Genomic DNA, 56,910 nt, shown 5'->3' with positions numbered 1-56,910 from the left:
GACGACGCCCTGGGCGCCCAACTCCTTGAAGCGCTGGATGAACGGCTCGTACGAGGAGCGGCCGGCGCCCGCGCTGCTGCGGGCGATGATGAAGTTCACGCCGGTGTCCCGGGCGAACGGCAGGTTGTCCACCAGCTGGGCCAGCGGGTTGCCGGAGGACGTGGCGACCAGGTCGTAGTCGTCCACGACGATGAACGCCCGGGGCCCGCGCCACCAGCTGCGGGTGCGCAGCTGCTGCGGGGTCACGTCCGGCCCGGGGATGCGGCTGGTGATCAGGGTGTTCATGTCGCCCAGGTACGACTCGAAGGTGCTCTGTGCCGTCGCGTAGCCGACGAGGTACGGCTCCGGCACGCACTCCAGCAGGCTGCGCCGGTAGTCCCCGACGCAGATCAGCGCCTCCTGCGGGGTGTAGCGGGCGGTGATCTGCTTGATCAGCAGCCGTAGCAGGGCCGTCTTCCCGGACTCCGACTCGCCGAACACCGCGAACAGCGGGTCGGTGTCGAAGTCGACGTACACCGGTGCGAGGTTCATCTCGTCGATGCCGATCGCGACACCGCGCCGGGCGGAGTCGGCGGGCCCGGACGGCAGGTCCCGGGCGGCCAGCGTCCGGGGCAGCATCCGGACCGCCGGGGCGTGCGGTCCCGGCCAGCCGTCGGTGACCTCGCGGACGAACGCGGCGGTCGCCTCGGACAGGTCGTCGCCGCCCCCGCCCGCCGAGTCGTCGGTGCGCGGCAGGGCGCCCATGAAGTGCAGTTTCTCCGCCGTGAGGCCGCGGCCCGGGGTGCCGACCGGGACGTTCTTGGCGACCTTGCGGTCCAGTTCGGAGTCGGTCGGGTCGCCGAGGCGCAGCTCCAGGCGGCTGAGCAGCTGGTCCCTGAGCGCGGCGCGCATCTCCATGTAGCGGGAGACGGTGACGACCAGATGGATGCCGAGGCCGAGGCCCCGGGCGCCGATGTCGGCGACGACGGGCTCCAGGAACTCGTAGTCCGTCTTGAAGGACTGCCAGCCGTCGATGACCAGGAAGACGTCGCCCCACGCCTCGTCCGGCAGCCGTCCGGCCGCGCGCAGCCGGCGGTACGTGGTGATCGAGTCGATGTTGTTGTCCCGGAAGAACGCCTCGCGCCGGCTGAGGATGCCGGCGACCTCGGCGACCGTACGGCGGACCTTCTCCGGGTCGAGCCGGGAGGCGACCCCGCCGACGTGCGGCAGGTCCCCGATGGCGGACATGCCACCGCCGCCGAAGTCCAGTCCGTAGAACTGCACTTCATACGGGGTGTGGGTGAGGGCGAAGGCGCCGATGAGGGACCGCAGGAGCGTCGATTTCCCGGAGCGGGGACCGCCCACGACCAGCATGTGTCCCGCGGCGCCGGAGAAGTCGCGGACCAGGGTGTCGCGGCGCTGCTCGAACGGCTTGTCCACCAGGCCGAACGGGACGACCAGGGCGCCGTTCCGCGCGTATGCGGGGGAGTGCAGCCCGCGTTCGGGCGTGACCGCGCGCGGAGGCAGCAGCCGGTCGAGCGAGGGTGCCTCGGTGAGCGGCGGCAGCCACACCTGGTGGGCCTGGGGCCCCTGCCCCTCCAGGCGGCCGGCGATGACGTCGAGGACGGTGTCCGCCAGCGCGTCGGGCGTCGCCCGGCCGGGGGCGAGGGAGACGTCCGGCTCGGGCTCCGGGTAGTGGACCGCGACCGGGGCGGCGGTGAAGAGGGCCGGGCGGCGGTCCATGGCGGGCCCGTCTCCGGTGACCGGCGCGGACCCGGGCCGGTAGGCCCCCGACACGTACGCCGCCTTGAAGCGGGTCATCCCCTCCGTGCCGAACTTCAGGAACCCGGAACCGGGCACCGACGGCAGGTGGTAGGCGTCGGGCACCCCCAGGGCGGTGCGGGACTCGGCGGCGGAGAACGTCCGCAGACCGATCCGGTACGAGAGGTAGGTGTCCAGTCCGCGCAGCCGCCCCTCCTCCAGACGCTGCGAGGCCAGCAGCAGATGCACGCCCAACGACCGGCCGATGCGGCCGATCTGGATGAACATGTCGATGAAGTCGGGCTTGGCGGACAGCAGTTCACTGAACTCGTCGATCACCAGGACCAGTGAGGCCAGCGGTTCGAGGGCGGCCCCGGCGGCGCGCGCCTTCTCGTAATCGGTGAGGTTCGCGTAGTTGCCCGCCGCCCGCAGAAGCTCCTGGCGCCGCTGGAGTTCACCCGTGATGGAGTCCCGCATGCGGTCGACCAGGGTGAGGTCGTCCGCCAGGTTGGTGATGACCGCGGCGACGTGCGGGAGGTCCGCCATCCCGGAGAAGGTGGCGCCGCCCTTGAAGTCCGCCAGGACGAAGTTCAGGGTCTCCGACGAGTGGGTGACCGCGAGGCCCAGCACCAGGGTGCGCAGCAGTTCGGACTTGCCGGAGCCGGTCGCGCCCACGCACAGCCCGTGCGGCCCCATGCCCTCCTGCGCGGCCTCCTTGAGGTCGAGCATGACCGGGGAGCCGTCCTCGCCGACCCCGATCGGGACCCGCAGCCGGTCGGCCGCCGAGCGGGGCCGCCACACCGTGGCGGTGTCGACCGCGGCGGGGTCGCCGATGGACAGCAGGTCCGTGAAGTCCAGGTTGGCCAGAAGCGGTTCGTCGTCGTCCGCGCCGCTGCCCATCCGGAACGGGGCCAGCCGGCGGCCCAGCGCCTCCGCGACCTCCACCGGCAGCTGGTCGGGCGTGCCGTGGTAGGTGGCGCCGGCCGATTCCAGCCGCAGCCTGCCCGGCCGCACCGCGATGTGCAGCCCGCCGCGCGGTTCCTCCAGCTCCTCCGGGACGATCTCCAGGACGGTGACCCCCTGGAGCCCTTCCGCCGAGGCGAACAGTGAGTCCTGCGGGACGACGCCGCCGTCCAGGACGAGGACGACATGGGGCTGGTCCAGGAGCGGTGTGGCCTCGCGGTTGAAGCGCGAGCGGCCGTCCAGGGCGGGGCGGAGCAGCTCCTCGACCTCGGCCAGGTCGTCGCTGAACATCCGCTTGGTGCCGGCCCCGTCGTACGCGCCGGCGACCTGGGTGTGCGGCAGCCACTTCGTCCAGTCCCACTGGTCCGTGACGTCCGGGGCGGCGACGACCGCGACCACCAGGTCGTCCGGGGAGTGCAGCGCGGCCAGTCCGGCGACCATCGCGCGGGCCGAGCCGCGTACCGACGCCGGGTCGCCGGAGGCCACCACGTGGTAGAAGGCGCGCAGGGACACCGCCATGGGCAGCCGTTCCAGCGAACCGTGCGTGGCCAGGAACCGGTGCATGGCGCCGGCCGACAGCGGCTCCAGCTCCTCCACCGGTGCCGTGGTGGGCGCGACGAGCGGGGTCCACAGCTGCTGCGGGCCCAGGCCGACGCGGACCTGCCCGAAGTCGTCGTCGGCGATCCGGCGTTCCCAGAGCCGTTCCCCGTCCACCAGCGACCACAACTGGTCGGGGTCCGGGTGCAGATAGAACTGCGCCTCGCGCTGGGCGCGCGCGGTGCGGCGCACCTTGCGCCGGGTCTGAGCGAGGTACTTCAGGTAGTCGCGGCGCCCCTCGGCGGACTGGCCCTGGGTGCCCTTGCGATGGCGCACCACCTGGGCGATGGCCATGGCCGCGGTGGACAGCAGCATCATGACGCCCATGATCTTCATGAACGGGTGCGAGCCCGGCATGAAGAAGAACACCACCGACGAGCCCATGCCGAGCATCGGCAGGAGCTGCATCGCCATGCCCTCCTGCTGCCCGCGCGGCAGCTCCGGAGGAGGCTCGACCCGCAGTTCTTCGGCCGAAGTCGTGGGTGGCATCGTGCGGGGCGGGCGTTTGACGACGATCTGGGACACCGGCGAATCAGCCCCTCAGTGCGGCTCGGAGCCCTGTGGGCCGGCACCCCCGTGGCAGCGGCCTACCTCCGCGCGCCGATCATCCTAATGTAGGCATGGAGGGACCTCGATAGGGTGACGTCCCGTGGGCGTACGGCAGTGCTCCGCGGACCCGGTCCGGGAGCGCCGATCAGCGAACGAGGGGACCACGCGGGTGAGTTCGACCCTGACAAGCACCGGCTTCTGCCGTATCACGGTCGTGGCGCCGGACAGCCGTATCGACGTGGCGCTGCCGGACGACGTCACGGTCGCCGACCTGCTGCCGGAGATCCTGCGGCTGACCGGCCAGGAGACGCCCCCGGGCGCCCCGCCCGGCTACCACCTGACCCGCCGTGACAACACCGTGCTCGACGCCTCGCACACCCTGGGCGCCCAGCGGGTGCTGGACGGGGACGTGCTGCGGCTGCGGCCCTTCACCGAATCGCTCCCGCCCGCCGTCTTCGACGACGTCGCCGACGCGGTCGCCTCCGCCGTCCGCAAGGACCGCGCGCTGTGGGGCGACGAACTCCTGGGCGCGGCGGGCCTCTTCGGCGGCGCGCTGCTGCTCGTCCTGATGGGCTTCCTGCTCTGGTCCGCCGATCCGGTCCGGCACGACATGCACGGGCTCCCGGGCGTCGTCTCCGCCGCCGTCGGCCTGCTGCTCGCCGTGCTCGCCGGGGTTCGTGCCCGGCGTTACGCCGACCGGGCCTCCGCGGTCGCGCTCGGCCTCGCGGCCCTGCCGCACGTCATGATCGCCGGGTCCGGGCTCCTCGCCCTCGACCCGGGCACCGGGACCGGGCGCCTCCAGTTCATGCTGGGCTGCGCCGCGGTGCTCGTGGTCTCCGCCGGGCTCGTCGTCGCGACGCCCGCGGGCGACGCCCCGTTCGTGGCGTTCGTCCTCGCCTCGGCCGTCGGGACCCTCGCCACGTACCTGTCGATCGTCACGGAGGCCCGGCCCCGCGACACGGCCGCCGTCTGCGCGGTCGTCGCGATCGGCGCCCTCGCCTTCCTGCCCGGTCTCTCCGCCCGGGTCGCCCAGCTGCCCATCGGCTACGCGGCCCCGCACCCCACGACGGACGCCGACCTCGACCGGGACCCCGGCCTCGGGGACGCCGAACCCGTCGACGCCGAACGCATCGCCGCTCAGGCCCGGCGCGGCCACGAACTGCTGCTCGGCCTCGTCGGCGGATGCAGCGTGGTCGTGGTCGCCTCGGCCGCCGTCCTCGGCTTCTCCTCCGACGCCTGGGGGCAGGCCCTCGCACTGACCGCCGGTCTCGCGATGCTGCTCCGCGCCCGGCTCTTCCGCTACACCGCCCAGGTCGCCGCCGTGCTCGGCGCGGGCATCGCCGCGCTCGGCCTGCTGGTGCTCGGGCTGTCCCTCAACCCTCCGGCCGGCGCCGTCGCCGAGCTCCTGACCGAGCACGACCACGGCCCGCTCGACATCCGTACGCTGTGGCTCGCCGCGGCTGTCGCGGGGGGCGCCGCCCTCCTGACCGGGATCGCGCTGATCGTCCCCCGCAAGGGCCTCTCCCCGTTCTGGGGCCGCCTCTCCGACCTGTCCGAGACCCTGCTGCTCCTCGCCCTCGTCCCCCTCTGCCTGGCCGTCCTCGACCTGTACTCCGCGGCGCGCTCCATGACCGGCTGACCGCCCGGGCTCACCCCCGCCCGTCGTGCTCCCCCAGCACCGCCTCGACCACCCGGAGCTCGACGGCCGCCCGCGCCGGGTCCTCGCCCGCGTCCTGCGCCAGGTTCAGCAGCGCCTTCCACAGCGCCCAGCCCCGGGCCCGCGCCCAGGTCCCGGGGTCCTGAGCGGCCGCCTCCCGGAACGCCTCGCGGCTCTCACCGTCGAACAGGGTCCAGGCGATCACCAGGTCGCAGGCCGGGTCGCCCACGCCGGAGGTGCCGAAGTCGATGACGGCGGCCAGTTCGCCGCCCTGGACCAGGAGGTTGCCGGACGCGATGTCGCCGTGGAACCACACCGGGTCCCCGTGCCACTCGGCGGCGAGGGCCGCCTCCCAGACCGCCCGCGCCCGGTCCGGGTCCACGCGGTCCGCCAGGGCGGCCAGGCAGCGCCGGGTCTGCGCGTCGTAGTGCGCGGGCGGGGTGCCCCGGTACCAGCTGTGCTCGCCCGCCGCCGGGCCGCCGGTCGGATCGCAGCGCCGGAGGGCGCCCAGAAACGCGCCCACGGAGGCCGCGAAGCCGGACAGGTCCGCGATGTGCCCGCGTGCCGCCGTCTCGCCGGGGAGCCAGCGCCGCACCGACCAGGGGAACGGGTAGCCCTCGCCGGGCGCGCCCAGGGCGAGGACCGGGGGGACCGGGACCGGCAGCGAGGGGGCCAGGCGCGGCAGCCAGACGTGCTCCTTCTCCACGGCGGGGACGTAGCCCGCGGCGGTGGGCAGCCGGACCGTCATGGCGTCGCCGAGGCGGTACGTGCGGTTGTCCCAGCCGTCGATCTCGACGGGGACCACGGGCAGGCCGCTCCACTGCGGGAACTGCGCGGCGATCAGCCGCTCCACGAGCGCGGCGTCGATGCCCGCGCGGCCGTCGGGATGTGCGTGGGGGAGGGAAGAGGACATCGGGCGATCATCACCCCCGGACCCGCCCGCCGCAACGGAATTCGATGCGCCTCGGAGCCGTACAAAGCCCTTGGTCCCTGCACCTGTTCGATTACAGTGCTGCGCAGTTACCGCACAGTCGCACAGGGGAACGAAACCACGGCATACGGGAGTGGCGCGGTGAGCACAGGGATGTTGGCCGTCTGGGGGCGGTCCGAGCAGCAGGACTTCCGCAGCCGGGTACGCGGCACCCTCCTCGGCGGTGCCCTCGGGGACGCGCTCGGCGCCGGTGTCGGCCCCCTCACCCTGGAGGAGATCCGCGCCGCCCACGGTCCCGACGCCGTCACCGGTTTCGTCCCCGCCCACGGCGCGCGCGGCACGGTCACCGCGGCCACCCAGCTCACCCTGTTCACCGTCGACGGGCTGATCCGCGCCCAGGTCCGCCGCGACACCGGCGCCTGGCACCCGCCCACCGACGTGCACCGGGCCCACCTGCGCTGGGCCGCGACCCAGCACGACTGGGGGCCCGACGAGCGCCGCGCGGACAACGGCTGGCTCGCCGGGCAGGAATGGCTCTACACCCGCCGTGACCCCACCCGGGAATGCCTGGGCGGTTTCGGCGACGACATCATGGGCACCCTGGACCGGCCCAAGTACCCCGCCGCCCACGACGCCGCCGCGCTGACCCGGTCCGCGCCCTTCGGGCTGCTCGTCGGCTGGGAGGCGCAACTCGTGTTCCAGCTCGCCGTCGAGTGCGCCGCGCACACCCACGGCCACCCCACCGCCCTGCTCTCCGCCGGTGCCTTCGCGGTCGTCGTGCACGGTCTCGCGCGCGGCGGGACCCTGGACGGCTCCGTGCAGCACGCGCTGGGGCTGCTCGCGGACCACCCGGGCCACGAACCCGTCACCGAGGCGCTGCGCCGCGCCCTCGGCGCCGTACGCCAGGGCATCCCGGGGCCCGCGCTCATCGAGTCCCTGGGCGTCACGGACTCGGCCGAGGAGGTGCTGGCGGTCGCGGTGTACTGCGCGCTCGTCGGGGAGGACGTGCGGCACGGGCTGCGGCTGGCGGTGAACCACGGGGGGCCGTCCGCCGCGACCGGGGCGCTGTGCGGGGCGATGCTGGGCGCGATGCACGGGGAGACCGCGCTGCCCCCGGCCTGGCTCGCCGAGCTGGAGGGGCGGGCCACCCTCCTCGAACTCGCCGACGACTTCGCCATGGAGATGACCCAGGGGCCCGCCCTGCACAGCCCGGCCGGCGCCGCCCCGGGCTGGCTGGCCCGCTACCCGCGCGGCTGACGGGCGGGTAGCGGGGGCACCGGAGGTGGCGGGGGCGGCGGGGTCACCGGAGGCGGCGGGGGCGGCGGGGCTACTCCTTCGCCCCCTCGGTCACCGCCGCCTCGCCCGGGCCGGCCTGGGCGGGCACCGCCGCCCGGCCGTCGCCGTCCGTGTTGATCCGCTCGATCAGCGCGTCGCGTTCCGGGGTGTCCTCCGGGCGTACGAAGCCGATCACCACGTACAGCACCAGCGAGATCGCCAGCGGCAGCGCCACCTGGTACTGGAGCGCCACCCCTTCCTTCACCGAGCCGTCCAGGTCGTAGTTGGTGAAGTAGAACGCCAGCAGCCCCGCCGCCCAGCTGACGAGCGCCGCCGTCGGCCCCGACTTCCGGAAGCGGCGCAGCAGCCCCAGCATGAACGGGATCGCGATCGGGCCCATCAGCCCGGCGACCCACTTGATGACGACCGAGATGATGTCCTTGAACGTCGGCGAGTTGATCTGCGTCGCCAGCGCCATGGACAGCCCGAGGAAGCCCAGCGTGGACAGCCGCGCCGCGAGCAGCCCGGCCCGGCCGCTCCACTCGCGGGCGGCCTTGGAGAAGACCGGGGCGATGTCCCGGGTGAAGACGGCCGCGATCGCGTTGGCGTCGGAGGAGCACATGGCCATGGTGTGCGAGAAGAACCCGACGACGACCAGGCCCAGCAGCCCGTGCGGCAGCAGCTGTTCGGTCATCAGCGCGTAGCTGTCGGAGGCGTCCGGCTTCTGCGCGTCCACCAGCAGCGGGGCGCACCACATCGGGAAGAAGAGGACCGTCGGCCACACCAGCCACAGGATGGCCGAGAGCCGCGCCGAACGGGTCGCGGAGGCGGCGGAGTCCGTGGCCATGTAGCGCTGGGCCTGGTTCCACATGCCGCCGTTGTACTCGAAGGTCTTGATGAACAGGTACGCCAGCAGGAACGTCACGGTGTACGGGCCGGCCGTCGGGTCCGCGTGCCCCTCGGGCAGCTTGTCCCAAACCGTCCACAGGGTGCTGAAGCCGTCCAGCTCGTGCATCGCGGTGACGAGCATCGCGAGCCCGGCGAACAACTGGATGACGAACTGGCCCAGTTCGGTGAGCGCGTCGGCCCACAGACCGCCGACCGTGCAGTAGACGGCCGTGATGAGGCCGGTGATGAAGATGCCCTGGGTGAGGGTGATCCCGGTGAAGACGGACAACAGCGTGGCGATGGCGGCCCACTTGGCGCCCACGTCCACGATCTTCAGCAGCAGTCCGGACCAGGCCAGCGCCTGCTGGGTCGGCACGTTGTAGCGGTTCTTGAGGTATTCGAGCGGGGACGCCACGTACAGCCGCGAACGCAGCCGGTTGAGCCGGGGCGCGAAGAGCTTCGCGCCGATGCCGATGCCGATCGCGATCGGCAGCGACCAGGTGACGAACGAGGTGACGCCGTACTGGTACGCGATGCCGGCGTAGCCCGTGAACATCACGGCGCTGTACCCCGACATGTGGTGCGAGATGCCGGACAGCCACCAGGGCATCCTGCCGCCCGCGGTGAAGAAGTCGCTGACGTTGTCGACACGCTTGTGGGACCAGAGCCCGATCGCGATCATCACGCCGAAGTAGCCGATGAGCACGACCCAGTCGAGACTGTTCATATGTCCCCTCCCGGGGTCCGCCTTGTGAACGGGGTGCGCACTTCGCCAGTACGGCCGCTCAGCGGTGCCCCGTGCGGGAGCGGGGACTTCGGGGATTGAACCTCCTGTCCGATACCCCGGTCAAGGATTCTTTCGGTCACAGATGTGAACACAGATCAGCAAGAGGAACGATTTTACTCGTTCTTGACTTACGAAAGCGTTGTCGTGAACGTGACGACGGCCACACGATGAGCGGGCGCTTCGCCAGGCTGTGAGCGCAGGGAAGCCGGAAGGGGAGCACGAAGAAGACCGCACGGGATGCGGGTCCCGTGCGGTCGAGAAGGAGGGGAACTGCCAGAGAGTCCAGCCCGGAAACGGCGAAAGCCCTCTCGGCCAGGACGGCGGGCCGGTCGAGAGGGCCTGGTGCGGGCCGCGGCGCGAGTGCGCGGCCGGGTCGCGCGGTGTCAGAAGCCGGCGGTGCGCGTGACGTCCAGGACGAACGCCGACCAGGTCTTCGCGGAGAAGTCCAGGACTCCGCTGGCCACGCTCTTCGAGTCGCGGACCAGCAGGGCGTGCCCCTCCGCCGCCTTGACCTCCACACAATTCCCATTCGCGGAATAGGAGGACTTGGTCCACTCCGTCAGTGCGTTCTGCCGAATCGCCATAATGACTCCGATGGTTGTGCCGGTCGTTGGGCGGTGCGCCCAGCCGCTGCGCCCAGCGACTGGTGAGGACGCTACGCCGCAACATCATCGAGCGTCGGCGGCGTTCACTCGTTCGGATGACTTACGCCTTGGTGGTCTTCCGGCACGACCTGGCGGAGGTGTACCTTCCGCGCCGCCCCGGAAGTAACCGTGGCGGACGCGGAATTCGTCACGCTCCGCAGTTCTCCGCCGCCCGGAGAATGTACGCGCGGGACTGCTCGGCACTCAGCGCCTTCGCGCGCAGGTGTTCGTACATCACGGCATAACTCTGGACGTCGGGCGCCTTTTCCAGATACAGGTCGCTGGTGATGCCTTCGAGATAGACGACGCTCGCGTCCATGTCCTCCTGGAATTCGAGGATCGTGTAACTCCCGTACATCCCCGGGTGCGCCCCGACGGTGTACGGCAGGACCTGGAGCGTCACGTGGGGCAGCTGGCTCAGCTCCGCCAGGTGCCTCAACTGGTCCGCCATCACCTGCGGACTGCCCACGACGCGGCGCAGCACGGCCTCGTCGATCACGGCCCAGAACCGCAGCGGTTCGACCGGATCGGTCAGGCGGTCCTGACGCTTTATGCGGATCTGGATGCGCTTGTCGATCTCGGTGGGCGTGGCCTCCGGCCACATCCCCTCGATCGCCGCCTGCGCGTACTCCCGCGTCTGCAGCAGGCCGGGGACGATCAGCGACTCGTACACCCGCAGGGACGCCGCGTCGGTCTCCAGGCCGATGTACACGCTGTAGGGGATGTCCCCGAACGCGTGCCACCAGCCCTGCTGGCGGGAGTCCTTGGCCATCTGCATCAACGAGTCGACCAGGCGGCGGTCCTCGACCTCGTACACTCCGCAGAGATCGCGGACGTCGCGCTGGCTGATGGAGCGGCGGCCGTTCTCCAGGCGGCTGATCTTCGACTGCGACACCAGCAGCCGGTCCGCCACCTCCTCGGCGGTCATTCCCTTGACCTCGCGCAGTCGGCGCAATTCCTGTCCCAACCGGCGTCGCCTGACGGTGGGATTGACGTTGGACGGCACGGAAACGGCACCTCCGGCTATGTAGCTGTGCGTATCTACTGCTGAGCAGATTGCCACCCCCGGGCCCGGCCGCGCTGGGAAACGGCCACACACAGCGGCGCGGGGCAGTCGGTGATACCGACTGCCCCGCGCCTCGTGCGGCTCCCGGACCGGGTCTGGCTGACAACGGTGCGGCGATCTTCGGTTGTTGGCGTGGTGGTACGGGTGGTGACGGTGAAGCTCCGTGGTGCGGCGGCGGTCCCCAGGGGGTGCCTTGCCGGTCACGGCCGGGTCCGGCCCCGACCGACAGGACGCCCCCTAGGGCGTGTTTCGAAAGTCCCGCCTGTCCGGCGACGCCTGGCACGCACGCTCGCCGCGTTGTCGGGATCACCCCGATACAACCAGTATCGGGGCGACCCTCCGCCTTGCGGTCGCACGCACCAGACGCCGCCGGACCCGCCCTACGGGCGGACGGCGCTACTTTCGAAACGCGCCCTAGTGGGCCGCGGTCTGCGCCATGCTGCCGCGCCGTGACGGCGACGGTACTTGCGGTTGCAACGGAACACCGGCCGCCTGAGCGCGGCGCGGCTGTGCGACCGCCCCGTTCTGCACGTCCATCACGGCGTGCGCGACGAGACCGCCCATCGGGTCGTGCCTGATCAGGTCCCGGAGCCGGGAGCGCGATGAACGCCCCTCGTTCCCGGGGTACAGGTGCTTGCCGAGTCCGACCGCGTGGGCCAGTGCGGCGAGCGCCGCGGTCCGCGGGTCCGGCGGTACACCGGTGCGGATCGCACTGTCCAGCCTGGCCCTGATGTCCCGGCTGATCGCCGTGTCCGTCGCCTGGTAGCGAGTCGTCGGCAGCACTCCGCACATCTGGCCCGCGACGGCATGCACCATGCCGCACCGCTCCAGATGAGCGAGGTAAATCTGGCGGAGCCCCAGCCGGGGTCCGCCGATCCAGTGGACCGCCCGGACCGGACTGCCGCGCCTGCGCAGCAGTTCCAGTGCGGAGTCCAGGGTCGGATCTCCTGTCGGCCGTGGCATCACCACGGCGATACGATCCCCGTCTGGGGCTATCCGTCCTGCCAGGGCCAGCTCCACTAGCTGGGCTCCGGCGAGGCCGAGGTCGAGCGACTGCGGCTGCGCTGTGGTACCCGTGGTCGGGTCCAGAGCGAGCAGCAGAAGCTCCTCCGGAATTGTTCTGCGGCTCCTGCCCATCCATGCCTCCCCGCGTGGATGAATGACAGGGTGACCCCTCTCACATCCCTCTGTCGAGGGTGCCTGGTTGCTTTGTACGGGAACCAGTAGCTATGTCGTTCTCGTCTAGCAGCCCGGCCAAGGGTTCACACGGGACACTGGTAGATGGTTCGGACAGCGCGGGGGTTCCCCGCGCCGCATGGAGGAGGCATCGGTGGCGGGCGAGTCCCCCGACAAGTCGGAGCAGCAGCAGTCGTCGGGAACGACTCGGAACGAGCGCGATCCGCGGCTCGACGTCTTCCGTGAACGGACCGGCGGGGATTCCGTACCGGAGGCCGGTGCGGACTCCGCTACGGACGCCGGCTCGGGCTCGGCTGCCGGCGCGGATTCGGTCACGGGGGCCGGCTCGGCCGCCCGTGCGGACTCCGGTACGGACGCCGGTTCGGACTCCGGTTCGGACGCCGGTACGGCGGAGGAGCCGGCGTCCGCCGATGCCGCCGGAGAGCCCGACGCCGGCCCGGACGAGGACGCGGGGGCGGCCCCGGAGGCCGCCGAGAGCGCTCCGAAGGCCGCTGAGGCCCCGGAGACCGCCCCGGAGAGCCCGGAGGAGACCGCGGACGGCCCGGAGGCGGCCACGGACGCCCCGGGGACCGCTACGGACGCCCCGGAGGCGGCCACGGACGCCCCCGAGGCCGGGGAGGCCGCGGAGGCTGCCGGGCCCGGGGAGGGCGACGCGCGCCTCCGGGCGGCGGTGGCCGCCTGGGTGTCGACGGCCGACGAGGGCGAGAAGGGCACCGACGAGGCCGACGCCCCGGACGAGGAGCCCCGCGTACCCCGCTCCCGCGAGGAGGAGCCGGAGGAGAAGCCGGGGACCGGCAAGAAGCCGGAGCCCGCCACCGCCGCGGAGCCGGAGCCCGAGCCCGCCGCCGAGGCGGAGAGTCCGGCCGACAACAAGCCGGCCGACAACAAGCCGGCCGCCGACAAGCCGGCGGTCGCGGCAGCAGCCGAAGCCGCCGAGTCGGCCGCCGCCGAGCCGGCCGACGACGACGCCTCCGGTGGGAAAAAGCCCGCCGACGAGCCCCCCGTCGACCAGCCCACCGCCGTCTTCAAGGCTCCCCGCCTGCCCAAGGTCGACCAGCCGACCACCGCGCTGAAGATCAAGCGGTCGCCGTCGGGGGAGCCCGTCGCCGCCGAGACCGAGTCGCTCACCGAGCGCACCAGCCAGTTCGTGCCGCTGCGCTCCGACGACGTACGCGCGGCGCCGACGCCCGCGCCGCGCAGGCCCGAGAGCCCCGCGCCGGCGTCCGGCGTCCCCGCCCCCGCCGCCCTGAGCGGCGCTGAGCGGACCCGGCAGCAGCCGATGCCGCCGAAGCCGCCGCTCGACCTGCTCGCCGAGCTGACGAACACCCCGCCGCCGCCGGAGACCCCGGTCCGCACGGCGGTGCGCAGGGTCAAGATCTGGACACCGCTCGTCCTCCTCCTGCTCCTCGTGTTTGCGATCGTGCAGATGGTGCGTCCGCTGCCGGACCCGTCGCTCGCGATGACCGCGAAGGAGACGTACACCTTCGGCGGCGGCGAGCTGAAACTCGACTGGCCGTCGCAGGGACAGTCGGCCGTCACCGTGGACGGCGTCGGCTCGCTCGGTTCGTCCGGGGCGCAGAAGCCCGCGCCGATCGCGAGCGTCGCCAAGATCATGACGGCGTACGTGGTCCTCCAGGGCCACCCGCTCTCGGGCAAGGACGAGGGCGAGAAGATCACGGTGGACCAGCAGGCCGAGGACGAGTCCAAGGCCGAGGACGAGTCCACCGCGCCGATCAGCAAGGGACAGCAGTTCACCGAGAAGCAGCTGCTGCAACTGCTGATGATTCCCTCCGGCAACAACGCGGCCCGCCTCTTCGCCCGCTGGGACTCCTCCTCCGAGGCCGCCTTCGTCGAGAAGATGAACGACGAGGCGAAGAAGCTCGGTATGACCCGCACCACGTACACGGACCCGAGCGGTCTGAAGAAGACGACCGTCTCCACCGCCGCCGACCAGCTCAAGCTGGCGCGCGCCGTCATGAAGAACGAGGTGTTCCGCGAGATCGTCGACACCCCGCAGATCAAGATCGACGGCGTCGACACGATGATCTACAACAACAACACCCTCCTGCTGAAGCCCGGGGTGAGCGGGATCAAGACGGGTTCGTCCACTCCGGCCGGCGGCAACCTGATCTGGTCCGCCAACACCGTGGTGGACGGCAAGAAGCTGTGGATCTACGGCGCGGTCATGGGCCAGCAGGCGGGAACGGGCCAGCCGTACGACAGCCTCGTGATGTCGCTGGACAACAGCCTCAAGCTGATCGAGGGCGCCCAGGCCGCCGTGACCTCCGCCAAGGTGGTCCACAAGGGCGACGTCGTCGGCTACGTGGACGACGGCTTCGGCGGCCGCACACCGCTGGTCGCCACCGCCGACCTGAAGGCGAAGGGCTGGCCGGGTCTGAAGGTGGAGCTGTCCGTCGAGGGCAACGGCAAGAAGATCTCCCGCAGCATGAAGGCGGGCACCGAGGTGGGTGTGGTGACCGTGGGCAGCGGCACCGGCAAGGTCAGCGCGCCCGTCGCCCTCCAGCAGGACCTGTCCGACCCGACGTTCGGCCAGAAGCTGACCCGCGTCGGCTGACGGCCGCGGTGCGGGGCGCCCCCACGGCGCCCCGCACCCCCCTCCGGGCCGCCCGCCCGTTCCGAACGCCGGAACGCGCCGCGTGTTAGCGTCCCGGGGGGCAACGCGCGGACCCCGGAGCGCGTCTTTCGCCCCATGAGACCCGAGCGGGAGAGCCGGCCGGAACCAGGCTTCCGGGATGGGACGGGGAGAGACGCAGTGACCACTGCCGAGCCGACACGGGCGGACGCCGACACCGGCGCCACGGACCCCGCGCAGGCGAAGCGCCGCAGCGACGGCCAGGGGACCCCTCGGGCGCCCGGCCGGTTCGACGGGCTGAAGCAGCGCGTCCTGCGCCACCCGGTCCTGCTGACGACCGCGGTCGCCGCGGTCGCCCACATCCTGTGGTTCTTCTTCTTCGCCAACAGCGGCGGCGACATCGCGGCCCAGGACGCCTGGGCCGAGTTCGTCGGCCGGCACCCCGGCACGGCGTACAACCTCGCCTGGTACGGGGGCATGCACCCGGTCTCGTACAGCGTCGTCTCGCCGTATCTGATGTCCCTGCTCGGCGTGCGCACGACGATGATGATCGCCGGCACGGTCTCGGCCGGGCTGACCTCGCTGATCCTTTACCGGGTCAAGGCGGTCCGCAATCCGCTGGCCTGCTCGATGGCGGGCGTCTTCGCGTACCTGTGCAACGCGCTGTCGGGCCGGGTGACGTTCGGGCTCGGCATGATGTTCGCGGTCGGCGCGGCCGCGGCCGTGTTCTGCTGGCCGCACCGGTGGCGCTACAAGCGGTGGGCGAAGGCGGCCGTCGCCGCGCCGCTCGCCGGCCTCGCGACCGCCGGGAGCCCGGTGGCGGGCCTCTTCCTCGGCGTCGTCGCGGCCGCGCTGTTCCTGAACAAACGGCGCCCGGGCGCGTACGCGCTGGGCCTCGCACCGGTCGCGGTGGTCGCGCTGTCCGCCTGGCTGTTCCCGTTCTCCGGCACCCAGCCGATGTCGGTCGCGACCCTGTCCGGACCGTTCATCTTCGCGTGGCTCGTCTTCTTCCTCGTACCGTCCGACTGGAAGACCGTACGCACGGCCTCGGCCGTGTACGGGACCGGGACGCTGCTCACGTACGTCGTCGATTCGCAGATCGGCTCCAACGTCTCGCGGATGGCGATGCTGTACGCGGGCATCGTCCTGCTGGCCGCGCTGCCGTTCACCGCGCCCCGCTCGCGGCGGTGGTACGCGCTGGTCATCGCATTCGTCTCGTTGAACGCCTGGATCGGCTTCAAGGGCGTCGACGACATCGTCAGGACCGCCCCCACCGCCTCCTGGACCCGCTCGCTGGCCCCCCTGGTCAACCAGCTCCAGAAGGTCGGCGCCGAACGCGGCCGGGTCGAGGTCGTCCCGCCGAGCAGCCACCGCGAGGCGTCCGCGCTCCCGGGCTCCGTCAACCTGGCCCGGGGCTGGAACCGCCAGGCAGACATGAAGCGGAACCCGCTCTTCTACGACGACACCCTGGACCCCATCAACTACCGGCAGTGGCTCGACCGCTGGGCGGTGCACTACGTGGTGCTGCCGCAGGGCGACCCCGACTACAGCGGCGCCCGCAAGGAGGCCGAACTCGTCGGCAAGGGCCTCTCCTACCTGAAGCTGATCTGGTCCAACGAGGACTGGCGGCTGTTCGAGGTGGACAGCCCGGTCCCGCTGGCCGACCCCCCGGCCACGGTGGAGCGCGCGGGCGAGGGCGAGCTGACGATCCACGTCAAGAAGGCGGGCCGGGTCCTGATCCGCATCCCGTACTCGCGCTGGCTGGCCGTCGTGGACGAGGAAGGCAACGGGGTGGAACGCCCCCAGGAGACCGAGGCGTCCGAACAGCGGGCGGACGAGAGCACCCCGAGGACGTTCGTCAACGAGAACGGCTGCCTGATCAAGGTGGACGAGGACGAGGAAGGCGACGAATGGACGGAACTCCTGGCCCCGCGCCCCGGCACGTACCGCCTGGGCGCCCCCTACCAGCTCCCGCCGGGGACGCCGTGCCCGGACGAGCTGCGATGACGGACGCCGTACGCGCCTCCTGGCGGAACACGACGCACGACTGGGCGGCCGAGGTGGACCACGCCCACCTGGAGGCGGTCCGCCGGGACCCGGAGACGTACGCCCCCGGCGGGGTCCGCCACCTGATCCTGGAAGTCCTCGCCTACGCGGCGGACGAGGCGGAGGCCACCGGAACCGGCCGCGCCGTCGTCACGCTGCACCCGGACGGCTCGGTCTCCGTCACCGACGACGGCCGGGGCACCGACACCCGCCTCGACGCGGCGGGCCGCCCGGTGAAGAAGCCGGTCATGGCCACGAAGGACCTCCGCTTCTTCGACGCGTCCGACGCCCCGTCCCTGCCCGACGGCCACCCGCGCCGGGGCATGTCCGTCGTCGCCGCGCTCAGCGACCTGCTGACCCACACCAACCGCCGCGCCAATGGCAGCTGGGTCCAGCGCTACGAGCACGGCGTCCCCGTGACGGACCTGGACCCGCTCCCGGACGACGGCACCACGGGCACCCGGATCCACTTCCGCCCGGCCGCCGGCCTGGCCGGAGCGGCCGGCACCGGACTGACCGACTGGCCCGACCACCTCACCGTCGAGGTGCGGCGCTGACGAGCGCGCCGGATCAGCCGGGCACCGCCGCCGCCGCGAGGTCGTACACCGCGAAGTCCGTCACGGGCCGGAAGCCGACGCGCTGGTAGACGCCGTTGCTCGTGGGGTTGGCGAGGTCCGCGAAGAGCAGCACCTCCTCCGCCCCCTCGGCGAGCGCGGCGAGGCCGGCCTCGACGGTCGCGGCGCCCGCGTAGCCGCGTCCGCGCAGTGCGGCCGGGGTGTAGACGGCGGCGACCCGGATCTGCCCGGCGACCAGGGCCGTGAGCCCCGCCATGGACACGGGCACCCCGCCGGGGGTCTCCCAGAAGGTGATCCGACGGTCCGCGATGTGCCGGTCGGCCCAGGCGCCGGGATCCTGGAGGCCGCTCTCGCCGATGTCCCGCACGAACTCCGCGTACCACCGCGCCAGGAGTCCCCGGTCCTGTCCGTCCGCGATCCGGCTCCGCCCCTCCGGCGCCGGCTCGGGCCGTCGCAGCTCCCCGAGCCGGTAGAGCCGCGTGCGCTCGTGGAGCCGCGGCGCCGTCCCCGTACGCGCCCGCCACGCCTCGGCGAACGCGGCGGCGGTCGCCTCGTCCGCGTTGACCCCGGGGACGGGGTCGCCCACGGCATGCAGATGGGCGGCCAGCGAACCGGCCTCCTCGGGCGCGAGGGGCGTGACGACCAGCCGGTGGGGCGGCGTCCGGAAGTAGGCGGCGCGCACCTCGCCGTCCTGTTCCAGCACCCCGAAGACCGGTGCCTCGTCCCCGTACACCCGGGGCCCCCGCGCGCGCAGCCCTTCGCACACGGTCAGGGGGACGGTGTGCGGAACGGGACGCGACCGCAGGAAGTCGCCGGCGCGGGCGAGGAAGGAGTGAACGTCGGGAAAGCGGTGCCACGTCGAGGTGTTCATGGCCCATCCTCCCGTGACGGGGGAGGGAAGCGCCTGCGATTTCCGGCTGTCTACTCGACGTCGATCCCGTACTCCGTGACCAACTCCTCAAGACCGCCCCGGTATCCCTTGCCGCCGGTGACGAACTCCCAGTCCCCGTTGGCCCGTCGGCGGAAGGAGCCCAGGACGAGCGCGGTCTCGCCCGGCCGGCCGTCCGAGACGTCCAGCTGGTCGAGCGGGGCGCGCTCGGCGTCGAGCAGCCGTATCCCGGCGTCGGTGAAGCCGGACAGGTCGGCGCCGGGGTTGGCGACGGGGTCGAGCACCAGCCGGTCCGCGCGCGACGGGAGCGCGTCGAAGCCGACCTGGAGCGCGGCCTTGTCGGGTGCCACGGGGATCAGCGCGCGCACCGAACCGTCGGGGGTGCGCGGGTTGTTGAAGAACACGAAGTGGTCGTCGTCCAGCACGCGGGTGCCCCGGCAGACGAGCGCGCAGACGTCCAGGGCGACGGAGCCGGACCAGTACATGCCGAGCACGTTGTGGTCGCCGTCGCGGTTCTCGTCGTCGCGGATGTCGTCGTCCGGGGCGGTCCGCTGGGCCGGGACCGGCCGCTCCCCGCCGCCGAGGCGCCCGCGCAGCCCGTGCCGGTGCAGCAGGTCGACCAGCTCGGAGCCCGGGACCAGCTCCAGCGGCTTGCCGTTGGCGAAGGTGTGCGAGCCGGGGCCGAACGCGGAGGTGGTGACAAGCACGCCCTTGTTGGCGCCGGTGTCCTGGACCGTCCCGTACAGATCGCGGACGGCCGTCGGCGGCACGGTGTTGCGGTAGCGCTTCACCTGGACGACGATCTTGCCGCCGCGTATCGGCGTCGGGTCCAGTGCGTCCACGTCGACGCCCCCGTCGTTGGAGCGCTGCGTGGTGACGGCCTGCATGCCCATCGCCCGGAAGAGCTCGGCGACCAGCGCCTCGAAGGCGAGCGGGTCCATCTCGTACAGGTCGGGCTCCTCGTCGCCGCCATGGGTCACGACCCCGTTGCCGACGTCCTCGGGGACCCGGCCCGGCCGCACCGCGGCGTACTGGTCGGGACGCGTGGACAGCTGCCCGCGCAACCCGTCCACCAGGCAGTTCACCGCGTTCACCTGCTCCAGGTGCAGCTCGTCGAACTCCGCCCGGGTCGCCATGACCGTGCCGAGGAACATCGGCATCCGCCGCCCGGTCGCCGGGTCGTGGTCGTCCACGAACCCGTTCAGCGCGACGGACTCCAGCGCGCCGAACTCGTCGGCGGCGAAGAGATCGCGCAGGACGAGCAGCAGGCACTGGGCGAGCACGTCCCGGTACAGGGCCCGGCGCTGCGTGACCGGCCGGGGCGACTCCTTCTCCTGGTCCGCGTTGATCAGGTACCGCACGGACTTCGCCTCGGGGACGACGTCGTACCGGGGCAGCTCCCAGTTCAGCACCAGCTGCCGCGCGCCCGAGTCGTACGCCGCCGACACCTGCCGGGGCAGCTCGTCGGGCCAGCCGGTGGAGGCGTAGAGCGCGGCGGAGAAGTACTCCACGGCCGCATCGGCGTCCCCGGCGCGCAGTCCCGCGGTCATCTCCGCGATCCCGGCGTTGTGGAGCCGGATCTCCGCCAGCCGCGCGTCCGCCCACTCCTGGTACTGCCGCTGATACGTGGCGAACTGCGCCTGCCGCTGCGCCTCGGCCGCCTGCGCCGCCTGCCAGTCCCGCTCGAACCGGGCCCGCGCCTCCGCCTGCGCCTGAGCCCGCCGCCCCGCGGTCCACCCGCCGCCCTGCGCCTCGTACCGTGCGGGGTCGGGCATGGGCACGGGGTGCGCCAGCGGCCCCGGCGCGAACGGCTCGACCAGCTCCGGCCGGGTCAGCGCCGACGCCCGGAACGCCGGCGCCCGGCACCCGGCAGCCAGCAGCCCCCGCAACGCCTCGACCCGGTCGTCCAACTCGCGCGTGCGCCGCCGCGCCTCGGCCTCACGCTGTTCCCGGTAGGCGGCCTTCTGCTCGCGCTGACTCCGGGCGACCTCGCGCTGATACGCCCGCTGCGCCCGCTCCTGGTCCCGCTGATACCGGGCTTGCGCCTCCTGTTGCCGCTGCTGCTGCCGCTGCGCCTCGGCCCACACGGCGACCAACCCATTGGAGCGACGACTCATCCCGCCCAGGCCCTCCCCCACAGCAGTGATGGCGCCACCTTAATCCGCGACGGGCCCGGGGCCCACGCAGTTGGCGGGGTTCGGGCAGAAGTGGGGGAAGCCGAAGGTGCGAGGATGACGCCATCCTTCGCGTGGACCTCATGGAGGCTCTGATGCCGCTCGCGCCGCTGCCGTACATCGACGAGCACGAGACGGTGATCGAAGCGGCGGCCGAGGCCGTCTGGCGAGCCCTGAGCGAGACCCTGGTCCGCTCCTTCGGGGGCCGGGGCGCGACCGCCTACGCCCGCTTAGTCGGCGCCTCCGACCGCACGGTCTCCGGCCCCCTCCCCCTGACCGAGGGGTCGACGCTCCCCGGCTTCCGGGTCACGGCCGCCGCCCGCCCGCACGAGCTGACCCTGTCGGGCGGCCACCGCTTCTCGACGTACACCCTGACCTTCCGGCTGGAAGCGCTCACCCCCACCCGCTCCCGCCTGCGCGCCGAAAGCCGGGCCGCCTTCCCCGGCCTGCCCGGCACCGCGTACCGCCACCTGGTCATCACGACGGGCGGCCACGCGCTGGGCATGCGACGCCTCCTGACGGCGGTCCGCCACGGCTCCGAGCAACGCCGAACGCCGACTCGGCCGAGCCCGTAGCCGACGCCGTCCCGGGCAACGTCGAGTCCGACGGCCACGGCTCGCTCATCACTCCGGTCGTCCCTACAACCTTCCGGCCCTTCCAGAAGTCTGAAAGAGCTGATTCGATCTTGATTCCTGGGGGGAACACATGAGAAGACGCACCCTCTCGGTGCTGTGCGCACTCGGCGCACTCGGTGGCGCGCTCGCGACTCCGACGGCGGCACAGGCGGCCGACCCGCTTCCGGGGAGCCTCTCGGTGCGGACCGACGAGACCCGGATCTACGTGGACTTCGGTACGTTCACGCTGCCGAAGGACCTGAAGGTACTGCTGCGCAAGCCGGGCACCGACACCCCGGTGGCGACCATCGACGAGTTCGAATTCCTGGAGGACCCGGACCCCTGCTCGCCGTCCTGCCAGGACGACACCGGTGAGACCACCGTCGGGACCACCCCGCTGCGCCTGGCGGACCTGGGCCAGTACGCGGTGGACGTCGAGTACGACGGTACCGAGGGTGAAACGATCCTCCACAAGGACGAGGCGGTCTTCGACTACCACCTGATCCCGCAGGTCAAGGCGTTCGAGGTGAGCGGGAAGCCGGACGTGGAGCACAAGACGGTGACCGTCAGGGCGGACGCGACGCTGCGCGACCCGCGCGACGGCGCCGAGACGCCGATGGCGAACGGCCGGCTGGTGCTGGAGACGACCGCGGCGAAGACGGGACTGACCACCGACGCCGCAGGGCATGTCGAGAGCTCCTACACCTTCACGGGCACGGAGAAGCACGACCTGGAGACGTATCAGAACGACGTCAAGGTGGTCCTCCGGCCGGCCGGCGCGGACGCCGCGCACGGTCTGACCCGCCAGGTCGAGGTCGGCTTCACCGTGACCGACATCACGCTGGACTCGTCCACGGTGCGGGGCGCGGACGGGACAGACGCTCCCCTGACCGGCCGGGCCACCTACAAGGACAACAACGGCGTCTCCAAGCCGGTCCCCGTCGGCACGCTGATGTCGGTGTACAACGTGCGGTCCTTCAGGACCGGGGAGGACGGTCGCTTCACCACCCAAGTCCCCGTCTACGGCACCCGACAGCAGAAGATCGCCCTCCACGGCACGCCGTGGCTGTCCACCACGTACATGCCCGTCAGCCCCGACCCCACGACGAGCGCGGGCTTCCACAGGGTGCCCACGGTCACCGTCAGCCGGTACAAGAAGGTCACGGTGTCGAGCGTCTTCGACCGCTACGACCTCCCGGCCTCGACGACCCTGAAGGTGAACCTCCAGTTCAAGGCGAAGGGCACCACGACCTGGGTCACCAAGAAGACCATCGACAGCCCCGCCGTCGCGGGCGACAGCTCCCGCACCGTCAAGGCCGCGGACCTGCCCTACCAGGGCGTGGGCGTCTGGCGGTTCCAGTTCCCCGGCACTCAGCAGATCCCGGCCGGGGACGCCCCGGAGTCGTACATCGTGTCCCGCCGGACGACGGCCTTCCCGGAGTTCAACGCGAACCCCGAGCCGGTCAAGGCGGGCGCCCCCCTCACGATCACCGGCAAGCTCGACACGCAGAACGAGGACAACGGGCAGTGGTCCGCGCTCGCCGGCGCGCGCATCGACATCTACTTCCGCGCGAAGGGCACGACCACCTGGGGCAAGGTCGGCGCCGCCGCGACGGGTGCTGACGGCAGGTTCAAGAAGACCTTCACGGCGGCCAAGGACGGCGACTGGCAGGCCAAGTACGACGGCGACGACTGGAGTCACTTCTCCGGCGACAGCCGCCTGGACTTCGTGGACGTCCAGCTCGCGCCCCGAGGCTCTTCCGGGAAGCTGGCGGGCGGGGATGCCACGCGGCGCGGAAGCGACGCGGCCTCGACGCGACGCTCGGCGTCCCGCCGGTGACAGCACTCCGGAGGACCCCAGCGCCGTGAGCGGCGCCGGCGGCGCCGCGGCCCACCGGGGCTCCCGCACACACGCGTGCGGATACGGCGCCCGCTCAGCACGGGTGTCCCGCGCGTCCCCCGCGGGCCGGGGTGTCGAGGCAGGTCACGAGCCGCAGCAACCGCCCGGCGGAGCCTCCTCGACAGTGGCCCCGACGGCCACCGCGGCAGGGGCGCCGAGCTGGATGAGCCGGGGCGCCGGGGCGCAGCATCCGCCGTCCCGGTCGGCCTCGGGGGCGTCGAAGAGGCCGGCGCCGCCGCACACCCCGGTCTCGGGCAGGGTCAGTTCGACGCGGTCGGCCGCGTCGAGGTCGCCGGCGAGCGCGGCGGCCACGGAGCGGACCTGCTCGTAGCCGGTCATGGCGAGGAACGTCGGGGCGCGGCCGTAGGACTTCATCCCGACCAGGTACAGGCCCTGTTCCGGGTGGGAGAGCTCGCGGTGGCCGTGCGGGTAGACGGTGCCGCAGGAGTGCTGGTTGGGGTCGATCAGCGGAGCCAGCTCGACCGGCGCCTGGAGGCGCTCGTCCAGGCCCAGGCGCAGCTCGTCCAGGAAGGACAGGTCGGGGCGGAAGCCGGTCAGCACGATGACCTCGTCGACCGGGTCCAGACGTCGGCCGTCCTCGCCGGCCAGGACCAGGCGGCCGTCGCCGGCGCGCTCGACGGCCTCGGTGCGGAATCCGGTGACCGCGTCGGCGTGCCCCTCGTCGACTGCGGCCTTGGCCGCCAGGCCCAGGGCGCCGCGGGCGGGCAGTTGGTCGGCTTCGCCGCCGCCGAAGGTGGAGCCGGAGATGCCGCGGCGCAGGACCCACATGCCCTTCGTTCCCGCGCCGTCGTCGGACTTCGCGAGGTCGGCGAGGGAGGCGAGGGCGGTGAAGGCGGAGGCGCCGGAGCCGATGATGGCGGTGCGCCTGCCCGCGTAACGGGCCCGGACGGCGGGGTCCTTCAGATCAGGGACGCGGTAGGTGATCCGGTCGGCGGCGGCCTTCTCGCCGAGCGCGGGCAGCCCGCTGCCGCCGGCCGGGGACGGCGTGGCCCAGGTACCGGAGGCGTCGATGACGGCGCGTGCGAAGAGGCGCTCCTCACGGCCGTCGGCGTGGACGACGTGCACGACGAACGGCTGCCGCTCGCGGTCGGCATCCACGATCCGGTCCCGGCCGGTGCGCGAGACACCGGTGACGGTGGCGCCGGTGCGTACACGGTCCCCGAGGGCGTCGGCCAGGGGCCGCAGGTAGAACTCCGCCCAGTCGCCGCCGGAGGGGTAGGCGGCCGGGTCGGGCCGTGTCCAGCCGGTGGGTGCCAGGAGCTTCTCGGCCGCCGGGTCGACGACCTCGCCCCAGGGGGAGAACAGGCGCACATGCGACCACGCGCGCACCGCGGCGCCGGCGGCCGGGCCGGTCTCCAGGACCAAGGGCTCGATGCCCCGGTCGACCAGGTGGGCGGCGGCGGCCAGGCCGGTGGGGCCGGCTCCGATCACGCCCCGCCCGCCCGGGCGGGCATGGGGCGGCCGGGCAGCGAGGAGTGCTCGGCCGGGGAGAACAGGTGCAGCGAGTCCCACATGTGCTGCCACGACCCGCCCCGCCCCGCCGCCGCGTCCAGGATCACGAAGTCCAGGCGCCGGCGGCGCAGGTGGTAGCCGGCGGCGAGCCCCGCCTGGCCACCACCGACCACCACCACATCCGTCCGCCGGGTCATGAGGCCGTCGTCACCGCGTCGGGGGCGTACCGCTTGCGCCAGGCGAGCGCGACGTGGACCAGGCCGATCAGCACCGGTACTTCGATGAGCGGGCCGACGACTCCGGACAGGGCCTGGCCGGAGGTGACGCCGAAGGTGGCGATGGCGACCGCGATGGCCAGCTCGAAGTTGTTGCCCGCCGCGGTGAAGGCGAGGGTCGCGGTGCGGTCGTAGGCCAGGCCCAGGCCCTTGCCGAGCAGGAACGTGCCGAAGAACATGACGGCGAAGTACACCAGCAGCGGCAGCGCGATCCGGGCGACGTCCAGCGGCTGCGACGTGATGGTCCTCCCCTGGAGGGCGAAGAGGACGACGATCGTGAACAGCAGCCCGTACAGCGCCCACGGGCCGATCTTCGGCAGGAACCGCCCCTGGTGGCGGGCCTGATCGCCGAGATCGCCCCGACCGAGCCGGAGGCGGCGGCCTGAGCCGGCCGCGAGACGCCGCCGCGAGCACGAAGGCCCTCCCGCCCGACGGGCGGAAGGGCCTCTGACCTGGTGTTTCTCTGTGCCCCCGGCAGGATTCGAACCTGCGACACCCGCTTTAGGAGTTCGGCCGGGGCTGCCTACGCGCCCTGGCGGACTCGGCCGCGGTTGCCGTCCAGGGCTCTCCAGGTCTGCTGTCGTGCAACGACGTTGATGTCAGGAGTGGATGTCAGCTCGCGGGTTGGGCATCTGCTCATCAGCCGGCCTGCGCGGTCGCGACAAAGCCGCGGCAGCCCGCCGGTCGTTTGCGTGCTTTTGCTCAATCGAGGCACGCAGTTCCTCAGGAGTCGGCCATGGCGCCTGCCGGTGGATCATGCGGTGACAGTTGGCGCAGATGAGAGCGAGATCGCTGAGCTTGGTGCGGCTTTCCCCAGCTACGTGCAGGGGCAGGACGTGATGGCACTCGATGTACCCGGCTCCGCGGTCCCCGTAGACCTTCTCAAAGTCGAAGCCGCAGGCCTCGCAAGCGAGCTGTCCGCCTCGCTGAAGAACAGAAGCGATCTTCTTCTTGCGCAGGCCCCTGTCCCGTTCGCGCGCCCTGTGCCAGCGCATGAGCAACCGCCCCTCAGGCGCGCTGAAGTCGTCGCCGAACTCCTCTTCCTCAGTCGGCACGAAGGACTGCAAGTCGCCGGTCGCGATGCCCTGCCGGATCAGCCTCGCGGCCTCGGTCATCTCCAGCGGCCGGGCAAGGAACTCGTGCAGCACCGCGACGTCCAGTGCGCCGCCGTTGGTGGGCTTCCCCTGGTACTCGGGGTGCCGGGTGGCGATGTCGAACGTCTTACGAGCGACACCGTTGGGGTTGCGGAACTTCTCGTTGCGGTCCGCCTCGGCGTGGATGGGAAGCAGCTGGAGCAGGGCGGACAGCTCCACGACCCGGGCGTCCCCGGCGTCCAGCCCCTTCCAACCGTTCTCCATCACCAGCTGACAGGCAAGGATGATCTCGTCGCGAGCCCAGTCCGGGTTCTTGACGGCTTTGACCTGGAAACCCAGCCGCTTGAGCCAAGCCGCGGCATGATCCTTCCCGCCGCTGAACTCGTCCGGCCTGAGGGCCCGCCCCTGATCCCACTTGTGCGCCACCCCGGCCACGGCCTTGGAGTCGTACTCCTGACCGTCATGAACCAGGACATAGGACCGCGCCTCCCCGAAGCCGTACTTCACCAGGAAGCTGTCACGACCCAACTCGTCATGCTCCGCCAAGACCTTGAGCACGGATTCTCGCGTAATCACTCCTCTTCGCATAGGAGGATCGTAGGGCCGAGCACTGACAGTGTCTCGACGGACCTCACCGCCAATGTTAGCTCCTTGGCCCAATTGGCCCGACAATGGGATAGCCATGCCAGATCCCGAAATCCCCTCTTTGCTGCGACTTCATTCGGATTTTCCGATCGGATCCTTGCCGAAGAATGCGCGAAACTTATCCGGCGTGTCAATTTCCTTCACGCAGCGCTCCACGTACGCCTTCGTGAAAACGTAATTATCGTGAGCCGCATTATAGAGGCAATAGCGATTATCGGTTCGTTCCTTACTCGGGTCACCCGCTGCCGGGCGCACGCCATGGATCTTCCACATCTGCGTGAAATGATGCTGCTGAAATACAAATGGAATGCGTGCGGCAATCGCGGCGCGAGCTTTAGAAGGTGCAAGCGCATCCTTCAAATAAATATCGCGCTGCTTTTCCGTGATGACAACCGTTCCCGTTCTGCTCCGATTGGTCAGATCCTGCCGCTCCTCATCGCTGAGGCTTTCCGCCTTGAGGAAGGTCACTGCCAGATCGGCTTCACTCTTCGACCCTTTGAGGGGAGTCAGTAGCACCCTGTACTCATATCGCTCGCTTTCCTTTACGGCATCAGTCAAATTGGCTTCGAAACGAGTAATATACGACCGCACTTTTGCTGGGAGCTTTTTCCTCAGATCAAGCTGCTGATCTACGCCTTCAGGGGTCAGCGATTGAACGAACACGGGGAACCGAAGCTCGCTGGAAAGGCTATGCTCTCCACCAAATCTAGCGACCACCTCGGCTTCGTAGTTGATCACCAATGCGTGAGCGCGCGCCCCGGTGGCCACGAGCAATGACTTCTGGAAGCGGTGCTCGATTTTATTGCGAATCCCGACGAAGAATTCAATATTTTTGCGAATCGGATCGCCTTCTGCGTACGCCTCTTCCGCGCAGCGCATTAGCTCCCAGGTTTTAACGTCACCATCCTTGGTTTTGAGTGGACGCCCGTCCTTGCCCTTATACGTGAAGTCGATCCCTTGCTTCTCGAATTCGGCATGGAGGAGATTCTGCCAGGCAAGGTGCATGTGAACGACGAAGTCGAGGTAGCTCCCCTTATCGCCTGGCCTGTTGTAGAAGTCGATGGCACTACAAGCCTGCCTGCGAGACTCTTGCAGGGTGTGCCACCAGCGAGGGCGAGGAGGCATTCTGCCCCTCCAATCGTGCCGTACCTGGACGTGGCCAGATTGTAGTACTTGAGCCTTAAAGGGGCACCCGATCTGTCTAAGGACAATTACGAGCAGCTCTACGTCCAGCACTTCGCGCCTTCACCCACCACTCACCCCAGCTCCCATCCCGTCCGCCTTCGGCCCACACACCGTGGAGCGGTCGTGGTTCAGGGCGTCAAGGTGGAGCGCGCCACTGTACGAACGACCTTGACGCCCTGGGCCGCGACTGCTCGGCTCTGCCTGGGTCGAAGGTGGTCGGGATGGGAGCCCCCACGACGCTCGCCACGCTCCGGCCGGCACTCGCGAACGGCGCCCCTGCCATCCCGGAGTCTGAGCGCCCCCGCCGGAGGCATCGTCTTGGAGCCGCGGGCTTGGTTCTCGTCTCATGCCCTCGGGCCCATCCACCGGGCGCGCGTCGGCGGCGGCAGCGCCGAGCGGGCCGAAGGCAGGAGCGCGGGCGCAGCCAGAGCCGGGAAGCGCGCCCGGCGGAGCGGAGCGCAGCCGGGTGCCTTGATGAGGTAGAGAAACCTGTAACAGCTCTCGGTGGCCGGAATCGGCGTCTTGGCGCCTCCGCTGGGGCATGGTGCGGTGGACTCCCGAACTGAGGGGGTAGATAGCCGTGCTGCAACAGGACTTGGTGGGCAATCGGCCGGGAGATGCGATCCGGAGGAAGCTCGCAGAACTGGAGCCCAACCGAGTGAAGAGGCCGTTCGCCCGTTGGTCGCCGGATCGGGAGATACGCAACTGGGCGTTAGGGCTGGTCGGTGAGCGTACGACTGGCCGGCGCCTGAACACTCTCAGACGACAGGGTTGGCGGGTTCTTCACTCCGTCCAGTGGCCCAGCGGGTCGGACATCGATCACCTGGTCATAGGGCCCTCGGGCATCTTTACCATCAACTCGAAGTGCCACAGGGGCAAGGCCGTCTGGTACGGCGATCACGCCATTACGGTCAACCGCGCCCCCACCAAGTACATCGTGGTCAGCGAGCACGAGGCTCGACGCACCTCGCGTGCTCTGTCAGACCACTGCGGGTTCCTTGTGCCTGTCCGCCCGGTCATCGCGATCGTGGGCGCGGCCAGACTCTCCGTGAAGAACGCGGCGCCTCCGGTTCTCGTCATCGATGGCGCCAGGGTGCACACAGTCCTCTCAGGACTCGCACCTGTGCTTCCGCCAGAGCGGGTTGAGCAGATATTCAGCGTTGCCCGCCGAGGCGAAACCTGGGCTGGGCGCTGAGGAGCCGCTACGCGTCAAAGGCGTATTCGAGGATGTATGAAGCGGAGTCAAGGGTCATCTCGTTGACCTCGACGGCACGCCCCTCGTCCGCAAACGCCGTCCGGCAGATCAGCATGACGGGCGTCCCGGTGGAGAGCTTCAATTGTTCCGCCTCGTCCGTCGACGGCATGCGAGACCGAATCTCCTCGCGGAAGTGGACTGGCTTGGAGCCGAGTTCAGTAAGCCGGGCGTAGATGCCGCCAGGCCCTGTGTCCTCCTGGGTGATCGCAGACCCGGCTACCAGGCTCGCCGGCAGGTACGACGTAGCGATGAGCACTGGCTTGTCATCCAGGACGAACCGTCGACTGCGTACGCACACGGGATCACCCTGCTCCACCCCCAGCACGCGCGCCACATGCTCCGGGGCACCCTGCTCGGTGACGCTCACCTGGTCAACGACCAAAGTCCGGTCTTCAGTGTCGACGGCCCAGACGGACCGGCCCTCGCCCCACTGGGACTGAGCCAAGCGCTTGATCCCCTGGCGACGCAGCGGACGAAACGACCGCACGAAGACGCCGGCGCCCTTGCGCGACTCGGCGATGCCTTCGCTCTGCAGAACGCCGAGGGCCTGGCGCGCGGTCATCCGGGCCACGCCGTGGCTGGCCATGAGGTCGTTCTCGCCTGGCAGTCGATCTCCTGGCTGGTACTGCCCGGACTGGATGGCGTCTCGCAGCTCATCGGCGATCCGTTGGTACTTCGGCTGCCGCTTGGCGCCCTCGGTGGACATGAGTGATCTCTTCCTCTCCTCTCTAGACAGCCTAGAGCTTTCTTTCACGAAAGAAACGTACGTCCCACGAGCGGAACGTGCTCGTTACGAACCGATCGCATGCCCTGAGGTGGCACAACAACACATCTCTAGACAGGTGTTGACGTCTCTAGAGATGAGCTGCTTCACTATAGATGTCTAGAGAGGTCGCCGGTTGGCGGTGGCCTCCTGAACAAGGGATGCGCTCATGCCGTCTTTCAAGATCGACGTTTCGACCGCTGTCGTGTTCGTGGCGACGCCTCCGACGCCGAAGCTCGTGAGCAAGCAGACCGGCGAGATCGCGGTGGACCGGGAGACCGGCGCCCAGCTCGCGACGGTGGGTCTGCTGATCTCGGACGAGGGGGAGGGCAACCTCTACCAGGTGACGGTGCCGAGCACGGGTGTCCCGGAGAGCCTGGTCCCCGGCACCCCGGTCACGGTGATCGGCCTCAAGGCCCGCGACTGGGAGAACACCTTCAACGGGCAGACCCGGCACGGGATCAGCTTCCGCGCGGTGGCCATCACGGCGGGTGTCTGACCATGTCGGACCTCTCAACGGTGATCGAGGTGGCGGGGGCCTTATCGGCCGCCGGTGGCCTCGGCTATGCGAAGGTTCGGTCTCCTCGGGTGTTCTGGTCGCTGGTCGGTGCCCCGGTTGCCCGGGTCCGGTTCACGGTGACGTACCGGGCGACGATGGATGTGTGCGGGCTGACGGTTCAGCCGTCCCGCCTGCGGGCGTTCATGGTCCGCAACGTGGCCCGTCAGGAAGTCCAGCCGGTACCCCCGAGGGTCCGCCGGGTCCGCTACTCCTCGACCGGGATGCGAGCGATGCTGCGCCTCCCGGCCGGCCTGGAACCCGCCGACGTATCCGCCGCCTCCGAGCGACTGCGCCACGCCTGGGGCGTCCACTCCGTGCACGTGGTCGAGGTGAAGCCGGGGTTCGTGGAATTGCGGATGACCGGCTACGACGTACTGCGCCGGGTGAAGATGCCCCGCCGCCTGCCCCGTGCCACCACTGCCGGTCCGCTGGTCGTCCCCGTCGCGCTCCGGGAGGACGGCACGGCGTTCGTCCGCGACTACCAGAAGATCCCGCACGCCCTGACGGTCGGGGCGAACCAGTCGGGCAAGTCGATGTATCAGCGCAACCTCATCTCCGGGCTGGCAAGGCTCCCGGTCGGTTTGATTGGGATTGACTGCAAGAGGGGCGTGGAGCAGGGCAGTTATGCGCCTCGGCTCTCCGCCCTGGCGGTGACCCCGGACGAGGCGGACGGGCTGCTAGAAGCCCTCGTGGCAGAGATGGAAGAGCGCTTCGACCTCCTCAGCTCTCACAGTGTCCCGGACATGTGGGGCCTGCCGACCAAGGTGCGACCGGTGCCGCTCGTCGTCCTGGTCGATGAGGTGGCGGAACTCTTCCTCGTCGCCGCGAAGAAGGACGAGGAACGCCGGGACCGGATGGTGATGCGCATGATCCGGCTCGCGCAGATGGCCCGTGCGGTCGGGATCTTCTTGGAGGTCTGCGGGCAGCGATTCGGCTCCGACCTCGGCAAGGGGGCGACCGCCCTCCGTGCCCAGCTCACGGGCCGTGTGGTGCACCGGGTCAACGACAAGCAGACCGCCGAAATGGCCCTGGGCGACATCGCCCCGGAAGCGGTCTTCGCCGCGACCACCATCGCCCCCGACCGCCCCGGTGTCGCGGTGGCCGGGGATGCCTCCGGCGGCTGGTCCCGCATCCGAACCCCCGCCATGACCCCGGCCGACGCGGTCGCGCTCTGCCAGGAGTACGCGCACCTCACCCCGCACCTCGCCGCTCTGGCCCCGTTCCAGCCGGCCGTTCACACCGCCCCGGCGCCGACCGCGCCGCTGCTGAAGCCGGTTCCGGTCACTGAGTAGCACCCCGCTCTTCCCGGTCGGCGTGACCGTCTCACGCCAGGTCCCTACCCCGCCCATGCCCGGAACCGGAAGGAACCCCCGCCATGGCACCTCGACGGACCACCCTCAAGCCCCCGCCCGTGGTCGAGAACGGTGACTGCAAGCCGTGCGGCGGGACCGGCAACGTGCCCACCACGGTTCGCGTCGGCCGCAAGCGCCGCCCAGTCGGACAGCAGGACGGCCTGTGCCTGAACTGCTTCGGCACCGGAACCGACCCCGACGCCTGACCCCCTCTGCTCCGGGTGCCGGGCGGTGACCACCCGCGTCCCGCCCGGCCCCGGCACCACCACAGATTGGAGGTGACCACCATGCCCCGCACCATCCGCCCGGACGCCGTGCTGGTTCAGGCCGTGATCGCCGGTGCCCTGTCCTTCTCCCACCTGCACGACCTGGCCGACGCTGCCGGACAGGACGGCTGGAAAGCCTGGGCCTACCCGATCAGCGTGGACCTGCTCCTGGTCGCCGCCTGGCGCCGGATGCGCACAGCTGCGGACAACGGCCCGGCCTGGGTCTGGTTCGTCATCGCCCTGGCCGCATCCCTCGGCGCGAACATCGCGACCGCCGGAATGCTCGACCTGGACAACGTCCCGCCCTGGCTCCGCATCCTCGTCGCCGGCTGGCCGGCCCTCGCCTTCCTCGGCGGCACGCTCCTCGCCCACACGCACACCGCCACCCCCACCGCTCAACCGGCGGCGACAGAAGCGCCGTTGACCGCCTCGACACCCGAGCCCGTCACGGTCGAGCGCGAGCCCGACCCGGCCCCGGACTCTGCGCCCGAACTCCCGCCTGTCACGGCTCCGACGGCCCCCGAACCTGCACCCGCCCCGGAACCCGTTGCGGCACCGGCGCCTGTCCCGGTGACTGTTCCGCCGGCGTTGCTGGACCACGCGCGGAAGGTCGCTGACACCCACCACGCCACGACCGGCAACCGGATCGACACCGCGACCCTGCGCACCCGCCTCGGCGTCCCCGCACCGCTCGCCGACGCCATCACCGCCCAACTCGCCTAACCCACAACCGGAAGGTTCGCTCAATGCCGCGTCCGAACCGCTTCACCGACGTGATCCGCATCGGCCCCGTGCAGGTCGGCACCCACCACGACGGCCGGGGCCGCACCAAGCACACCGCCGCCTGCACCGCCCCCGGCTGCAACTTCTCCGCCGACTACCTCAACCGCTCCGCCGCCGAACTCGCCGCCCGCACTCACCGCTGCAACCCCTGACGGGAGGAACCGTGTTCACCCCCAAGATCCCGCCCCCGGACACCGCACCCACCACCCCGACGACGCACCTCGCCCGACCGCTCACCGGCATCACCCACACCCCCGCCTGCACCTGCCACCACACCCCCGCCCCGGCCCCGGTCGCTCCGCCCGCTCGGCCGACCGTCCGGCTGACCCCGGGCTCCCTGATCCTCGCCGCCGCCGGCGGGACCGCGATGGTCCTGATCATCGGCACGGTCCTGGTCTCCATGCTCCTGGCCACCGCGATCACCGCCGCCTCGGTCGCGATCTGCGCCGTGGTCCTGCGCTCGCTCCTCAACAACAAGGCCCGGTGATCGGCATGGACCTGCCCATCGTCGCCGCAGCGTTACCCGCCCTCGGGTGGGCTCTGCACGGCAGCCTGCTCACCCACCGCCTGTCCACCGCTCGACGCGATCCGCTCACCGGCCTGCACACCCGAACCGGCTGGACGGCCCGCGCCGAACGCATCGCCACCCGCTCAGCCGACGCCGCCGCCCTGCTCGTGGACCTGGACGACTTCAAGGCCATCAACGACACCTACGGCCACTCGGCCGGCGACGCCGTCATTGCGGCCACCGCCGCACGGCTGACTGGCTGGGTCTCGGGCCATGGGATCGCGGCCCGTCTCGGGGGCGACGAATTCGCCGCCATCATCACCGACCCCGCCCGCACTCCCGGCTTGGCAGCGCTTCGCGAAGCGCTGCACCGCCCCGTCGCCTATGGCGGGCAGACGGTCCCGGTCGGCGCCTCGGTCGGTGTCTGCCACCTCGCCGACCTGCCCGCACGCACCCTCACCGACGCTCTGTCCGCTGCGGACTCGGCCATGTACGCGGTCAAGGGACGCGGCCGACGCAACAACACCCCGCGCGCTCGCTCTTAACGGCCCCCGGGGTGGCCTCAACCGCCAAGTTTCCGCCGCCCCGGGCGCCTCAACGCCTTCCAGATCTAGCTGACCCGAAAGGGAGACACCATCATGCCCCAGCGCACGACGCCCCGGCCGATCTGCGGCCACTGCGACGGCTTCCCCACCGTCGCCATCACCACCGGCACCCGCACCCCGGCCGGCGAGCACCGCACGATCACCGCCGACTGCCCCGCCTGCCACGGCACCGGCCACACCCTCCCCGCCGCCCGCACCCACGCCCGAATCGGGGCGTGACTGTCATGGCCGACCTGACCCCGACCCCGGACCGCCCCGGCCTCCACGTCAGCAAGCCGTCCCCGAACGCCCCGGCCACCGGCTCCGCCGTGTGCCACTGCGGTGCCACCGCGACCGCCACGGGTGATGCCCAGGTTAGGGCCCTGGTGGAGGGCTACACCGCGAACCACGGCCCCGCCCACAACAAGAACGGCGGCAACCGATGAGCACCCCGCTCCGGGCCCTGCGGGTGCTTGACCTGTTCTGCTGCCAGGGCGGCGCCGCTATGGGCTACCACCTCGCGGGCGTCGAGGTCACCGGCATCGACACCGCGCCGCAGCCCCGCTACCCCTTCCGCTTCATCCAGACCGACGCGATCCAGTACGTGCGGGAGCACGGGGCGGAGTTCGACTTCATCCACGCCTCGCCCCCGTGCCAGCGCTACAGCCGCGCCCAGAAGATCCAGCACCGCGACCACCCCGACCCTCATAGCTCCCACCCGCGCCGCACTCGAAACGACCGGCCGCCCGTGGGTCATCGAGAACGTGGAAGAGGCCCGGTCCGAGCTGCGTGACCCGGTGACCTTGTGCGCGGCGGCGTTCGGGATGCGGACCTACCGACACCGCCTCTTCGAGACCGGCGGCGGCTTCGCCTTCACCCCGCCCCCGCACCCCGCCCACCTCGCGCCCGTGACCAAGATGGGCCGCCCTCGCGCCGCCGGGCACTTCGCGCACTACGTCGGCAACTTCTCCGGCGTCGCTGAAGCCCGCAGCGACATGGGCGTGGGATGGATGAACCGGGACGGCATCCGCGAGTGCATCCCCCCGGCCTACACACACTGGATCGGCGCCGCGCTCCTCGCCTCCCGCCTGGAGGTCGCCGCGTGACCCAGTCCGCCACCGCGGCGGGCCTGGACCCGGCCACCCTCACCGACCTGCTGAGGGTGGCCGGGTCTCCCGGCTTCGACCGCCTCACCGAACAGATCCGCCGCACCGGCGGCTGCTCCCAACCCATCCACCTCACCGGCGCCACCAAGACCATCGACCGCGCAACCGGCACCCTGCTCCACCACTACAGCACCGACACCGAGCCCGGGGGACGGTTACGGATCGCCTGCGGCAACCGCCGCGCCTCCCGCTGCCCCGCCTGCGCCTGGACCTACGCCGGCGACACCTACCACCTCATCCGCGCCGGCCTCACCGGCGACCCAGACAAAGGCACCCCCACAACGATCCGCGATCACCCCCGCGTCTTCGCGACGCTGACCGCCCCCTCGTTCGGCCCGGTCCACAACCGGCCCGGAAACCGGCCCTGCCGCTGCGGCACCAGGCACGCTGAGGACGCCCCGGAGTTGGGCACACCCCTCGACCCCGACCGGTACGACTACGCCGGCGCCGTGCTCTGGAACAACCACGCCTCCGACCTCTGGCGCTACTTCACGATCTACCTCCGCCGCGAAATCGCCAAGCGAGCCGGCCTCACGCAGAAAGCCGCCCGCGAACAGTCCAAGGTCTCCTTCGGCAAGGTCGCCGAGTACCAGAAACGCGGAGCCGTCCACTTCCATGCCGTGATCCGCTTCGACGGCCCGGAAGGACCGGACACCCCGCCCCCGGCCTGGGCCACCCTCACCCTGCTGGAAGACGCGATCCGGGCCGCCGCCGCACGCGCCGAAGTCACCATCCCCGCGAACGAGGAAGCCGGCTTCCCAGCGGAATGGGTGCTGCGCTGGGGCACACAGCTCGACGTCCAGCCCATCGGCGCCTTCGGCAACGGCGAGGACTTGACCGAACAGGCCGTGGCCTCCTACGTCGCCAAGTACGCCACCAAAGCCGCCGAGACCACCGGCACCGTCGATCACCGGATCGGCAACAAGGAAGCGCTGATCCTCCTCGACGTGCCCGAGCACCCCCGCCGGCTGATCGAAGCATGCCTCGACCTGCACCACGCCTACCCGGACCGCAAGCTCCGCGACTGGGCCCACATGCTCGGCTTCCGCGGCCACTTCTCCACCAAATCCCGCGCCTACTCCACCACCCTCGGCGCCCTCCGCCAGACCCGCGCCGACTACCGCGCCGCCGAACAACGCGCCGCCCTCGGCCTCCCCGACCCCGACGACCACCCCGAAGCCACCACGCTCACCCTCGCCCACTGGGCCTACGCCGGCCACGGCCACACCCCCGGCGAATCCTGGCTCGCCGCCAACATCCACCGCGACATCCAACACAACCGCGAAACCGCCCGCGAACACCGCGCCGAACTCATGGACCAACTCGCCCTGGAAGGAACCGACACATGACCACCACCACCGCCGAACTCCTCACCGTGCCCCAGGTCATGGCGCGGCTCAAGCTCGGACGCTCCACCGTCTACGACCTGATCCGCTCCCGTCGGCTGGTCTCCATCACCATCGGCCGTTCCCGCCGCATCCCCGCCGACGCCGTACGGGACTTCATCGTCAACGAGATCGAGGAAGCCGCCTGATGCCTCCCCAGCGCAAGCGCAATCCCAACGGCGCCGGCACCATCACCAAGCGCAAGGACGGCCGCTATCAAGCCGCGGTCTACGTCCTCCAGCCGGACGGCACCCGCGCCCGCAAGTTCGCCTACGGCAAGACCTGGGCCGAGTGCGACACCAAGCGCCGTGATCTGCTCGCCAAGGTGGACCAAGGCGTCCCCGTGCCCACGCGGTCGGCCAAGCTCTCCGAGTGGCTGCCCTACTGGCTCGACAACGTCGTGAAGCCTCGGCGCAAGCTCAGTACGTACGACAAGTACGAAGCACACGTGCGGCTGTACCTGGTGCCCATGGTCGGAGGGAAGCGGCTGGAGTCGTTTGGTGTTGCTGACGTCCGGCGCCTTCTTGTTCAGCTAGAGAAGAGGACCACTGCTGCTACGGCCAAGGAATCTCACCGGGTACTCCGCACGGCCCTCACCGCGGCCTGTCGGGAAGAGCTGATCACTCGGAACGTAGCGAGCCTCGTTGAACCGCCACGGGCGAAGTCGCGAGAGCTGAGCCCATGGTCCCTGAATGAGACCCTGACGTTCCTGGCTGCTGCTCGTAAAGATCCGCTCTACGCGGCGTTCGTTCTCGCGATCACCATGGGCCTGCGGCGTGGGGAACTGATCGGGCTGCGTTGGACGGACGTGGACCTGGATAACCGAGTCCTCTATGTCCGCCAGCAGACCCAAAGGCGACGCGGCGTCCTCTATGACGATGACCCCAAGGGGCGACGCCGACGGGCTGTGCCGCTGCCGGCCATGTGCATCGCGCCCCTCCGCTGGCACAGGATGCGACAGGTCGATGCCAAGGTGCGCGCGGGGGAGTCGTGGCAGGAAAGCGGGCATGTCTTCGTTACTCGGACCGGTCGCCCGGTGGAGCCGCGGAACGTCTACCGCTCCTTCACCCGCGTTGCTGAAGCCGCCGGCCTGCGGGTGATCCGTCTGCACGATGCTCGGCACGGCTGCGCCACGATCCTTACAGCGGCCGGCGTGGCTCCTCGTGTCGTGATGGAGATCCTTGGTCACAGCCAGATCAGCATCACGATGGACGTCTATACGCACGTCGTGCAGGACACGCAGCGGGAGGCGATCAGCCACATGGACCGGCTGCTCAGGAGGCGGCCCGACCGTGAGTGACCGCCGCCGTTGATGTCAGTAGTAGATGTCAAAGGCCACCTAGGAACGTTCCTAGGTGGCCTCTTCCCTTGTGCCCCCGGCAGGATTCGAACCTGCGACACCCGCTTTAGGAGAGCGGTGCTCTATCCCCTGAGCTACGAAGGCGGGGATCTGTCGGAAAACGTGACTGAAACCCTCCCTGAAGGGGACGGATCCAGACTGTCGGCTCCCCGGCAGCTCCATGGTGGGCAGGCGCGGAGGCCTGCGTCACCGCGGACAGTGTAGCGGGTGGCGGTTCTGGGGGCGGCAACCCCTGACAGGCAGGCGGAGCCATCGTCGGGAGGCGGGTGGCGTGGGTGTCGGCGTGGGCGTGGTCCTAGACCGTCAGGTTGAGAGCCGCTGCGGATCCGAGCGGGCCCCGATATCTCCATCTGAGCAAGGTGCGGCGGAGGGGAAAGGGGGACCCTGTGATCTGCCGGCGGCTCGTGGCCGCCTTGCGGTGCTGTCACGTATGCCCCGGCCCACCCACCGCGGGGGATCGGTTCCTGGGTGGGCCGGGGCTACTCGCCTCGTTCACTGGATGGGAAGTCGAATTCCGGTCCAGAGAGCGAGAGTTCATGTGAAATCTGACGGTATCTCCGTCGATGTGGTCGAGGTCTGACCGGAGTTGGCCGGAGCCGCGGCGGACGTTCCCTTGTGGCGCGAGGGCCACCACACTCGGTCGCCGAGCAGGAGCACCAGTGCGGGGACCTGGAACGAGCGGACCAGGAGCGTGTCGACGAGAACGCCGATTCCGACAGCGATGCCGACCTCCGCGACCGTCACGTCGGGGAGTTGGGCCAGAGCCGAGAACGTCCCGGCGAGGACGAGACCCGCTGCTGTGATGACTCCGCCCGTGGCCGTCAGGCCCTTGAGGACGGCGGTTCTGGTGGTGCCGTGGGCGCGTTCTTCCCTGATGCGTTCCATCAGGAAGATGTTGTAGTCGACGCCGAGGGCCACAAGGAACACGAAGATGTAGATGAACATGTCGCCGGCGACGCCGCCGAAGTCGAAGACGTGGTCGAAGACCAGGGCCGACAGGCCCAGCGACCCGGCGAAGGAGAGGACGACCGTTGCCATGAGCATCAGCGGGGCCACGATCGAGCGGAGCAACAGGCCCAGAATGATCGTCACGGCGTCCAGCACAAGGGGGACGATGCGCTTGGTGTCCTCGAGCGCGGCGTCCTGGTAGTCGGTCTGTACCGCAGGGGTGCCACCGACGAGGATGTCGCCGTTCTGCTGACGGAGCTCGGTGCGCAGGGCCTTGATCGTGCTGCGGGCCTCGTCGCCGTAAGGGTCCATGGACAGTTCGACGGAGAGAGTGCGGCGGCCCTGGAGCGGGTCGTCGGGGGCCGCGGCGGCCACGCCGTCGACCGCCTTCGCCGTCGTGACGGCCCGCTGCACGTCAGTGCTGTCCGCGCTGGTTGGCAGGACGACGGTCAGTGGAGCGGACACACCAGAGGGGAAGTGGTCCTGCAGGACACGCTGACCGGTGACCGACTCGCTGTTCGGCGGCACCTTGTCCAGCGGGTCGGCGCTGCTGGACAGGCTGGTGAGACCGGTGGCCGCTCCGGCGAGGAGCAGAGTGACGGCGATGGCGGCGAAGTGCGGGAGCCGGCCGACGAAGGCGGCGATGCCGCGCCAGACGCGGTGGTCGCTCGCCCCCTGCTCCCGGCCGGGGCGCGGAGCGCGCGGCCACAGCAGCCAGCGTCCGCAGCACACCAGCAGCGCCGGAAGCACCGTCAGCATCGCGGCCAGGGCGACGACGACGCCGGAGGCGGCAATGGGCCCCAGGCCCCGCAGCCCGGCCAGGTCCGCGATCATCAGGCACAGCAGACCGGCGGTGACCGTGCCCGCGCTGGCCACGAGCGCGGGGGTGGTACGCCGCAGGGCCTCGGCGATCGCCTCGTGCTTGTCCTCGTAGCGGGCGAGTTCCTCGCGATACCGGTTGAGGAGGAGCAGGGCATAGTCCGTCGCCGCACCGAAGACGAGGACGATGAGGATCGCCGAGGAGATGTCCGTCACGGACAGGCCGGCCTTCGCCAGACCGTACGCCGCTCCGCGGGCCACCTGCACCGCGAGGACCGAGCCGATCAAGGGGATCAGCCACAACACCGGACTGCGGTACGTGAGCAGCAGCAGGATCGCCACGATCACCATGCTGGTGAGCATGAGCGCGGCGTCCACGTCTCCGCCGTCGTTGTCGACATCGATGGCGGCCTCACCGGCCACGTGCACGTCGAGCCCCGGTCGATGCGCCTCCGCGAGCGCCGACTCGATGTTCTCGCGCAGGCCGGCGACCGCGTCGGCGACGATGTCGTCGTCCTCGTGGACGGGCTGGATGTCCACAGTGAACAGGGCGGCCTTCCCGTCCTCGGACACCTGAACGTCGCTGGGTCTGCCGACCCCGGCCGGCCCTGAGGCCGTGGCGTCGGTGCGGACGCCGCGGGCGGCCCGGACATCGGCGTCATCCAGGGAACCGCTGCCGCGGGAGAAGACGATCACGGCCGTCTCCGCGCCTGGCCGGTCCGGATCGGGCTCGGCGAGCTGGGCTACCTTGCTGGAGTCGAGGCCGCGGGGGAGGTAGGCGGCGGCGTCGTTGCGCTCCACGTCGCCGAGCTTGTCGGCGAGGGGGGTCGCGACGACCGCCAGGATGATCCACAGCAGCAGCACGGGCCACTTGGCGCGCCGCACGACGGTGCCGAGGCGTGTACGGGCGGACGTGGGCGGCAAGGGCTCGATGCGCGGGGGAGTCTCGGTTGACGTGTAACGCATGCTCCTAATGTCAGCGCACGGGCCCTGTGCAGGGCGTCACCTATCGGAATGCTCTTGGCGAGCTGCGATCTAGCTCGGAGGGACCACGGTCTCGGCGTCAGCCGCCCCGAGCGCTCACTCGCAGGAGTGATGCCAAGGCAGATCAGGCCCCCTACCATCTTCCCGGTGAGCACGATTCGCCTGCCCGCGACTGGGCTCGTCGAGTTTCTGATCATCGTGGGCGCGACGGTCCCGGCCCTCATCGACCAAAGCTCCACCGACTCCTCACCCACGGCATGGTGGGCGCTGTCCGCGTACACCGTCGTCGCCGCGGGGGCCCTTGCCCTGCGCCGGATGCGACCACTGCTCGCCTTCGCGACCATGTTGGTCACGCTGGCCGTCGCGGAGATCTCGTGTGCCTCGCAAGAGGTCCAGATGAGCAACCTCGCCGTGCTGTCGCTGGCCTTTGCCGTCTACGCGATCGGCGCGTACTGCACGGTGCGCATCGCAGTGACCACGCTGGTCGGCGGAGCCGCGGTGGTGTGCATCGGACTGGTCGTCAACCATGCGACCGCGCCGACGGACTGGCGCGGTGGATCGGACGTCTTCGCGACCATCGCTCCCCTGCCGGTGGCCTGGGCCCTGGGCGTGGTGTCCCAGAGCCACCAGCAGGCATTGCTGGCGGCTCAGCAACGGGCCGCCGACAGCGCACGGGAGCGGACCCACCTGGCCGAGCAGGTGGTGGCGGCGGAGCGGGGACGCATCGCGCGCGACATGCACGATGTCGTGGCGCACTCGCTCACGCTGCTCGTGGTGCACGCCGAGACGATCCGGGCCCGCTCCGGTGATCTGCCGCCGTGGGCCCGCGAGCAGATCGACGCCCTGGCGGTGGCTGGGCGCCAAGCCACCGTGGAGATGCGTGAACTGCTGGGCGTGCTGCGGAACGGAACAGCGGAAGAGGCACCGCGCACGCCCGCACCGACCCTCGCGGACGCGCCCTCATTGGTCGAGGCGGCGCAGGTGGCAGGCAACGCCGTGGAGCTACGCACTCATGGGGATCTCGCGGCGTTGCCCAAACCGGTCCAACTGACCGGGTACCGCGTTCTGCAGGAGTCGCTTGCCAACGCCCGCCGCCACGCGCCTGGTGCACGGGTTGCTATCGACCTGACGGCGGACAGCAGCCGTCTCGATGTCGAAGTGGCGTCAGGACCGCCTCCGCGCCCCGGCGCCTTGATGCCCGGCGAGGGCATCGGTCTGATCGGCCTGAAGGAGCGGGTGGCGGCGCTGGGCGGGACCTTCTCCGCGAGGGACGTGCAAGGCGGCTTCCGTGTGGTGGCGTCCATTCCCATCTCCCGTCCTGCGACGGAAAGACGGGGTGCACAGTGACTGACGAGCCGGGCACCATCACGGTCGTGATCGCGGACGACGAGCGGGTCGTACGGGACGGCCTGCGCATGATCATCGAGACGCAGAGAGACATGTCGGTCGTCGGGACCGCCGGTGATGGCGAGCAAGCTCTGCGCCTGGCCCTCGCACTGCGCCCGGACGTCCTGCTGCTGGATGTGCGGATGCCGGGGCGGGGCGGTCTGTGGACCCTGACTGAGCTGTCCCGACGAGGTGCCACCGAAGCCGGGACGACCAACACGCTGATGCTGACCACCTTCGACATGGACGAGTACGTGGACGAGGCGCTCGCACGAGGAGCGAGTGGGTTTCTGCTCAAGAGCGCGTCGTATGAGGAGCTGGTCGGGGCAGTGCGGGCGGCGGCGAGGGGGGAGGGAGCGCTCAGCCCGCGTGTGGCCCGCCGCATTATCGACGGTTATGTCGCAGACCAGCTCGGCCAGAGCGACAACGGCGCTGAACGACAGCGGCTCAACGGCCTGACCCCCCGGGAGCTGGAAATCCTCCATCTGCTCGGGAAGGGGTTCAACAACGCTGAGATCGCCCGTCAGTTGGTCGTCTCCGAGCACACGGTGAAGTCGCACGTCAGCCGACTGCTCGCGAAGACGGGGTGCCGCGACCGCGGGCAGGCCGCCGTGCTCGCGCGGCAGACACTGCCCGATCCCCGGGGGCGTGAGTGAGGGAGTCCTCGTGTCAGATGTCGCGAATACTGCGGGCCAGGGCTGCCGCCTGGCCCCTGTCCCGGCATCCGGTTTTGGCCAGCAGCCGGCTGACGTGCGACTTCACCGTGTGCTCGGAGATTCCGAGACGGCCCGCGATTTCCTGGTTGCTGTACCCGTCGCCCAACAGGGTCAGGACGTCGCGCTCGCGCGAGGTCAGGTCCGCGATCCTCCTGGCGTCGTCAGGGCTGACCGCCGGGCTGCGCCGACCGGCCACGTACCCCTCGATCACTCGACGCGCCACGCTCGGGCTCAGCGAGCCCTCGCCCCGGGCAGTGGCCCGGACGCCGGCGATCAGTTCCTCGTACGAACTGCTCTTGAGCATGAACCCCATGGCGCCGGCGCCCAGCGCCTCGTCCACGAATTCGTCCATGCCGAAGGTGGTCAGCATCAGTACGTGGGTGCCGCCGTTCCCGAGGAGTCGCCTACGGGTCAGTTCCTCCAGAACCCATATCCCGTCGCCGGACGGCATGCGGACGTCGAGCAGGAGCACCTGGGGGCGCATGGTCTCGCAGATGCGAATGGCCTCATGGCCGCTCCCGGCCCCCTCGATCACGGCCAAGTCGTCCTGTGTCTCCAGAATCAGCCGGATCCCCTCGCGGACGACAGGCTCGTCATCCGCGATGACCACCGTGATCCGCCCGCTGCCCGACGCCGTGGCGTCACTCGGGCCCACGCTGCCGTCGGGTCTCATCCATGCCACCTCAGTATCACGGGCCAACGCTATGCCGTTCCTGGGAAGTTGAGGGCGGGTTCCGCTCAACACACAGGGTTCCCGCGTTGGCTGGAGGACCGGCGACTGGATCACTCCTGCGCCACGCTGTCCGCGCCCCTCAGCACAGCGATCGTGCACCGCAGCCGCCTGGGCTGGCTGGACAATCTCCGGGTCGCCCTGACCGTGCTCGTCGTCGCCCACCACGCCGCCCAGCCCTACGGACCCGCCGACTGGTGGTACGTCAGGGACCGCTCCCACTCGGGGGCGCTCGCCACCCTCTCCGCGGTGAACGGGACGTTCTTCATGAGCCTGTTCTTCTTCGTCTCGGCGGTTTTCATCCCCGCATCCCTCGAACGGCGCGGCGCCCGCCGCTTCCTCACCGGAAGGCTGCTGCGGCTCGGGGTGCCGCTCCTCGTGGGGGCGCTGACGATCGTGCCCGGCCTGATGTACGCGTACTACGTCCACTACCGCGGCTACGCGTCAATCTCCTTCGCGCGCTACTTCGCCGACGTCTACCTCGGCCTGGGGGACCAACCTGCCGACTGGACCGGCCCGTCCTGGCCCGACCTGCAGTTCGGCCACCTGTGGTTCATCCAGAACCTGCTCGCGTACAGCCTGCTCTACGTCCTCTGCCGTCAGGCCGCCCGTCTCCTCACCCGACGCCGTGCCACCTCGACCGTGCACGGCGGCCGTGTCCCCGGCCATCGCGAGCTGGCGCTGCTGGTGGCTGGACTCGCCGTCGCCACCTTCTCGATCCGACTCCGGTACCCCCTGGACACCTGGGTGCCGGTCCTGGACTTCCTGCAGGTCGAGCCCGCGCGGGTGCCGCAGTACGCCACCTTCTTCGCCCTGGGAGCAGCCGCGCACCACTATGGCTGGCTCGATCGCTTCGACGCCCGCACTGGTTGGCTGTGGCTGGTGGGGAGTCTGGCCGGTGTCGCCCTCCTGTTCGCCGCAGGACCGGAGTCCGCCCTCTTCGGTTCCGGCGGACTCGACGCCTCGTCGGCTGTCTGGGCGGTATACGAAAGCGCGCTCTGCGTGGGTCTGTGCGCCGGCCTGCTCACGCTCTTCCGGGAGGCCATGACGCACAGCGGGCGACTGTCCCGGGAACTGGCCGCAGGGGCCTACACCGTCTACATCATTCATCTGCCGCTCGTGGTGACCGTTCAGTACTTCCTGGCCGGTCACGACCTGTCCGCGGTGGCGGCATGGGGAACAGTGTCGGTGATCGCGATTCCGTCGTCCTTCCTCGCGGCGGCAGGACTGCGCAGGCTCCCGGGCCTCCGGCGCGTGCTCTGACGGGCGCGTCACCCCAGGGCTGTCAACGGCGGAGGGACCGCGGCCCCGGTACGTCCATCAGACGGCCGGGGCACGGCGCCGCCCGCGACGGCGCGGACCCCGGAGGTCCTAGGGCCGCGTCACCTGCACCCGGTAGTCACCCTCGTCGTCCTTCTCCAGCACCGAGATCCGTATTCCGTTCGCCCGGTCCGTGAAGGTGTCGCCCGGCTGGTACGGGGCGTCCGAGAGTTCGGCGTGGACGTTGGGGAGGCGGGTGCAGCCGGGGCTGTCCTTGGTGCTGTCGGCCACCGAGATCGGGCCCTGGCCCGTGTCCACGTCGGAGCTCACCTTGTAGATGAGGACGCCGGGGCGGCAGACCGCCTGGTCGTTGCCCGCCTGGGTGCGGACCTCCACCGCGTAGCCGGACTCGGCGGTCAGGGGGACGAAGGCCAGCTTCAGGCCGCCCCGGGTGGCCAGGGGCTGCAGGACGTGGTCCGTGGTGCCGGGGCCGGCGGCGCAGCTGACCTGGTCGTTGTCCAGCCAGCCGAGCTTCCACTTGTGCCAGCCGAGCAGGTCGTTGTTGACGCCCCAGTCCTCGGACATGATGTCCCAGTGCCCGACGGAGCCGCCGCCCTCCATCGTGTAGAGGTCGGGCAGGCCGAAGACGTGGCCGTTCTCGTGGGGCAGGACCCGGTAGCCGGTCTGGGCGTACGAGCCGGACCCGTCGTCCTGGCGGCTGTAGACGAACGAGGTGTTCGACAGCGGCACCCCGTCCGCGATCGGGGCGTCGTCGTTGCCCGAGAACGTCACCGAGAGCACGGTGTCCAGGGCGGAGGGCCCGGCGTTCGGGGTGACCAGGATGTTGACCAGGTCGTACGCGTCGAAGTCCACCTTCGGGTCCGCGGCCGCCACGATGTCCTGGACCAGGTGGCGGTAGCCCGGCTCGTACGGGGAGCCCCGCTCGATTCCGTACTCCTCGAAGGGCAGCGGCATCCGCAGCCACGAGCGGATCGGCGCCTCGGGTATGTAGGTGAGGCGGCCGTAGGAGCTCGTCCGGAACCACTTCGTGGTCTGCGGGAAGAATTCGGCCAGCCGGTCCGTGGCCGGCTCGGTGCCCTCCGCGTCCGGGAAGTCGATCATGAGGTTCAGCGCGCGGACGCGGCCGGTGGAGCGGGCGTAGCCGGGCTGCGTCGGCATGCCCTCCGACATCTGTACGCCCATGGCCGACGCGATCCGGCAGGGGCCGAGCCCCGTGGCCAGGGGGGCGGTCGCGGCGGGGCCGGCCGACGCGGGGCTCTGGAGGGGCAGCGTGCTGCTCGCGGTCGCCAGGGCCGCTATGACCAGGGCCGTTGCAGCGCCGAGAGCGACCGGGCGGCGGTGCTTGCGTATCCGGTGGCGGGGCTGCTGCATCGAGGCGCCTTCCGGTCCGCGGCAGCCGGCCGACCCCGGCTGCGCTCTGCCGCCAGCCTCTGCCGGGTGATCGCGGGGCGCTCGCTGGGTGCGCCGTTCGGCTGGTTTTCCAGTGACCGCGGTGTGCGTGACGCGGGTCACAAAGTCACGGGAAATAAACGGGGAGCCTTTCCCCGTTTGCACCGGTGTCCCCGCGAAACGGGGAAGCGGTCCCCGGTTGTTTCTCCGGCCGGGCCGCGACCGAAGCCCAGAAGGACAGGAGCACCGCCGTGGCCACCACCGCACCCGCGCAGCCCCGTACGCCCAAGCCGAGGGCCGACGCGCTGCGCAACCGGGAGCGGATCGTGGCGGCGGCGCGCGAGATGTTCGTCGAGTTCGGGCCCGACGTGCCCCTCGACGAGGTCGCCCGGCGCGCCGGAGTCGGCAACGCGACGCTCTACCGGAACTTCCCCGACCGTGCCGCCCTCGTTCACGAGGTCGTCCTCGCGGTCACCTCCCGTACCACCGACCGCGCCGAGGAGGCCGCCGCCCACGAAGCGGACCCCCTCGCCGCGCTCACCCGCTTCGTCCACGCGGCGGCCGACGAACGCATCGGGGCCTTGTGTCCCATGCTCTCCGGCGGCTTCGACAAGGACCATCCCGAACTGCTCGCCGAGCGCCGGCGCCTCGAAGAGGCCGTCGAAGGGCTCGTCGCGCGCGCCATGTCCGCGGGGCGCCTGCGCACCGACATCGCCGTCGGTGACGTACTGGTCGCCCTCTCCCAGCTCACCCGGCCGCTGCCGGGCATCGCCTGCCCGAACATCGACCGGTTCACCCACCGTCACATCCAGCTGTTCCTGGACGGACTCGCGGCCCCGGCCCGGTCCGTGCTCCCCGGAACGGCGGCGACCTTGGAGGACCTGCGGCGCCGCACGTGACGTGATCCGCGCCCGCCCCGCTCCCTGCCCCCTTACCTGAAGCCTCTCTCTCAGCCGAAGCCCGACAGACGTTCCGACGACTTCCCGACGGACGCTCCGACGGACGTCCCGTCAGACGTTCCGACAGCCGTCCGTCACACCTTCCGTCAGACCTGCCCTCAGCCGTGCCCGCGCCAGCGGAACGCACGGTTCGCGATCTCTCGCGCCCTCGCCCGCCCCTAGGTGGCTACTCCCATGTCAAAAACAGCTGATCTCCGACTCCCCGACCCCAGTCGCTGGAAGGCCCTGGCCTTCATCGCGCTCGCGCAGCTGATGGTGGTGCTCGATGCCACGATCGTGAACATCGCGCTGCCGCACGCCCAGACCGCCCTCGGCATCACCGACGCCAACAAGCAGTGGGTCATCACCGCCTACGCCCTCGCCTTCGGCGGGCTGCTGCTCTTCGGCGGGCGCATCGCCGACCTCTGGGGCCGCAAGCGCACCTTCGTCGTCGGCCTGATCGGCTTCGCGCTGGCCTCCGCGCTCGGTGGCGCGGCGCAGAACCAGGGCATGCTGTTCGGTTCCCGCGCCCTCCAGGGCGTCTTCGGCGCGCTGCTCGCCCCGGCCGCGCTCTCGCTGCTCGCGGTGATGTTCACCGACGCCAAGGAGCGCGCCAAGGCGTTCGGCATCTACGGGGCGATCGCCGGTGGCGGTGGCGCCGTCGGCCTGATCCTCGGCGGTTTCCTCACCCAGACGCTGAACTGGCGCTGGACCTTCTTCGTCAACATCCCCTTCGCGATCGTCGCCGCCGCCGGTGCCTACTTCGTCATCCGCGAGCCCGCCGGCAGCCGCAACCGCTCGCCGCTCGACGTCCCGGGCGTGGTCCTGTCCGCGCTGGGTCTGGTCTCGCTGGTGTACGGGTTCACCCGCGCCGAGTCCGCGGGCTGGTCGGACGCGCTGACCGTCGGTTCGTTCGTCGCCGCCGGCGTGCTGCTGCTGTCCTTCGTCCTCACCGAGGCCAAGGTCAAGTCGCCGCTGCTCCCGCTGCGCGTCGTGATGGACCGCAACCGCGGCGGCGTCTACCTCTCGCTGGGCCTGGCCGTCATCGCGATGTTCGGCCTGTTCCTCTTCCTGACGTACTACCTCCAGGTCGTCCAGGGTTACTCGCCGATCAAGACCGGCTTCGCCTTCATGCCGATGATCGCGGGCATGATCACCGGCTCCACGCAGATCGGCGCCCGGCTGATGACCCGGGTCCCGGCCCGCACGCTGATGGGTCCCGGCTTCCTGGTCGCAGCCGTCGGCATGCTGCTGCTCACCCAGCTGGACGTCGACACCTCGTACGCGGCGGTCATCCTGCCCGGCCAGCTGCTGCTGGGCCTGGGCATGGGTACGGCGTTCATGCCGGCGATGTCGCTGGCCACGCACGGTGTCGAAGCGCGTGACGCGGGTGTCGCCTCGGCGATGGTCAACACCTCGCAGCAGGTCGGCGGTGCGATCGGCACGGCCCTGCTGAACACGATCGCCGCCTCGGCCGCCACGGCGTACGCCACGTCGCACGCCGCGCTCGGCGCCGAGAACCCGGAGCTGCTGAAGCTCCAGTCGATGGTGCACGGCTTCACCGGTGCCATCTGGTGGGCCGTCGGCATCCTGGTGGTGGCCTCCGCCATCGCGCTGACCTTCGTCAACGCGGGCCGTCCGACCTCGGCGGGAACGTCCGGAGGCTCCGCTTCCGGTGACGCGGAGGGTGTCGAGGACGAGATCAGGGTCCCGGTCGTCGCCCACTGACCCCGGCCGCCCGCGCGGATGCGTTTCTGCCCCGGTTCCCTCGTACGAGAGGACCGGGGCAGAAGTGCGCCGGGGGCGGTGGCTCAGCGCAGCCAGGGGAGGTCGGCGTCCGTGCCCTCCGGCTGGAGCCCGGCCGCCAGGACCTGCATGATCTCGCCCAGCGAGCGCACCTGCTCGGGCGTGAGGCGGTCGAACATCGCCTGGCGGACGGCCTTCACATGGCCGGGGGCGGAGCGGCGCAGCATGGCGTGGCCCTCGTCGGTGAGGACGGCGTTCTGGCCGCGCTTGTCGGAGGGGCAGTCCTCGCGGCGCACCCAGCCGCTCTTCTCCAGCCGGGCGACCGCGTGGGAGAGGCGGGATCGGGTGATCTTGGCGTTCCTGGCCAGTTCGGTCATCCGCATGCGGTGCCGGGGCGCCTGGGAGAGCTGGACGAGCAGGCCGTAGTAGATGTGCGGCATGCCGGCATCGGCCTGCAACTGGCGGTCGAGGTGATCCTCCAGAAGCGTGGTGGCGTGCAGATACGCGCGCCAGACGCATTGTTCTTCGTCGGTGAGCCAGAGCGGCGCACCGGTTGATGCCGTGGTCATGTACTCCACTGTACGACCTTTTCTTGAAAGTTGAACTAGATAGAGCTAAGGTCTCTCAAGGTAGGAGCTTGAAGATTAAAGAATCTTTCCTGTCGAAGCCCTCAAGCCCTCTACAGAAGAATTACCTTGAGTAGCCGCAGTTGGGGAGTGTCATGACAATCACCGCGGAGCGCATGCCCGCCCTCTACCTCTCCCACGGAGCCCCGCCGCTCGCCGACGACCCCGTCTGGCCCGGCGAGCTGGCCGCCTGGTCGGCGGAGCTGCCCCGCCCCACCGCCGTCCTCATGGTGTCCGCGCACTGGGAGGAGGCCCCGCTCGCGCTCGGCGCCACCGAGACGCTCCCGCTGGTGTACGACTTCTGGGGCTTCCCCGAGCACTACTACCAGGTGCGGTACGCCGCCCCCGGCGCCCCGCGGCTCGCCGAGAGCGTCCGCAAACTGCTGCGCGGCGCCGGTACGCCGGTCCAGGACATCCCGGACCGCGGCCTCGACCATGGCGCGTACGTCCCGCTGGTCGAGATGTTCCCGGACGCCGACATCCCGGTACTCCAGATCTCCCTGCCGACGCTCGACCCGCAGAAGCTGATGGACATCGGGCGCAAGCTGGCGCCGCTGCGCGACGAGGGCGTCCTGATCATCGGCAGCGGCTTCTTCACGCACAACCTCGCCGCGCTGCGCCACACGGGCGGCGGCGTCCCCGGCTGGTCGGCGGAGTTCGACGACTGGGGCGACCGCGCACTCCGGGCGCAGGACATCGACGCGCTCCTGGACTTCGAGCACAAGTCCCCGGCGGGCCGCCTGGCACACCCGCGCACCGAGCACTTCGCCCCGCTCTTCGTCACACTGGGCGCCGCCGAGCAGGAGCTCGGCCGGGGGCGCAGCGTCATCGACGGCTTCTGGATGGGGCTGGCGAAGCGCTCGGTGCAGTACGGCTGATGCTTCTACCGGTGCGGCGTCACAGCACCGGAGGGTTCAGCTCCACCGCGCGCAGCGCCGCCGCCAGGGCCGGCGCGCCGCCCACGTCCAGCGCGGTGTCCGCGAACTTGATGGTGTGGTCGTCGCCGTGCGCCGCCGCCCGCGCGAACACCTCGTCGGCCGTGAGCGACGCCCCGTACCCGGCCGGGAGAACGGCAGCCTCGGCGGGGGAGTACGCGGCGGTCACCGCCGCGCTCGCCGTCCACGCGGCCGCCGCGCTCGGCGCCCACAGCTCGCGCGGCAGCGCCGGCAGCGTCCGCAGTACGGCATTGGGCGCGGTCGCCGTGTGCACCAGCATCACCGGCGCACCGTGCCCGTACCGCGCATAGCGGTGGACGGCGGCCTCCACCAGCTCCTCCAGACCGGCGCGCGCCTCGTCCGGGTCGGTCGCCGCCGCGCCCCGCCACTGCGGGAACGCCGTGATCCCGGCCAGCCGGGCCTGGATGCCGCCGGTCTGGGCAGGCACCCGGGGCACGGCGTCCAGGGCGGCGCCGGCGGCCCGGACCGGGGCGAGCGGGGCGGGCGCGGGAAGCGGCTGATGGCGGGCCGCCCAATAGCCGAGCGCGTGGGCCAGCTCCCTGACGCGGGGGCCGCTCTCCTCGGCCGTCAGCAGGGTCCGCACGCTGTGGCCGACCCGGATCACCGGATGCGTGGCGCCGCCCGCGATGCCCGGGAGCAGCCGGGGCCACCACTCGGCGAGCACGTCGCGCCAGGGGCGGCCGGTGGTCTCCCGCTCGAAGTACGCAGCCCAGTCGGCGATGCGGCGGGGGTCGCCCAGGGCCTCCTGCCAGTTCGCCGGGGTGACCTCGGCGAAACGGTCCGGCATGTCCTCCAGCTTCTCCCGGTAGTGGTCGAGCCAGCGGTGCACGGTGGCCGCCTGGCCGTTGCGGACCAGGGCCTCCACGGCCATGGGCGCGTGATTGGACAGCCAGCCGTCGCGCTCGGGGCCAAAGGAGTGCAGCCGCTCCAGGGCCTCGTCGAGCGTGCCGGTGGTGCGGGGGTCGGTGCCATGCGTCGTCTCGGTCATGGCATGGACGCTATGCACCGCGTGCACGCCCGGTAACGGACTGCGGTCCCAAAGCCCCGGGCATGGGGCCTAGGTCTCCGGACCGGGGGCCGGCGGACCGGGTCCCCGGACAGAGGTCCGGGCAACCGGCGACCCGTACCCGGCGTCTTCCGGGGTACGGGGGTGTCGAGGGGCCCCGAAGCGACCCGGGTACCCGGCCTGACCAGCACGGACGTGCCTGGCTGCGGCATGCGCCCGCCCCGGTGGCCGGACAGGGTACTGCATGATCGCGAAATTGAATGCCAGGCATGGGAATTCTGTCCGGATTCCAGTCGTTGTTTCCATCGGATGCAGGGCACCCGAAAGGGTGTCGCGACCTACTCAGCAAGGGAGCACGCATGGCAACCCGTGCCGTCGCCCGTCGTTCGTCCGCCACCGGCGGGACCAACCGGGCGAGCAGTGTTCGCGCCGTGGGCGGAGAGATCGCCGATCGCGACCTGGTCGGCATGTACCTGGACGAGATAGCGCGTACGCCGCTGCTCGACGCCGCCAAGGAGGTCGACCTCTCCCAGGCGGTCGAGGCCGGTGTCTACGCGCGCCAGATCCTCGACGGCCAGGTGGAGAGCGACGCGGGCGGCGCCTCGCGCGAGGAGCTGGAGGCGCTGGTCGCCGAGGGCGAGCGCGCCAAGGACGTGTTCATCCGCTCCAACCTCCGTCTCGTCGTCGCCGTCGCCCGCCGCTACCCGCGCGCCGGGCTCCCCCTGCTCGACCTGATCCAGGAGGGCAACGCGGGCCTGGTGCGCGCGGTCGAGAAGTTCGACTACGCCAAGGGCTTCAAGTTCTCCACGTACGCCACCTGGTGGATCCGCCAGGCCATCACGCGCTCCATAGCGGACCAGTCGCGCACGATCCGGCTCCCCGTCCACCTCGTGGAGGAGCTGGGCCGCATCCGCCGGGTGCAGCGCGAGTTCAACCGGGAGAACGGCCGCGACCCGGAGCACGCCGAGATCGCCGCCGAGCTGGGCTCCACCCCGGGACGCGTCGGCGACGTCCTGGACTGGGCCCGCGACCCGGTCAGCCTCAACATGTCCGTGGACGACGAGGGCGACACGCAGTTCGGCGACCTCCTGGAGGACACCTCCGCCATCTCGCCCGAGCAGTCCGTGCTCACGCTGCTGCGCAGCGAGGAGCTGGAGGAGCTGATCGGCAAGCTGGACGACCGCACCGCGTCGATCATCCGCATGCGGTACGGCATCGAGGACGGCCGCGAGCGCACACTCACCGAGGTCGGCAAGGAACACGGCCTCACCCGCGAGCGCATCCGCCAGATCGAGAAGCACGCGCTGCTCGAATTGAAGCGAATGGCTCACGACACGGGCTTTGACGCTGCGGCCTGAGCCGGAGTCCAGTAACCTCCGAATTGGGCCGCTTCACCCGGCCCCCTGAAGCTGAGTCCCGGCGCCCACCCCCCCTGGCGCCGGGGCTCATTCATTTACGCGCGGCCCTTTCACGCCCCACCCGGCTCCCCGCCGGACCCCGCGCGGCTGAGTCGGCCGCCCAGATCCGCCACGTACGCCACCAGCTGCGGCGGCCGGTGCACGGTGAACTCGCAGTCCACCATCGCCAGCCGCACCGCCACCCACTCCAGCTGGTCACGCAGCACGGTCCGCAGCCGGCAGCCGCCCTCGCCCTCCGGTTCCAGCGGCCCCATCCGGCCGTGCAGCCGCGACGCGACGAATTCCGGCGGCGCCGCGAAACTCACCTCCACCTCGATCTCGGGCTGGCGGCGCGCCATCGAACTCGACAGGAACTCCGCCGCGTCCCCCTCGGGCAACTCCCTCGGCGCGAACCGGGCCCCGGTCGCGAACGGCTCGCTGACCCGGTCCACCCGGAAGGTGCGCCACGCCTCGCGCCCCAGGTCGTACGCCACCAGGTACCAGCGCCAGCCGGTGCTCACCAGCCGGTACGGCTCCACCTGGCGCCGCGACTCGGCGCCGTCGCCCGCCCGGTACGCGAAGCGCAGCCGCTCCCGGCCGGTGACCGCCGAGGCCATCACGGTCAGGGTCTGCGGGTCGATGGTCGAACCGTCGCCCCGGGCCAGCGGGACCGTCGCGTTCTGGAGCGTGGAGACCCGGTGGCGCAGCCGGGACGGCAGCACCTGCTCCAGCTTGGCCAGCGCCCGGACGGACGCCTCGTCCACGCCCTCGATGGCGTGGCCGGCGCCGGCCCGCAGCCCCACCGCGATGGCGACCGCCTCCTCGTCGTCCAGGAGCAGCGGCGGCATGGCGGTGCCCGCCACGAGCCGGTAGCCGCCCACCGAACCGCGCGACGCCTCGACCGGATAGCCGAGGTCGCGCAGGCGGTCGATGTCGCGGCGGATCGTGCGCGGGCTGACGGCCAGCCGCTCGGCCAGCTCGCTGCCCGGCCACTCGCGCGGTGTCTGGAGCAGTGACAGCAGATTCAGCAGTCGTGCCGGGGTATCGGTCATGTCACCCAGGATGCGCGCCCAATGGGTCATGACCTGTCCTATTGACTGTTTACATTCTTTCCATGACTTCCTCCGCACCACTGCCGTCTCCTGCGGCTCCTTCCGACCGCCGCAGGTGGTTCGCCCTGGCCATCGTGATGACCGCGGCCTTCATGGACCTGGTCGACGTCACGATCGTCAACATCGCCATCCCCAGCATCGAGCGGGACACCGGCGCCTCGTTCAGCTCGGTCCAGTGGATCGTCGCCGGATACGCCCTGGCCTTCGCCGCCGGGCTCATCACCGGCGGCCGGCTCGGTGACATCTACGGCCGCAAGCGGCTGTTCCTCATCGGCATAGGAGGCTTCACCCTCGCCTCCGCGCTCTGCGGATTCGCCGCGAACCCGGAGATGCTCGTCGCCTCCCGCCTCCTCCAGGGCGCGACGGCCGCCCTGATGGTGCCCCAGGTGCTGTCGATCGTCCACGCCACCTTCCCCGCCCACGAGCGCGGCAAGGTCTTCGGCCTCTTCGGCGCGATCGTCGGCCTCGGCGCGGTCTCCGGACCCCTGCTGGGCGCGCTGCTGACCGAGTGGAACATCGCGGGTCTCGAATGGCGCCCGATCTTCCTGATCAACCTGCCCGTCGGCGTCCTCGGCCTGATCCTGGGCAGCAGGTTCATCACCGAGTCCAAGTCGCCCCGGGCGCTCCGCCTCGATCTGGTCGGCGTCGTCCTCGTCACGCTCGGCATGCTGATGCTCATCTACCCCCTCACCCGGGGCCGCGAGCTGGGCTGGCCGCTGTGGGGCCACCTGTCGATGGCCGGGAGCCTCCTCGTCTTCCTCGTCCTCGTGCTGTTCGAGCGCGCCAAGGCCGGCCGGGACGGATCGCCGCTGATCGAGCTGTCGCTGTTCCGGGTCCGGAGCTTCGCCGCCGGGATCGCCGTGCAGCTGACCTTCGGCATCGGCCTCGGCATCTTCTTCCTGGTCTGGACCCTGTACATGCAGATGGGCCTCGGCTGGAGCGCCCTGCGGGCCGGCCTGACCGGAGTTCCGTTCTCCGTCTCCGTCTCGGTCGCCGCCGGCCTCTCCGTACAGAAGCTCGTGCCCCGCTTCGGCCGCAAGGTCCTCCAGACGGGCGCGCTCCTCATGGCGGCCGGCCTGCTGCTCTACATCTGGGAGTCGGACCACTACGGCATGGGCATCACGTCCTGGCAGATGGCACTGCCTCTCGTGGTGATGGGCGTCGGCATGGGCCTGATCGTCGCGCCGCTGGCCGACGCGGTGCTGTCCGAGGTGCCCAAGGAGCACTCCGGTTCCGCCTCGGGCCTCTTCAACACCGTGCAGCAGATGGGCAACGCGCTGGGCCTCGGGCTCGTCTCCGTCGTCTTCTACGGGGCGATCGGCGACCGGCTCACCCCGGAGCAGGTCGGCCCGGCCTTCGCGGACGCCTTCGAGCGGTCGCTGTGGTGGGTGGCCGGGGTGCTGGTCCTGATCTTCGTGGTGATGTTCGCCCTGCCGGCCAGGCCGAAGCAGCACGTCGAGGGCGCGGCGGAGGACGAGCCCGACGCGACGGAGCCCGCCAAGGAGCCGGTGCTCACGCACTGATCCGACGGCGTACGCGGCAGAGTCACCGTGCCCGCGTCCCCCCGAGGGACGCGGGCACCGGCATGCGGCGCGGCGGGTCAGCAGATGCGCGTACGTGCCTCCATCGCACAGCGCGCCGTCTCCTCGTCCCCGTACACCTCGCACATGTGGCGGCCGTCGGGCGTCGCCGTGTGCTCGACCTCCCACAGGCTCGTCTCGCTGCCGTCGAGGAGCAGGAACGCGTGCTCGTACAGCGTGAAGCCGGCGTCCCGGCCCTCCACCCGGCACTGGCGGCCGAAGACCTGCGTGATGTGGTGCGCGAACGCGGCCCGCAGCAGCCGGGCGGTCTCCTCGCCGGGCACGTCGCCGTTCTCCGCGCGGCGCAGCACGCGGCGGGCGTGGTCCGCGGAGTTGTCCGGCGCGTACATCCGGGGGAGCGGGGCCGGGGGCGCGGCCAGCAGCGCCGACATGAGCTCCAGGTCGGCCTGGGTCCCCTCCTCGTCACCGAAGCCGGGAACGTCCCAGAGGCTGCCGGTCAGCCGGGCGGCGGCGATGTGGGCGTCGGCCTCGTCGTCGTACAGCTCGTGCTGCCGGGTGTCGGGATGGCCGTCCCCGCGCGGACCGCTGTGCACCAGCTCCCACAGGACCAGCGCGGAGCCGTCGCTCAGCAGATACGCGTGGCGGTAGGTCTCGCGGTGCAGGGTGGCGCTGTGGTGCGAGGAGTACAGGGAACTGCTGTGGGTCAGCGCGGAGCCCAGCCGCTCCACCGTGCTGTCGGGGAGGTCGAACGAATTGAGAGCCCGACGCAGGATTCGCTCGAGGTGCTGCTCGGTCGTCTCATACGGATCGCTCAAGGTGCTGTCTCCAGGCCGTCGCCGCGTGTGACTTGGTGCGTGCATAACGTAGCCCCTGGGGCTGACATCGGGACCGGGGTTGAGAAAAACGCACGGGGCGCACGGAAGGTTCCGCGCCCCCGCCCCGGACTTCCGCACGCGGGCCGAGCGGCCACGTGGAGTGCGTCGACGGCGCGGACTTCCGCCCGGGTGCCCGCACGCGGGCCGGGCTTCCCTACGCGGGCGGCGGGCCGTAGAGGTCCTCGTACGAGGGGAAGGCGCCCCCGCCGTCGCGGCCCCGGACGCCCTTCGCCGCACGGACCGCCTTCACGATGGCCCGGGTCACCGCCTCCGCGCCCGCCGCGAGCAGCGGGTTGAGCGCGACGGGGTCCTCCGTGTCCAGGTCCCGCCGGCCGGTGGCGAGCGCGAACACGGTGTCCCCGTCGGTCATCAGATGGACGGGCCGGATGGCGCGCGCCAAGCCGTCGTGCGCGGTGCCCGCCAGCTTCTGCGCCTGCGCGCGGGTCAGCGCGGCGTCCGTGGCGACGACGGCGAGCGTGGTGTTGAGCGGGGCGCGCGCGCCGGTGCCGTACGCCTCCGCCAGGCGCCGTCGCGCCGCCTCGTGGACCTCGGCCGGCGGGGCGACGGCCGGCACTTCGCCGCCGTACGCGCCGAACAGCACCCCCGTACGGGGATCGAGCACCGACCCCGCCGCGTTGACCACGACGAGCGCGCCGACGGTGAGCCCGGACGGCAGGAGGACACTCGCGGTCCCGACCCCGCCCTTGAGCTGCCCGGCGACC

At 70.9% G+C, this 56,910-nt stretch carries 48 protein-coding genes, 1 tRNA gene and 3 pseudogenes (1 of these 52 only partly in view); 29 read left to right on the top strand and 23 right to left on the bottom strand.

Annotated features, from left to right (window positions below; translation table 11 throughout):
- Nucleotides 1-3,825, bottom strand: partial view of a type VII secretion protein EccCa gene (gene eccCa / locus G3I41_RS28490; RefSeq protein ID WP_164403248.1) — the 5' portion only. It extends 141 nt beyond the left edge of the window; 3,825 of the gene's 3,966 nt are visible here — the first part of the coding sequence; it begins with the start codon at nt 3,823-3,825; the stop codon falls past the left edge of the window.
- A gap of 193 nt (nt 3,826-4,018) precedes the next feature.
- On the opposite strand from eccCa, the gene eccD reads away from it, so the two are divergent.
- Nucleotides 4,019-5,488, top strand: a complete 1,470-nt coding sequence (eccD, locus tag G3I41_RS28485; protein WP_164403247.1) for a type VII secretion integral membrane protein EccD — start codon at nt 4,019-4,021, stop codon at nt 5,486-5,488.
- Between the two features lie 10 nt (nt 5,489-5,498).
- Here eccD and G3I41_RS28480 read toward each other — a convergent pair whose 3' ends face one another.
- The gene (locus G3I41_RS28480; protein WP_164403246.1) at nt 5,499-6,419 is read right to left on the bottom strand and encodes an aminoglycoside phosphotransferase family protein; all 921 of its coding nucleotides are present in this window, start codon (nt 6,417-6,419) and stop codon (nt 5,499-5,501) included.
- A gap of 159 nt (nt 6,420-6,578) precedes the next feature.
- Between G3I41_RS28480 and G3I41_RS28475 the strand changes: the two genes are divergently transcribed.
- On the top strand, nt 6,579-7,694 hold the full coding sequence (locus tag G3I41_RS28475) for an ADP-ribosylglycohydrolase family protein (RefSeq protein ID WP_164403245.1): 1,116 nt from the start codon (nt 6,579-6,581) through the stop codon (nt 7,692-7,694).
- Nucleotides 7,695-7,764: 70 nt separating this feature from the next.
- Here G3I41_RS28475 and G3I41_RS28470 read toward each other — a convergent pair whose 3' ends face one another.
- The 4 genes from G3I41_RS28470 to G3I41_RS28455 form a co-directional block, all read right to left on the bottom strand.
- Nucleotides 7,765-9,327 carry a sodium:solute symporter family protein gene (locus tag G3I41_RS28470; protein WP_164403244.1) on the bottom strand — a complete coding sequence of 521 codons (1,563 nt, stop codon included), beginning with the start codon at nt 9,325-9,327 and terminating at the stop codon, nt 7,765-7,767.
- A 443-nt stretch (nt 9,328-9,770) separates the two neighbouring features.
- The gene (locus G3I41_RS28465; RefSeq protein WP_164403243.1) at nt 9,771-9,971 is read right to left on the bottom strand and encodes a DUF397 domain-containing protein; all 201 of its coding nucleotides are present in this window, start codon (nt 9,969-9,971) and stop codon (nt 9,771-9,773) included.
- Nucleotides 9,972-10,179: 208 nt separating this feature from the next.
- Entirely contained in the window at nt 10,180-11,037 is an 858-nt protein-coding gene (locus G3I41_RS28460) for a helix-turn-helix transcriptional regulator (protein WP_164403242.1), read from the bottom strand.
- 474 nt (nt 11,038-11,511) lie between these two features.
- On the bottom strand, nt 11,512-12,234 hold the full coding sequence (locus tag G3I41_RS28455) for a GPP34 family phosphoprotein (protein ID WP_164403241.1): 723 nt from the start codon (nt 12,232-12,234) through the stop codon (nt 11,512-11,514).
- Nucleotides 12,235-12,427: 193 nt separating this feature from the next.
- Here G3I41_RS28455 and G3I41_RS28450 point away from each other — a divergent pair, with 193 nt between their 5' ends.
- From G3I41_RS28450 to G3I41_RS28440, 3 genes are all read left to right on the top strand, one after another.
- Complete coding sequence (locus tag G3I41_RS28450) at nt 12,428-14,869, top strand: serine hydrolase (RefSeq protein ID WP_164403259.1); 2,442 nt, start codon at nt 12,428-12,430, stop codon at nt 14,867-14,869.
- A 198-nt stretch (nt 14,870-15,067) separates the two neighbouring features.
- The gene (locus G3I41_RS28445; protein ID WP_164403240.1) at nt 15,068-16,894 is read left to right on the top strand and encodes an MFS transporter; all 1,827 of its coding nucleotides are present in this window, start codon (nt 15,068-15,070) and stop codon (nt 16,892-16,894) included.
- Nucleotides 16,891-17,490, top strand: a complete 600-nt coding sequence (locus G3I41_RS28440) for an ATP-binding protein (RefSeq protein WP_164403239.1) — start codon at nt 16,891-16,893, stop codon at nt 17,488-17,490. Before G3I41_RS28445 ends, G3I41_RS28440 begins: the two co-directional genes overlap by 4 nt.
- Before the next feature lie 13 nt (nt 17,491-17,503).
- On the opposite strand, the gene G3I41_RS28435 is transcribed toward G3I41_RS28440, so the two are convergent.
- Together G3I41_RS28435 and G3I41_RS28430 are read right to left on the bottom strand one after the other, a co-directional pair.
- Entirely contained in the window at nt 17,504-18,379 is an 876-nt protein-coding gene (locus G3I41_RS28435) for a GNAT family N-acetyltransferase (protein WP_164403238.1), read from the bottom strand.
- A 50-nt stretch (nt 18,380-18,429) separates the two neighbouring features.
- Entirely contained in the window at nt 18,430-20,514 is a 2,085-nt protein-coding gene (locus G3I41_RS28430; RefSeq protein WP_203601774.1) for a restriction endonuclease, read from the bottom strand.
- Nucleotides 20,515-20,666: 152 nt separating this feature from the next.
- Between G3I41_RS28430 and G3I41_RS28425 the strand changes: the two genes are divergently transcribed.
- Nucleotides 20,667-21,146, top strand: a complete 480-nt coding sequence (locus G3I41_RS28425) for a hypothetical protein (protein ID WP_203601773.1) — start codon at nt 20,667-20,669, stop codon at nt 21,144-21,146.
- 130 nt (nt 21,147-21,276) lie between these two features.
- Entirely contained in the window at nt 21,277-23,025 is a 1,749-nt protein-coding gene (locus G3I41_RS28420; protein WP_164403236.1) for a hypothetical protein, read from the top strand.
- 144 nt (nt 23,026-23,169) lie between these two features.
- Here G3I41_RS28420 and G3I41_RS28415 read toward each other — a convergent pair whose 3' ends face one another.
- The 5 genes and pseudogenes from G3I41_RS28415 to G3I41_RS28395 all read right to left on the bottom strand — a co-directional run bounded on the left by G3I41_RS28415 (nt 23,170) and on the right by G3I41_RS28395 (nt 27,697).
- Complete coding sequence (locus tag G3I41_RS28415; protein ID WP_164403235.1) at nt 23,170-24,537, bottom strand: NAD(P)-binding domain-containing protein; 1,368 nt, start codon at nt 24,535-24,537, stop codon at nt 23,170-23,172.
- A gap of 11 nt (nt 24,538-24,548) precedes the next feature.
- Nucleotides 24,549-24,755, bottom strand: a pseudogene (locus G3I41_RS28410) (FAD-dependent oxidoreductase); the annotation flags it as partial.
- Nucleotides 24,752-25,171 (bottom strand): annotated as a pseudogene (locus G3I41_RS28405) (arsenical-resistance protein); the annotation flags it as partial. The pseudogenes G3I41_RS28405 and G3I41_RS28410, both read right to left, overlap by 4 nt.
- Nucleotides 25,172-25,432: 261 nt before the next feature.
- Nucleotides 25,433-26,515, bottom strand: a complete 1,083-nt coding sequence (locus G3I41_RS28400) for an HNH endonuclease (protein WP_203601772.1) — start codon at nt 26,513-26,515, stop codon at nt 25,433-25,435.
- Nucleotides 26,516-26,644: 129 nt separating this feature from the next.
- A complete protein-coding gene (locus G3I41_RS28395; RefSeq protein WP_343242242.1) occupies nt 26,645-27,697 on the bottom strand; it encodes a DUF3644 domain-containing protein in 1,053 nt (350 codons plus the stop codon).
- Between the two features lie 640 nt (nt 27,698-28,337).
- Here G3I41_RS28395 and G3I41_RS28390 point away from each other — a divergent pair.
- Nucleotides 28,338-28,952, top strand: a complete 615-nt coding sequence (locus tag G3I41_RS28390) for a nuclease-related domain-containing protein (protein WP_343242241.1) — start codon at nt 28,338-28,340, stop codon at nt 28,950-28,952.
- A gap of 7 nt (nt 28,953-28,959) precedes the next feature.
- Here G3I41_RS28390 and G3I41_RS28385 read toward each other — a convergent pair whose 3' ends face one another.
- Nucleotides 28,960-29,718 (bottom strand): GntR family transcriptional regulator, encoded by a 759-nt coding sequence (locus G3I41_RS28385; protein ID WP_164403233.1) that lies wholly within the window; start codon nt 29,716-29,718, stop codon nt 28,960-28,962.
- A 226-nt stretch (nt 29,719-29,944) separates the two neighbouring features.
- On the opposite strand from G3I41_RS28385, the gene G3I41_RS28380 reads away from it, so the two are divergent.
- The 13 genes and pseudogenes from G3I41_RS28380 to G3I41_RS28320 all read left to right on the top strand — a co-directional run bounded on the left by G3I41_RS28380 (nt 29,945) and on the right by G3I41_RS28320 (nt 37,678).
- Complete coding sequence (locus G3I41_RS28380) at nt 29,945-30,274, top strand: hypothetical protein (RefSeq protein ID WP_164403232.1); 330 nt, start codon at nt 29,945-29,947, stop codon at nt 30,272-30,274.
- A 2-nt stretch (nt 30,275-30,276) separates the two neighbouring features.
- Nucleotides 30,277-31,626, top strand: a complete 1,350-nt coding sequence (locus G3I41_RS28375) for an FtsK/SpoIIIE domain-containing protein (RefSeq protein ID WP_164403231.1) — start codon at nt 30,277-30,279, stop codon at nt 31,624-31,626.
- Between the two features lie 83 nt (nt 31,627-31,709).
- A complete protein-coding gene (locus G3I41_RS28370) occupies nt 31,710-31,892 on the top strand; it encodes a hypothetical protein (protein ID WP_164403230.1) in 183 nt (60 codons plus the stop codon).
- An 81-nt stretch (nt 31,893-31,973) separates the two neighbouring features.
- Nucleotides 31,974-32,675 carry a DUF2637 domain-containing protein gene (locus G3I41_RS28365; RefSeq protein ID WP_164403229.1) on the top strand — a complete coding sequence of 234 codons (702 nt, stop codon included), beginning with the start codon at nt 31,974-31,976 and terminating at the stop codon, nt 32,673-32,675.
- Between the two features lie 23 nt (nt 32,676-32,698).
- The gene (locus G3I41_RS28360) at nt 32,699-32,887 is read left to right on the top strand and encodes a mobile element transfer protein (protein ID WP_164403228.1); all 189 of its coding nucleotides are present in this window, start codon (nt 32,699-32,701) and stop codon (nt 32,885-32,887) included.
- Nucleotides 32,888-32,898: 11 nt separating this feature from the next.
- Nucleotides 32,899-33,222, top strand: a complete 324-nt coding sequence (locus G3I41_RS28355) for a SpdD protein (protein ID WP_164403227.1) — start codon at nt 32,899-32,901, stop codon at nt 33,220-33,222.
- A gap of 5 nt (nt 33,223-33,227) precedes the next feature.
- Nucleotides 33,228-33,788, top strand: coding sequence for a GGDEF domain-containing protein (locus tag G3I41_RS28350; RefSeq protein WP_164403226.1), 561 nt, complete (start codon nt 33,228-33,230; stop codon nt 33,786-33,788).
- Between the two features lie 93 nt (nt 33,789-33,881).
- Nucleotides 33,882-34,067, top strand: a complete 186-nt coding sequence (locus tag G3I41_RS28345) for a hypothetical protein (protein WP_164403225.1) — start codon at nt 33,882-33,884, stop codon at nt 34,065-34,067.
- Nucleotides 34,068-34,072: 5 nt separating this feature from the next.
- Complete coding sequence (locus G3I41_RS37145) at nt 34,073-34,273, top strand: hypothetical protein (protein WP_164403224.1); 201 nt, start codon at nt 34,073-34,075, stop codon at nt 34,271-34,273.
- Nucleotides 34,270-34,933: pseudogene (locus tag G3I41_RS28335) on the top strand (DNA cytosine methyltransferase). The gene G3I41_RS37145 and the pseudogene G3I41_RS28335 overlap by 4 nt, the downstream one beginning before the upstream one ends.
- Complete coding sequence (repSA, locus tag G3I41_RS28330) at nt 34,930-36,342, top strand: replication initiator protein RepSA (protein ID WP_164403223.1); 1,413 nt, start codon at nt 34,930-34,932, stop codon at nt 36,340-36,342. Before G3I41_RS28335 ends, repSA begins: the two are co-directional and overlap by 4 nt.
- Complete coding sequence (locus G3I41_RS28325; protein WP_164403222.1) at nt 36,339-36,527, top strand: helix-turn-helix domain-containing protein; 189 nt, start codon at nt 36,339-36,341, stop codon at nt 36,525-36,527. Before repSA ends, G3I41_RS28325 begins: the two co-directional genes overlap by 4 nt.
- A complete protein-coding gene (locus tag G3I41_RS28320; protein WP_164403221.1) occupies nt 36,527-37,678 on the top strand; it encodes a site-specific integrase in 1,152 nt (383 codons plus the stop codon). Before G3I41_RS28325 ends, G3I41_RS28320 begins: the two co-directional genes overlap by 1 nt.
- 71 nt (nt 37,679-37,749) lie before the next feature.
- Here G3I41_RS28320 and G3I41_RS28315 read toward each other — a convergent pair.
- Together G3I41_RS28315 and G3I41_RS28310 are read right to left on the bottom strand one after the other, a co-directional pair.
- Nucleotides 37,750-37,822: transfer RNA gene (locus G3I41_RS28315), tRNA-Arg, on the bottom strand.
- Between the two features lie 450 nt (nt 37,823-38,272).
- Nucleotides 38,273-40,471, bottom strand: coding sequence for an MMPL family transporter (locus tag G3I41_RS28310; RefSeq protein ID WP_164403220.1), 2,199 nt, complete (start codon nt 40,469-40,471; stop codon nt 38,273-38,275).
- Between the two features lie 165 nt (nt 40,472-40,636).
- Between G3I41_RS28310 and G3I41_RS37545 the strand changes: the two genes are divergently transcribed.
- On the top strand, nt 40,637-41,836 hold the full coding sequence (locus G3I41_RS37545; protein WP_164403219.1) for a histidine kinase: 1,200 nt from the start codon (nt 40,637-40,639) through the stop codon (nt 41,834-41,836).
- 26 nt (nt 41,837-41,862) lie between these two features.
- Nucleotides 41,863-42,531 carry a response regulator transcription factor gene (locus G3I41_RS28300; RefSeq protein ID WP_343242240.1) on the top strand — a complete coding sequence of 223 codons (669 nt, stop codon included), beginning with the start codon at nt 41,863-41,865 and terminating at the stop codon, nt 42,529-42,531.
- Nucleotides 42,532-42,544: 13 nt separating this feature from the next.
- On the opposite strand, the gene G3I41_RS28295 is transcribed toward G3I41_RS28300, so the two are convergent.
- Nucleotides 42,545-43,264, bottom strand: a complete 720-nt coding sequence (locus tag G3I41_RS28295; RefSeq protein ID WP_164403218.1) for a response regulator transcription factor — start codon at nt 43,262-43,264, stop codon at nt 42,545-42,547.
- Between the two features lie 153 nt (nt 43,265-43,417).
- Between G3I41_RS28295 and G3I41_RS28290 the strand changes: the two genes are divergently transcribed.
- Nucleotides 43,418-44,584: an acyltransferase family protein gene (locus tag G3I41_RS28290; protein WP_203601789.1), complete on the top strand. Its 1,167-nt coding sequence runs from the start codon at nt 43,418-43,420 to the stop codon at nt 44,582-44,584.
- Between the two features lie 108 nt (nt 44,585-44,692).
- Here the strand turns inward: G3I41_RS28290 and G3I41_RS28285 are convergent, their stop codons facing one another.
- Nucleotides 44,693-45,973, bottom strand: coding sequence for a M6 family metalloprotease domain-containing protein (locus G3I41_RS28285; protein ID WP_164403216.1), 1,281 nt, complete (start codon nt 45,971-45,973; stop codon nt 44,693-44,695).
- A 269-nt stretch (nt 45,974-46,242) separates the two neighbouring features.
- Between G3I41_RS28285 and G3I41_RS28280 the strand changes: the two genes are divergently transcribed.
- Both G3I41_RS28280 and G3I41_RS28275 read left to right on the top strand, forming a co-directional pair.
- Nucleotides 46,243-46,890, top strand: a complete 648-nt coding sequence (locus G3I41_RS28280; RefSeq protein ID WP_164403215.1) for a TetR/AcrR family transcriptional regulator — start codon at nt 46,243-46,245, stop codon at nt 46,888-46,890.
- Between the two features lie 234 nt (nt 46,891-47,124).
- On the top strand, nt 47,125-48,657 hold the full coding sequence (locus G3I41_RS28275; protein ID WP_164403214.1) for an MFS transporter: 1,533 nt from the start codon (nt 47,125-47,127) through the stop codon (nt 48,655-48,657).
- Between the two features lie 83 nt (nt 48,658-48,740).
- Here the strand turns inward: G3I41_RS28275 and G3I41_RS28270 are convergent, their stop codons facing one another.
- Nucleotides 48,741-49,253: a MarR family transcriptional regulator gene (locus G3I41_RS28270; protein WP_343242239.1), complete on the bottom strand. Its 513-nt coding sequence runs from the start codon at nt 49,251-49,253 to the stop codon at nt 48,741-48,743.
- Between the two features lie 143 nt (nt 49,254-49,396).
- On the opposite strand from G3I41_RS28270, the gene G3I41_RS28265 reads away from it, so the two are divergent.
- Entirely contained in the window at nt 49,397-50,179 is a 783-nt protein-coding gene (locus G3I41_RS28265; protein WP_164403212.1) for a class III extradiol ring-cleavage dioxygenase, read from the top strand.
- 19 nt (nt 50,180-50,198) lie between these two features.
- On the opposite strand, the gene G3I41_RS28260 is transcribed toward G3I41_RS28265, so the two are convergent.
- Nucleotides 50,199-51,245: a questin oxidase family protein gene (locus G3I41_RS28260; RefSeq protein ID WP_164403211.1), complete on the bottom strand. Its 1,047-nt coding sequence runs from the start codon at nt 51,243-51,245 to the stop codon at nt 50,199-50,201.
- 377 nt (nt 51,246-51,622) lie between these two features.
- On the opposite strand from G3I41_RS28260, the gene G3I41_RS28255 reads away from it, so the two are divergent.
- Nucleotides 51,623-52,621: a sigma-70 family RNA polymerase sigma factor gene (locus G3I41_RS28255; protein ID WP_164403210.1), complete on the top strand. Its 999-nt coding sequence runs from the start codon at nt 51,623-51,625 to the stop codon at nt 52,619-52,621.
- Between the two features lie 110 nt (nt 52,622-52,731).
- Here the strand turns inward: G3I41_RS28255 and G3I41_RS28250 are convergent, their stop codons facing one another.
- Complete coding sequence (locus tag G3I41_RS28250; RefSeq protein ID WP_203601771.1) at nt 52,732-53,712, bottom strand: YafY family protein; 981 nt, start codon at nt 53,710-53,712, stop codon at nt 52,732-52,734.
- Nucleotides 53,713-53,774: 62 nt separating this feature from the next.
- Between G3I41_RS28250 and G3I41_RS28245 the strand changes: the two genes are divergently transcribed.
- Nucleotides 53,775-55,295 (top strand): MFS transporter, encoded by a 1,521-nt coding sequence (locus G3I41_RS28245; RefSeq protein WP_164403208.1) that lies wholly within the window; start codon nt 53,775-53,777, stop codon nt 55,293-55,295.
- A 77-nt stretch (nt 55,296-55,372) separates the two neighbouring features.
- Here the strand turns inward: G3I41_RS28245 and G3I41_RS28240 are convergent, their stop codons facing one another.
- The gene (locus G3I41_RS28240; protein WP_164403207.1) at nt 55,373-56,128 is read right to left on the bottom strand and encodes a DUF6227 family protein; all 756 of its coding nucleotides are present in this window, start codon (nt 56,126-56,128) and stop codon (nt 55,373-55,375) included.
- A 214-nt stretch (nt 56,129-56,342) separates the two neighbouring features.
- On the bottom strand, nt 56,343-56,910 hold a 568-nt coding region (locus G3I41_RS28235; protein ID WP_164403206.1), incomplete at its 5' end, for a P1 family peptidase.

Source organism: Streptomyces sp. SID9727, from assembly GCF_010550605.1.
GTDB lineage: Bacteria > Actinomycetota > Actinomycetes > Streptomycetales > Streptomycetaceae > Streptomyces.
Note: the sequence above shows the minus strand (reverse complement) of the source record. Positions and strands in the feature narration are given on the sequence as shown.

Bases quoted from the DNA above. Each gene is read 5' to 3' on its own strand.
- G3I41_RS28480 (WP_164403246.1), bottom strand. From the start codon at position 6,419: ATGTCCTCTTCCCTCCCCCACGCACATCCCGACGGCCGCGCGGGCATC.
- G3I41_RS28470 (WP_164403244.1), bottom strand. From the start codon at position 9,327: ATGAACAGTCTCGACTGGGTCGTGCTCATCGGCTACTTCGGCGTGATG.
- G3I41_RS28465 (WP_164403243.1), bottom strand. From the start codon at position 9,971: ATGGCGATTCGGCAGAACGCACTGACGGAGTGGACCAAGTCCTCCTAT.
- G3I41_RS28455 (WP_164403241.1), bottom strand. From the start codon at position 12,234: ATGGGCAGGAGCCGCAGAACAATTCCGGAGGAGCTTCTGCTGCTCGCT.
- G3I41_RS28440 (WP_164403239.1), top strand. From the start codon at position 16,891: ATGACGGACGCCGTACGCGCCTCCTGGCGGAACACGACGCACGACTGG.
- G3I41_RS28435 (WP_164403238.1), bottom strand. From the start codon at position 18,379: ATGAACACCTCGACGTGGCACCGCTTTCCCGACGTTCACTCCTTCCTC.
- G3I41_RS28430 (WP_203601774.1), bottom strand. From the start codon at position 20,514: ATGAGTCGTCGCTCCAATGGGTTGGTCGCCGTGTGGGCCGAGGCGCAG.
- G3I41_RS28425 (WP_203601773.1), top strand. From the start codon at position 20,667: ATGCCGCTCGCGCCGCTGCCGTACATCGACGAGCACGAGACGGTGATC.
- G3I41_RS28420 (WP_164403236.1), top strand. From the start codon at position 21,277: ATGAGAAGACGCACCCTCTCGGTGCTGTGCGCACTCGGCGCACTCGGT.
- G3I41_RS28400 (WP_203601772.1), bottom strand. From the start codon at position 26,515: ATGCGAAGAGGAGTGATTACGCGAGAATCCGTGCTCAAGGTCTTGGCG.
- G3I41_RS28395 (WP_343242242.1), bottom strand. From the start codon at position 27,697: ATGCCTCCTCGCCCTCGCTGGTGGCACACCCTGCAAGAGTCTCGCAGG.
- G3I41_RS28385 (WP_164403233.1), bottom strand. From the start codon at position 29,718: ATGTCCACCGAGGGCGCCAAGCGGCAGCCGAAGTACCAACGGATCGCC.
- G3I41_RS28380 (WP_164403232.1), top strand. From the start codon at position 29,945: ATGCCGTCTTTCAAGATCGACGTTTCGACCGCTGTCGTGTTCGTGGCG.
- G3I41_RS28375 (WP_164403231.1), top strand. From the start codon at position 30,277: ATGTCGGACCTCTCAACGGTGATCGAGGTGGCGGGGGCCTTATCGGCC.
- G3I41_RS28370 (WP_164403230.1), top strand. From the start codon at position 31,710: ATGGCACCTCGACGGACCACCCTCAAGCCCCCGCCCGTGGTCGAGAAC.
- G3I41_RS28365 (WP_164403229.1), top strand. From the start codon at position 31,974: ATGCCCCGCACCATCCGCCCGGACGCCGTGCTGGTTCAGGCCGTGATC.
- G3I41_RS28360 (WP_164403228.1), top strand. From the start codon at position 32,699: ATGCCGCGTCCGAACCGCTTCACCGACGTGATCCGCATCGGCCCCGTG.
- G3I41_RS28350 (WP_164403226.1), top strand. From the start codon at position 33,228: ATGGACCTGCCCATCGTCGCCGCAGCGTTACCCGCCCTCGGGTGGGCT.
- G3I41_RS28345 (WP_164403225.1), top strand. From the start codon at position 33,882: ATGCCCCAGCGCACGACGCCCCGGCCGATCTGCGGCCACTGCGACGGC.
- G3I41_RS37145 (WP_164403224.1), top strand. From the start codon at position 34,073: ATGGCCGACCTGACCCCGACCCCGGACCGCCCCGGCCTCCACGTCAGC.
- G3I41_RS28325 (WP_164403222.1), top strand. From the start codon at position 36,339: ATGACCACCACCACCGCCGAACTCCTCACCGTGCCCCAGGTCATGGCG.
- G3I41_RS28320 (WP_164403221.1), top strand. From the start codon at position 36,527: ATGCCTCCCCAGCGCAAGCGCAATCCCAACGGCGCCGGCACCATCACC.
- G3I41_RS28310 (WP_164403220.1), bottom strand. From the start codon at position 40,471: ATGCGTTACACGTCAACCGAGACTCCCCCGCGCATCGAGCCCTTGCCG.
- G3I41_RS28295 (WP_164403218.1), bottom strand. From the start codon at position 43,264: ATGAGACCCGACGGCAGCGTGGGCCCGAGTGACGCCACGGCGTCGGGC.
- G3I41_RS28285 (WP_164403216.1), bottom strand. From the start codon at position 45,973: ATGCAGCAGCCCCGCCACCGGATACGCAAGCACCGCCGCCCGGTCGCT.
- G3I41_RS28275 (WP_164403214.1), top strand. From the start codon at position 47,125: ATGTCAAAAACAGCTGATCTCCGACTCCCCGACCCCAGTCGCTGGAAG.
- G3I41_RS28265 (WP_164403212.1), top strand. From the start codon at position 49,397: ATGACAATCACCGCGGAGCGCATGCCCGCCCTCTACCTCTCCCACGGA.
- G3I41_RS28260 (WP_164403211.1), bottom strand. From the start codon at position 51,245: ATGACCGAGACGACGCATGGCACCGACCCCCGCACCACCGGCACGCTC.
- G3I41_RS28255 (WP_164403210.1), top strand. From the start codon at position 51,623: ATGGCAACCCGTGCCGTCGCCCGTCGTTCGTCCGCCACCGGCGGGACC.
- G3I41_RS28250 (WP_203601771.1), bottom strand. From the start codon at position 53,712: ATGACCGATACCCCGGCACGACTGCTGAATCTGCTGTCACTGCTCCAG.
- G3I41_RS28245 (WP_164403208.1), top strand. From the start codon at position 53,775: ATGACTTCCTCCGCACCACTGCCGTCTCCTGCGGCTCCTTCCGACCGC.